Source organism: Blautia hansenii, assembly GCF_013304445.1.
Classification (GTDB): Bacteria; Bacillota; Clostridia; order Lachnospirales; family Lachnospiraceae; genus Blautia.
In genome coordinates this window covers 1-57,278 of record NZ_JAAITA010000008.1, presented here as the reverse complement: position 1 = coordinate 57,278, position 57,278 = coordinate 1, and the positions used below count along the sequence as shown (strand labels likewise).

Here is a 57,278-nt window from a genome sequence, read left to right as displayed (position 1 = left end):
TACACTTTTGCAAGTAAAATTATAAAAAATTTAAATTATTATTTCGTTTTTGGAAAAGATATGGTAGAATACATATTATAAAAAAGTATGGAGGTATCCGTGCATGAATGGATTTGTTGATACAGGATTAGGAAAAATTATGATTGATACCGATGTGATTGCCACTTATGCGGGCAGTGTAGCAGTAGAATGTTTTGGGATTGTAGGTATGGCTGCCGTGAGCATGAAAGACGGACTTGTAAAATTATTAAAAAGAGACAGCCTGAAGCATGGAATCAATGTCACCATTGCCGATAACAAAATTACTCTGGACTTTCATGTGATTGTTGCCTATGGAGTTAGTATTTCAGCCGTTTCTGACAACTTAATCAGCAACGTGAAGTACAAAGTAGAAGAATTTACAGGCCTGACTATAGAGAAAATCAATATCCTCGTAGAAGGCGTAAGAGTAATTGATTAATAAGGAGGAAACTTGTTTTGAATACCAATACCGTTGATGCGAAGATGCTTGGCAGAATGTTCCTTTCCGGGGCCAAAAATCTGGAAGCGAAAAAAGAGTGGATTAATGAATTGAACGTCTTTCCGGTTCCTGATGGAGATACCGGAACCAATATGACTCTGACGATTATGTCAGCAGCCTCCGAAGTGAGCGCGCTGTCTGATTCCAGTATGAAAGCTTTGGCAAAGGCTATTTCTTCCGGTTCTTTAAGAGGTGCAAGAGGAAACTCCGGTGTTATTCTTTCTCAGCTTTTAAGAGGATTTACAAAAGTCATCGAACATTACGATACCGTAGACGCTGTTATTTTTGCCAGAGCGTTTGAAAAAGGTGTGGAGACTGCGTATAAAGCGGTTATGAAGCCAAAAGAAGGAACCATTCTGACTGTGGCAAGAGGGGCGGCAGAAAAAGCCCTGGAAATTGCCGGAGAAAGTGACAGTCTGGAAACCTTCTTTACCGATGTAATTGCAGAGGCAGAGTTGGTGCTTTCCAGAACTCCGGACATGCTTCCCGTGCTGAAGGAAGCAGGCGTAGTGGATTCCGGCGGACAGGGTCTTTTGGAAGTATTGAAGGGCGCTTTTGACGGATATATGGGCAAAGAAATTGACTTAAATTTTGAAAAACCCAAAACAGCCGTGTCAGGCAAGCCGGTTTCTGCAGAAGAAAGCAATATCAAATTCGGATACTGCACAGAGTTTATCATTATGCTGGAAAAGCAGTTTACGGAAAAAGACGAGCACGAGTTTAAAGAATATCTGATGTCTATTGGAGATTCTCTGGTTGTGGTAGCGGACGATGAGATTGTCAAAGTCCATGTACATACCAACGATCCTGGTGAGGCAATCCAGCGGGCTCTGACGTATGGACAGTTATCCAACATGAAGATTGACAATATGCGTCTGGAACATCACGAAAAGGTTATCAAAGAAGCAGAAAAAATGGCTGCACAGCAGGCGGCGGCAGAACCGGAAAAAGAGGTTGGTTTTATTTCCGTATCCGTTGGAGCCGGTATGGGAGAAATCTTTAAAGAACTGGGTGCGGATTACCTGATTGAGGGCGGACAGACCATGAACCCCAGTACCGAAGACGTGCTGCAGGCTATTGAACGGGTCAATGCAAAGAATATTTTCATTTTCCCAAACAATAAGAACATTATTCTGGCAGCAAATCAGGCCAGAGATTTGACTGAGGACAAAAATATCATTGTCATTCCGACCAAGACCATTCCTCAGGGAATTACCGCCTTGATTTCCTATGTACCGGATAAGACGGTAGAACAGAATACAGAGGAAATGATGGAAGCAGTGGGAAATGTAAAGACTGGTCAGATTACTTATGCTGTCCGTGATACAAAGATTGATGACAAGGAAATCCGTCAGGGGGATATTATGGGAATCGGCGATCATGGCCTTCTGGCAGTGGGAACCGGTATTGAAGATATTACTGTAGCGGCCCTGCAGGAAATGACAGATGAAGATTCAGAAATTATCAGTGTATACTATGGACAGGATGTAAGCGAAGAAGATGCAGAACATCTGGCAGAACGTCTGGAAGAGCAGTATCCTGATTTTGATATTGAAATTCATAACGGCGGACAGCCAATTTACTACTATATTGTTTCCGTGGAATAAACTTTTGGAAACCCCTGTAAGAAAACGGGGCTGCGGCACAGAGCGGTGTGTTTCATACCGTGTGTGCCGCAGCCTTTTCCTGTACGGCAAGACAAAGCCGGACAGAACAGAGAGAGAAAAGGCAGTAGGAGCAGAGGAATATGAGAGAGCAGGACAGCATACGAAGCATAAAAGGAATTGGGGAAAAAACAGAAAAGCTTTTCACAAAACTGGGAATTGTCACAGTGGGAGATTTTTTGCGGTATTATCCCAGAGATTATGATGAATATAAAGAACCGGTATCTGTATCAGAGGCAGAAGAGGGAAAGAAAACAGCCGTTCTGGGGCGGATTGCAGGAAGAGTAGGTATGAGCAATACCGGAAAAAGAACTGTAGTGACGGTTTCCCTGCGGGATGAGAGAAGCAGTCTGCAACTAACCTGGTATAATATGCCGTTCCTTAGGAATACTCTGCGGTCAGGGGGACTTTATATTTTTCGTGGAATCGTTGTGAAAAAGGGTGGGCGGCTCACCATGGAACAGCCGGAAATCTTTGGCAGAGAGGATTATGAGGCTATGCTTCATACCCTGTATCCGGTATACAGTCTGACAAAGGGTCTGACGAACAAACTCATGGTCAAGACCATGCATCAGATTCTGGACAGCCGGGAAATTACAGCAGAATATCTGCCGGAGGAATATAGGAATCATTATCAGCTGGCAGAATACAATTATGCCTTGTCCCATACGCATTTTCCAAAAGATAAGAAAGATTTGGTCATAGGGCGCAAAAGGCTGGTTTTTGATGAATTTCTGTTTTTTATTCTGTCTGTCCGCATGATGAAAGAAAAAAATATGGATTCCCGGAATGCCTTTGCCATGAAACCAGTGTGGGAGACTGAAAATGTGATAGAAAATCTGCCATATCCTTTGACCAATGCACAGAAGCGTGTTTGGAACGAGATTGAAACCAATATGACTGGACACACACGGATGTCCAGACTGGTACAGGGAGACGTGGGAAGCGGAAAGACGATCATTGCGTTTCTTTCTATGATACTGACAGCGGCAAACGGGTATCAGGCAGCGCTTATGGTGCCTACGGAAGTGCTGGCCAGACAGCATTATGAGGAGTTGTGTAAACTGCTGGAAAAGCAGGGGATGCCTTTTGAAGCTGTGCTGCTTACAGGTTCTAATACAGCCAGGGAAAAAAGGGAACGATATGAAAAAATTGTATCCGGAACAGCACGTCTTGTTGTAGGAACGCATGCTTTGATTCAGGAAAAGGTTATTTATGAAAATCTGGCCCTTGTAATTACAGATGAACAGCACCGTTTTGGGGTCGGACAGAGAGAGAATTTGTCGAAAAAAGGAACAAAGCCCCATGTACTGGTTATGAGTGCTACGCCCATTCCCAGAACGTTGGCGATTATTCTTTACGGAGACCTGGATATCTCTGTTATGGACGAACTTCCCGCAAAAAGACTTCCCATTAAAAACTGCGTAGTGGATACATCCTATCGGCCAAAAGCATACAGCTTTATTCAAAAACAGGTACAGGAGGGGCGGCAGGTCTATGTTATCTGTCCCATGGTAGAAGAGAGTGAGGGGCTGGAAGCGGAAAATGTACTGGATTACAGCCAGAAATTAAAGGAAGCGCTTCCCGGAAATATTCAGGTGGCTTATCTCCATGGGAGAATGAAAGCAGCAGAAAAAAACAGAATCATGGAACAGTTTGCAGCCAATGAAATCCAGGTGCTGGTATCTACCACGGTTATTGAAGTAGGAGTCAATGTGCCCAATGCTACTGTGATGATGGTGGAAAATGCAGAACGCTTTGGGCTTGCACAGCTTCATCAGCTCCGCGGCCGGGTAGGGCGGGGCGAACACCAGTCCTACTGTATTTTTGTACAGGGAGGACAGGACGCAGAGACGAAGGAGCGATTGGAGATTCTGGTAAAGTCCAATGATGGCTTCTATATTGCAGGGGAAGATTTAAGGCTGAGAGGACCGGGAGACTTGTTTGGAATACGGCAAAGCGGTCTTTTGGAATTCCGGCTTGCAGACATCTTTCAGGACGCAGAGATTTTGAAAGAGGCCAGTGAAGCTGCAGGTTCTATTCTGGCACTGGACAGGGATTTGTCTCTTCCGCAGAACGCCCGTCTTAGGGACTGTCTGCAGTCCTATACGAAAAATCGAATAGAAACACCGGGCTTGTGACAAATGGAGGGAGTATACAAAATGAATGAAAAATTGCCAGGAGATACGAATGGTAAAGAAAATTAGATTTTTGATAGTAGGAATAGTAATGTTGTTGGTAATTGTTCTGCTTATCAGGAAACCGCATGAGAGTGAAACAGAATCTCTTTTGGCTTATGCAAAGATTATGGTAGAAGGGCAAGAAATAAAAACAAAGCAATATAATGAGATAAAAACATATCTTCAGTCTTCAGAAGAAAACAGTCAGCATGATTTTTTGGCAGGAGTAACTGCTTATGCACAGGGGGATTATGGAACGGCGGCGAAAGAGTTTATGTCAGCAGCGGAAAGGATTCAAGAACAAGACGATGATTTTATCAAAATATATACATACGTTCTACTGAATGAATCGCTTCAATATGATGAAAGAGAAACAGAAGATTTCGCAGAAAACAGTCAAAAAGCGTTGAATTATATGGCGCAATCAAAAGAGTATAGAAATAATGTTGATTTATGCTGGAGGATTGCATCCATATTTTTGGAAAACCAAGAGAATAACAAGCAAGGTGCCAGACTTTTAGAAGAGTATGTGACAAATGTGAAGGGACTGAAAGCAGAAAGCAAGGTTAGGCTGTATGGAAATATTGGACAATTATATTCGATAGACGGGGATTATTCTGTTGCTTTACAATATTGTTGGCGTGGACTTGAGTTATTGGAATCCTCTCCTCTGATTCCCAATCGTTCCAAATATATGTCAAAATTTTTGGCAGTGCTTGGAGACAATGCTTATGGGTTGGAACAGTATCAAACAGCAATCGAATATTATGAGCAGTCTTTGGAGATTTTCCAAAAGAGAGAGGATGATGATTTGTTGGCGGATGCCAGTCTTGCTTTGGTCAATGAAGGAGCCGCATATCTTGAACTGGGACAGCATAAAAAAGTGCTTTCTGTGTTGGATGAATTGGAGGAACTGATACCTAAAATACCGGAATCCCAGAAAGATGATATCCAAATTCTGTGGGGAAATCTGAGAGCACAGCTGTATATGAATGAGGGCAATCTTGAACAGGCAGAGTATGAACTGGAGGCTGCAAAGGAGTTGCTGAACACAGATGATGTGGAATATTCGTTGAATAAGGATGTGTATTTAGATTATTCCTATGCAAGATTGTATAAGGAACAGGGAAAATTTGATGAAGCATTGGAGTTATATCGGCAGATTGTCACACGTTCAGCAGATGCGGGGCTCGGACTCGAAAAAAATGCTTATTCTGATAGGGCAGATATTTATATGCAGGAAAATAATATGAATGCATATATCGAAACCCGTGAACAATATGTGGAGGTGATTGAACTCAAAAATCAGCAGTAAGGTACGGATTATATGGAATATTCGGAAAAAGTTCATCAGTATTATTCTTTGACGGAACAGCATCAAATCAGAAAAATCATCATTGCAGTTATAAGCGTCATAGGAATTATGATATTAGCGGATATTGTATTTTGGCTGATAAAATGGCGAAAAAAGAGCTATACCGACCCTATGAGCAAATTGCATAACCGTGAGTATTTGACAAGGTGCATGAGAAAAAATAAAAAGAAACTGGCGGGCAAGCCCTTGCCCCTGCTTATGATGGATATTGATTATTTCAAACAGTACAATGATTATTATGGACATGTGCAAGGAGACAATGGGATTAAAGCACTTGCAGAGATTCTGGCGGAATCTGTTCGGAAAAAAGATTTGGTGATACGATACGGCGGGGAAGAGATGCTTGTGATACTTCAGGAAACAACAGCAGACTGTGCCAAGGATATGGCAGAGCGAGTCAGAAAGAATCTGGCAGATAAACATATTTCTCATGAGAAGTCGAAAGTGTCTGACCGCTTGACGGTCAGTATGGGAATATATGCGGTTTATTATAATGGGGAAGATATCTTTGAACTGATAGAAAAAGCAGATGAACTATTATATCAGGCAAAACGAAAAGGGAGAGATTGCTACGTATGTGCCTAAAAAGAGTTTTGAATCATTATAAGTATCCATTCAAACATCTTCAAAATGTTTGAAGAGAGTGGGAGAATTACAATATGGAGATTAAGAAAATACTACAAAACAGAGCACCGCAAGTTGCGATGAAACATCTTATGTCAGATGAAGTTATGGATTTGATTCATAAAAATATGAAACCAAGAGACACTATAATGGCGTATTATCGCTGCGCGATTATGGAAGTTGAGACAAAATTAGGGATAAGAATATTCCGCTGTCTATAGATGCGATTGAGGAAAACATCAATGACATTGCAGGAGTAAGAGTCATATGCTCGTTTTGTGAAGATATTTATATGTTGGCAGATTGTTTGCTCAAGCAGGACGACATTACGTTTATAGAAATGAAAGACTATATTAAAAATCCGAAACCAAACGGATATCGTTCTTTACATTTAATTATTTCGGTGCCGATTTTTCTTAAAGATGAGAAGCGGGATATGAAAGTAGAAGTACAGCTTCGGACAATCGCTATGGATTTTTGGGCAAGTCTGGAGCATAAAATCAGATATAAGAAAAATCTTTCAGATGACTTGCAGAGGGAGTTGGCAGAGGAATTATTGTACTGTGCAAATCAAAGTGCGGAATTGGACCTGAAAATGCAGGGGATTCGAAATAAACTATAAAACATAAAAATGGGAGACTATGGTGTAGAAGGGTGGCTTGACTGCTTTTTCAATGAAAAAACTTGAAAGTTTTTAGCAAAAGAGGTATCATAAACAGGATATTTAAAGTTGCAAGTGACAAAGGAGGAGATAGAAATGTCAGTTAGAAAGACAACCACAAAGGCTGCAGCAGAGGCTGCCGCTGTAAAGACGACTCCAGCGAAGACAGAAGAAACAAAAATCGAAACAGCTGCAAAGAAAGCGCCGGTAAAAAGAGGGGCGGCAAAGAAGGAAGCGGCTGCAAAAAAAGCAACTGCCACAAAGACGAGAACTGCAAAGACAACACCGGCTGCTGCAAAGGAAAGCGTATTTTTACAGTTTGCGGGAAAAGAACTGGATACGGAAATCATCAAGGCAAATGTGAGAAAAGCATGGGTAGCAGAGACAGGTAAAAAAGAAAGTGACATTAAAGACGTACAGATTTATGTAAAACCGGAAGAAAACGCTGCTTACTATGTAGTAAATGGTGAATTCGTAGAAGGTGGAAGAAAAATAGACTTATAAGACAGGCTTTTTTGAAACAGGGAGAGAACTTCTTTTATGATTTGTTGTAAAAGAGGTTCTTTTTTTCTGGACTTCCTGCTGCACTTCTTTCAGAAGCTGCTTTTCGATGGAGAGTACGTCGGGAAAAATAAGAGAAGTGTTGCCCCGGCGAAGTTGTTCGATAACTTCACGGGCGTATTTCAGAAGCTGCCGCTGGGTTTTGTGGGAAATCTGTACAGGGTTTTGGGAGGCGGAATCCATGTATTCCATGGTGATGTAGCGTCTGGTGACCGGACACATATTTTGAATCAGGAAAGCCTTTTCATGTCCCAGCACCTGGCCGAATACAATGGTATTGCACCGCTGGTACCGGGCCAGTTTGCTTTTGTATACTTTTCGGAATTTGGACACCTGGGAAGAAAAAGGAATGAACCAGTAGAGCTCCGGGTGCTGTCTGTCCTGAAAAGCACAGTAGCAGGGGCGGTTGTGGCTCTTTTCTTTTGTGGATTCTTTGTTTTGCATTAGGTATCGGTCGTGAAATTTTTGAAAATACTCGTCTGAAATGAAATAAAAATGATGATTTGTCATAGATTCTCCTAAGATTTGATTGGACTGATATGATTTTGGATATGCTTTAAGAAGGGGCTGTATTTGAGCCTGGTTATCTTTGGGTTGCATACCAGGAAGCAACGGACATTTGAGCCCGGGTATCTTTTCGTTGCATACCGGGAAGCAACAGACATTTGAAAGGGAAACGTATGTTTTTGTATTTCCTATCATACACCCCTGAAAAAGAAATGTCCAGAGGAAAATATTGGAAATTTGCACAAAGAAAAGAGGACCTGTAAAAAGCCCTCTTTTCCGTGAAAGCAGGAATGGTTCTTTTAGAACTGCTGTGTAGAGCCGCTTCCGCTCATCTGTCTTTCCTGTGCTTCAATCATTTTTTTGACCATATAACCGCCTACGGAACCGTTCTGTTTGGAAGTCAGGTTTCCGTTGTATCCGTCTGTAAGAGGTACACCTAATTCGTTGGCTACTTCATATTTAAAACGGTTTAAGGCTCCTTTTGCTTCTGGTACAGCTGCTCTGTTTGAAGAAGAATTGTTGTTAGACATTTTTTGTTCCTCCTTTGAAATATGATTTTGTGTTACAATGCTATTATGTGAATTTGAAAAGATTTTAGCCTAGAAGTTCTTTCAAGTTTTGACAAATTTTGTGAATTGTATTACAATATGAAATCGAGTTTCATAATCAGAGCATTTATGAGGTGAAAGCATTAGACTTTTTGTAAAAAGTGTATAAATGGACAAAAAATAATTGCAAAAACTTGGTGTTTTTGCTATAATGACTCTGGACTACAATACCAGGTGGTACAGAACCCGGCATTGTTGCTATTATAAAAAATAAGGATTGATGTAGATGAACGTTGGAATTATAGCACATAACAGTAAGAAAGCCCTGATTGAGGATTTTTGTATTGCCTATAAAAATATACTGGCAAAACATGAAATCTATGCTACGGGAACCACAGGAAGGCGTATCGAAGAAGCTGCAAATCTTCGGGTTCACAAATTCCTTCCGGGAAGCATGGGCGGAGATAAGCAGTTTACGGAAATGATTGAGCGCGGCGATATTGATATGGTAATCTTTTTCTACAATCCGGCTATGATAGATGCAAAAGAGCCGGACGTGTATCAGATTTCCAGATGCTGCGACCAGTACAACATTCCCATTGCGACCAATATTGCAACCGCAGAGTCCCTGATTCTGGGACTGGACCAGGGCGATTTGGATTATCGCCTGAATCGTTAAATGTGATACTTTGAAAAAAGGACAGAAGATATGAGAGTAATTGCAGGCAGTGCAAAAAGTATGCCGCTTAAAACCATTCCGGGGCTGGAGACCCGCCCCACCACAGACCGTATTAAAGAGACGCTGTTTAATATGCTGCAGCCCTATCTTTGCCAGTGCAGATTTCTGGATATTTTTGCAGGCAGCGGGGGCATTGGGATTGAAGCTTTAAGCAGAGGGGCAGACTTTTGTGCCTTTATTGAAAAAAACAGAAGAGCAGCCGCTGTTATAGAGGAGAATCTGAAATTTACCAGACTTGCGTCCAAAGCCCAGGTATACAGCCAGGACGTTTTTGGTGTTCTGTCTTCTCTGCAGGAGGCAGAGCCTTTTGACTGTATTTTTATGGACCCTCCTTATGACAGGGAACTGGAGAAGCAGGTACTGGAGCAGCTGCGCGGGGCAGCCTGTGTGGATGAGAACACACGGATTATTGTGGAAGCTTCTCTTTCTACAAAATTCGATTATCTGGAAGAGTACGGATTTTTCACGGAAAAAGTGAAACAGTATAAGACAAATCAGCATGTTTTCATAAGAAAGGCACCAAAATGACAAGAGCAATTTATCCGGGAAGCTTTGACCCGGCGACCTATGGACATTTAGATATTATAAAAAGGGCGGCAGAGCTTTTCGACGAGGTAATTGTGGCAGTTTTGAATAATTCTGCAAAAAGTCCGTTGTTTTCTGTTGCGGAACGTGTTAATATATTAGAGTATATAACAAAAGACATACCAAATGTAAAGGTGCAGTCTTTCGACGGTTTGTCCGTGAATTTTGCACGGAGCTGCGAAGCAAAGGTTATTATCCGCGGTCTGCGGGCAATTACAGATTTTGAATATGAACTGCAGATGGCGCAGACAAACCGGGTACTGGCAATGGATATCGACACCATGTTTTTGACTACCAGTCTCCAGTATGCCTATTTAAGTTCCACCACGGTAAAGGAAGCAGCTTCTTTTGGGGCGGATATTTCCAAATTTGTGCCGGAATATGTGGTGCAGAGGGTGGAAGAAAAATACAGAAACAGACATTCGGAAAAAACAGAATGAGATACGATAAGGAGAATTAAGAAATGAGCAGCAGAATTGAACAGATTATTGAAGAAATTGAAGAATATGTAGAGAGTTGTAAATATCAGCCTTTATCCACAACGAAAATCATTGTGAATAAAGAAGAAATCGAAGAACTTTTAAGAGAACTGCGTCTGAAAACTCCTGATGAAATTAAACGATACCAGAAAATCATCAGCAACAAGGATGCAATTCTGCAGGACGCCCAGGCAAAGGCAGATAATATCATTGAAGATACCAAGAAACAGGTACAGGAAATGGTAAAAGAATCTGAAGTCATGCAGCAGGCGTATGCACAGGCCAATGAGACTGTAAACAGTGCAAACCAGCAGGCACAGGCTATCATTGATGCAGCAACCAATGACGCAAACAATCTGCGTCTCAGCGCAGTTTCCTATACGGATGAAATGATGGCAAATATGGGACAGATTGCTTCTTCTATGTTAGAGGATGCGGCTGCTAAGTACAATGAATTTGTCCGTACCCTGCAGGCTTCTGTAGATGTTATCAAACAGAACCGTGCAGAGCTTTCTCCGCAGCTTACACAGGGCGGCAGTGCGCCTGTACAGGAAGAGGCTGCAGCACCGTCCCCTGCACAGGCGGATTCCTATGAACCGGATGATTACGATGATGATTTAGACGATGACTTTGACGACTTCGACTAAGAAAAAGGTCAGAGCCAGAGTAATGGTAAGACAGCAAAGCTTTCCTTTCAGATAAGGGATAAGAGACAAATCTGTATCGGCCAGCATGGATTTTGTCTGGGCTGCTACGCATAGACCGCCAAATGAAGTAAAGGATACGGTGAGAATGTAGAGCAGGGAAAAGGGCAGCCGGCTTTGGGAAAGAGCAGAAAGCCCGGTGGTGATTTCCATAAGTCCCAGTACCGGATAACGGATACAGGGAACTGCTGGAAGCCATGTCTTCAGGAAACTTTGTAAAACTGAAAACAAAATCATATATCCTCCCAGCTTGGTGATGGATAGGAATGCATTTAAGATAGAGGCATCCAGGGCTTCTCCCAGAGACAGGGAGGCGGATGTCTCTTTTTTTAAGTTTTCCCGGAAAGGTGCAGAAACAGCCGGGGTTTCCGGTACAGACTGTCGCCTGCGGGAAGGGCGAAACATCAGGGAACACAGAAAAGAGGACAGGTAAATCACCAGATAAGTCCATCCGGTCACGTCTTCCCTTCCGAGAATTTCCACACAGAGATAGGCAGAGAGAAAGGAGGGGCCCGGATGACAGGAAAAGGTCAGCAGATAATCAGCCTCCTGTCTGGTAATACGCTGGCCTCGGTACAAATCAGCCGTGACTTTGGCTCCCATGGGATAACCGCAGAAAATCCCCATAAAGAGGGCGTAAGTTCCCTGGGGAGAAAGTCCGAATGCCCTGCGCCAGAAAGAAGCGCCCCGGCCAAAGAGTTTCTCCAAAACCTCCAGGTGCACAAACAGAGAGGACAGGATAAGAAAGGGCAGCATGGAGGGCAGGAGTGTGAAGAACCACAACATCAGCCCGGTCTTTGCCCCCAGAAGGGACTGCCTGGGAAAGAACAGGAGCAGACAGAAAAAAAGAATAAAAGGAAGAAAAGAAAAGGCACGTTTCATAAAAATCCCCCGAAAAAGTTGGGATGCTTCTTTGTCTTACTATATGAACCAGAAAATCCGGCTATGTCCGAAATGGGAATGGGACTTGCTATTTGTCCCAGAATGTGTAAAAATGAATCATAGAAAAACAGCAGGAGGTAACAGAAATGGCAGTTTTAGAAAATTTAGAGCCAAAGAGAGTTTTTTATTATTTTGAGGAACTGACAAAAATTCCTCATGGTTCGGGAAATACAAAGGAAATCAGTGATTATCTGGTGGAATTTGCGAAAAAGCGGGGACTTCGCTATATACAGGACGAAAGCAACAATGTGGTAATTTTTAAGGACGCGTCAGAAGGTTATGAAAAAGCGCCTGTGGTTATGCTGCAGGGACATATGGACATGGTATGTGAGAAAAAACTGGAAAGCAGTCATGATTTTGCCAAAGATGCGCTGCGGCTGGGAATTGACGGCGATTTTATCTATGCCAAAGATACTACTTTAGGAGGGGATGATGGTATTGCCGTGGCCTATGTCCTGGCAATTTTAGAGGATGACACACTGCAGCACCCGGCTCTGGAAGTAGTGATTACTGTGGATGAGGAAATCGGACTTTTAGGCGCGGCAGCGCTGGATACTGCGCCTCTTAAGGCAAAGTATCTGCTGAATCTGGATTCGGAGGAGGAAGGATATCTGTGGGCCGGCTGTGCAGGCGGCATGACAGCAGTATCCAAACTTCCCGTACGGTATCAGGAGTATACAAATGAGAAGTGGAAGGTTACCGTATCCGGTTTAAAAGGCGGGCACTCCGGTGCGGAAATTGATAAAAACCGGGCAAATGCAACCATTCTTCTGGCCAGATTTCTTCATGAGGCAGAAGGCGGGGCAGAGTATGCCCTGGCGGAACTTACAGGCGGACAGAAAGACAATGCTATTCCCCGGAAGGCAGAGGCGCTGGTATTGGCGGATGCAGAAGACGGAAAAGCGCTGGGTGCTTATGCGGAAACCTTTACGGAAACACTCCGCAGAGAATACACCGGAAGTGACGAAGGTATTACGGTAACCGTGGAAGCTCTGGGTGAAGGCACAGAGCCGGTTCTGCACCCGGTGAGTCAGGAAAAGGTGCTGTTCTTTCTGCTGCATTATCCAAACGGTATCCAGAAAATGTGCGGTTTTATCGAGGATTTGGTAGAAACCTCCTGTAATTTGGGAATCACCAGTCTGACACCGGAAGCGTTGTGCGGAACTGCCAGTGTGCGCAGCTCCGTGGGAAGCGCAAAACAGGCTCTGGCAGATAAAATTGCATATCTTACAGAATTTCTGGGCGGCAGCTTTGATATCGAAGGAGATTATCCGGCCTGGGAATACCGTCAGGATTCCAGCCTGCGTCCTGTTATGACAGAGGTATTCAGGGAAATGTATGGAAAAGAGCCGGAGGTCAAGGTTATTCATGCAGGCTTAGAGTGTGGTCTCTTTTATGAAAAAATTCCGGGTCTGGACTGCGTGTCTTTGGGACCTGATATGCAGAACATTCACACCACAGAAGAGAAGCTGTCCATTTCCTCAGTGGAAAGGGTCTGGAAGTATCTTCTGGAAGTATTAAAAAGAATAAGGGCTTAAAAAGTCATAAATTCCTCCGTAGGCACATAGAATGATATGTAAGGTAAAACTGTGGGCAGACGGAGGAATTTTTGTGCGAAAATGGCTGCTGGGGCTGTGCCTGCTTTTGTTTCTGGACACGCAGACGGCAGGGCATCTGAGAGAAAAAACGTCTTTGCAGGATTTGAGAGACAGAGGGATTCCTACGAGAATGTTGGAGCGGCTGGAAATTCCGGCAGAAGAAATCAGGCTCTATGGTATTTTCTGGGAAGATTTGCAGTATTTTCCCGCAGCCGGGCGAAAAGAGGTGCAGGGACAGCAGTTTTTCTTTGAAAATTCCTGGCATGCCAGGCGGACATTTCAGGGAGAACGGCTGCACGAAGGCTGTGATATTTTCGGCAGAGAGGAAAAAAGCGGATATTATCCCATTCTCAGTATGACTGACGGAATCGTGGAAAAGGTGGGATGGTTGCCTCTGGGCGGATACAGAATCGGCATCCGAAGTCCCGGAGGCGGTTATTTCTACTACGCTCATCTGTCTTCTTATGCGCGGGAATTTCAGACAGGGGAGCAGATAAAGGCGGGAGAAGTCCTGGGGTTTCTGGGTGATACGGGATACGGGGAAGAAGGAACTGCAGGAAAATTTGTACCGCATTTGCACCTGGGTATTTATGTGCGGACACAGACAGAGGAAGACCATGCGTTGAATCCATATCCGGTGCTGCAGTTTTTACAGAAAAGGCAGAAAAATTTTTTCTATTAAAAAGAAAAAAAATATGCTATACTTTATGGATATAGTTAAGGAGTAATGTTTTATGGAAATACGTTTATGGCGCGAACTGCTGATTCCTTATGAGCTTGCAGTGAAGGAACTGGTCATGAAATTTAATCAGCTGAAAAAAGAACACAAAGAAAAAGACCTGTATTCCCCTATTGAGCAGGTGACCGGACGGGTAAAGTCCATTAACAGCATTCTGGAGAAAATGCAGAAAAAAAACATTTCCTGGGATGAATTGGAGGAAAAGGTGGAGGATATTGCAGGCGTCCGTATTATCTGCCAGTTTTATGAGGATATTGAGAAGGTAGCTGAATTAATCCGCAGGCGCAGTGATATGCAGGTGCTGGAGGAAAAAGATTATGTGACTCACATGAAAGAAAGCGGCTATCGCAGTTACCATATGATTATCCTCTACGCCACAGAAACTTTAAACGGACGTAAGGAAATCCGGGCAGAAATCCAGATAAGAACACTGGCCATGAATTTCTGGGCCACCATTGAGCACTCTTTGCAGTACAAATACAAGGGCAATATGCCGCCTCATCTGGCGAAGAGGCTGAGCCGGGCTGCAGATTCCATTCTGCAGCTGGATGCGGAAATGTCTTCCGTGCGAAACGAGGTTATGGACGCCCAGAATTCCATGCTGCACCAGTCCAATCTGGTGGCGGATATTCTGAATAACATAGAAAATCTGTACCACTATTCGAATCAGCGGGAAGTGGCGAAAATACAGGATGAATTTTACCGGATTTACAAAAACGGAGAGCTGGAGCAGCTGGAGCGGTTCCACAGGGAGCTGGATATTCTGGCGGAAGGGTACCGGGCTCAGGCGCTTACATACGAGGAAATAGAGGAAATGCAATAAAATGATAAAGTTGCCGAAAGATTACGAAGAAGAAATGCGAGGCCTTTTGGGGCAGGAATTTGAGGCGTATCTGAAGACTTATGAACAGCCTCTCAGGCAGGGAATGCGAGTGAACACTTATAAGCTGACAAAGGAAAAGTGGGAGAGTATGACTCCTTTTGGAAAGGAGCAGGTACCCTGGATAGAGAACGGATACTACATAGACAGGGAGAGCAGTCAGCCGCCCTCCCGCCATCCTTATTACTTTGCAGGGCTTTACTATCTGCAGGAGCCCAGCGCCATGACACCGGCCAGCCGTCTACCCGTAGAAGCTGGGGACTATGTGCTGGATTTGTGTGCCGCGCCGGGGGGAAAGGCCACGGAACTGGGAGCGAAGCTGAAGGGAACAGGATTTTTGCTTGCCAATGATATCAGCAACAGCCGTGCCAAGGCGCTGCTTAAAAATCTGGAACTGGCAGGAATTCCGAATATTTACGTTACCAGCGAAGACCCGGAAAAGCTTACCAGGCAGTTTCCGGAATTTTTTCACAAGATTTTAATTGATGCCCCCTGTTCTGGGGAAGGCATGTTTCATAAAGAGCCTAAAATGGCAGAATACTGGGAGGAAAAACCGCCCGCTTACTATGCTGAGATTCAGAAGAAACTTCTGGAGCAGGGGGCCCAAATGCTGCGTCCCGGCGGTATGCTGCTGTATTCCACCTGTACATTTTCCAAAAAGGAAAATGAGGAAGTGATTGCCCATCTTTTGAGCAGAAGAGAGGATATGGAGGTGGTTACTCCGGTATGGTATGAAGGCTTTGTCCATGGATTTCCTCTGGAAGAGGTTTCGGAGGAAGTGAATCGGCAGTTGGCTTCCTGTATCCGTATTTTTCCTCATAGAATGCCGGGAGAAGGACATTTTGCTGCGCTTTTGCGGAAAAAAGGACTCAAAGAGGAGGACAGGAATGGTGCAAAGGCAGCAGGTGAGAAGAAAAAAACAGACTTGCCTGCCTGTGTGGAGGAATTTTTAAAACTGGTATCTCTGGATTTTAACAAGGGCCGTTTTCAGATAGAAAAAGACCGGCTGTATTTCCTGCCAGAAGAGGTGCAGATGCCCAGACTTCGCTATCTGCGCACCGGGCTGTATCTGGGGGATATCAAGAAAAATCGTTTTGAACCCAGCCAGGCTCTGGCTATGGCTCTCTCTCCGGAAACCTTTGCTTCCTGCATTTGGCTTTCCGGAGACGATGTACGTACTGTAAAGTATTTAAAGGGAGAGACCATAGAAGTATCCGAGCAGGAGCCGGCACAGGCAAAAGGCTGGCAGTTAGTGTGTGTGGACGGCTTTCCGCTGGGCTTTGGCAAGCTGGACAGGGGCATTTTGAAGAACAAGTATTATGCAGGTTGGAGATTACAGTAATGGGAAAAATAAGACTGGATAAATATCTGGCAGATATGGGTCTTGGCACCCGCTCCCAGGTAAAGCAGCAAATTCGCAAGGGAAGCGTGACGGTAAACGGGGAAATTGTAAAGACTCCGGACTATAAAATTGACATCGAAGAAGACCGGGTGGCGGCCGGCGGTAAGTGTCTGGCTTATGAAACGTTTTCTTACTATATGCTGCACAAACCTCAGGGCGTGGTGTCTGCCACAGAGGATAAGCGGGACAAAACCGTGCTGGATTTGCTTGTCTCCAAAAAACGGAAGGATTTGTTTCCGGTAGGGCGGCTGGATAAGGATACGGAAGGTTTACTGCTGATTACCAACGACGGGGAACTGGCTCACAATCTGCTGGCGCCGAAAAAACATGTAGATAAAACCTATTTGGTAAAGCTGCGGTATTCGGTGTCTGAAGAAGAATTAAAACAGCTGGAAAGCGGCGTGGATATTGGAGAAAAAGAGAAAACTCTGCCTGCCGCAGCTAACTGGTATCAGGGAGAAAAAGACCAGGTACTGCTGACCATCCGGGAGGGGAAATTTCATCAGGTGAAACGAATGTTTCAGGCTGTGGACAATGAAGTGGTGTATTTGAAGCGGCTGTCCATGGGCAGCCTGCAGTTGGACGAAAAGCTGCAGCCGGGAGAGTACCGGGAATTAACTCAGGAAGAAATAGAGAGGTTGAAGGAACATGCTTGAGAACATAAAGGCCGTTATTTTTGATTTGGACGGCACACTGGTGGATTCCATGTGGATGTGGAAGTCCATTGACATGGAATATCTGGCGGCAAAAAAAGTTTCCATACCGGAAGATTTAGAGGCTTTTCAGGATGAACTGGAAGGCATGGGATTTACAGAAACTGCAAAGTTTTTCAAAGAGCGGTTTCAGATAGAAGATTCCCTGGAAGAAATTAAGGAGACCTGGCTTTTGATGTCCAGGGAAAAATATTGTCATGAGGTTCCCCTAAAACCGGGGGCTCTGGAATTTCTGAAAGAATTAAAGAAGCGGAAAATTTCTGTGGGAATCAGTTCCAGCAACAGCCGGGAACTGATTGCAGAGGTTTTAAAAGCACATAATATAGAAGCGTATTTCGACTGTATTACCACCTGCTGCGAGGTGCCAAAGAGCAAGCCTGCGCCGGATGTATACCTGAAAACTGCTCAGGGATTGGGAGCAGCGCCTGAAGACTGTCTGGTGTTTGAAGATGTTCCCATGGGAATCCTGGCCGGAAAGCGGGCGGGCATGAAAGTCTGTGCCATAGAAGACGCTTACAGTAAAAAGCAGGAGAGACAGAAGCGGGAACTGGCGGACTGGTATGTGCAGGATTATCTGGAAGTTCTGGAAAATGAAGCACAAAAAGGAGCGTGTGTATGAGCAGAGAATTTTTGCCTGTCACCAGAGCGGAAATGGAAGAGAGAGGCATCTGGCAGCCGGATTTTGTCTATATCAGCGGAGACGCTTATGTAGACCATCCCTCCTTTGGAGCGGCCATTATTACCCGTCTTCTGGAGAGCCGGGGGTATTCCGTAGGTATTATTTCCCAGCCCGACTGGCGGAAAAAAGAGAGCATTTCCGTTTTTGGAGAGCCCAGGCTGGCCTTTCTGGTTTCTGCAGGAAATATGGATTCTATGGTGAACCACTATACCGTGGCGAAAAAGCACCGAAGGCAGGATTCCTATTCTCCGGGCGGACAGATGGGGCTGCGCCCGGACCGGGCGGTGACGGTTTACGGCAATCTGATTCGTCAGACGTATAAGGACACGCCGGTGATTCTGGGGGGCATTGAGGCTTCTCTTCGCAGACTGGCCCATTACGATTACTGGTCAGACAGCATGAAACGTTCTGTGCTTATGGATTCCGGAGCGGATTTGATTTCTTACGGTATGGGAGAACACAGTATTCTGGAAATTGCCGAGGCTCTGGATAAGGGAATTCCTGTAAGTTCTATTACTTTTGTGCCGGGGACGGTGTATAAGGCAAAAAAAGCGCCGGAGGGGATTTTGCTGCCCTCTTTTGAAGCGTTATCTGCAAAAAAAGAAGCCTATGCCGGGAGTTTTCGGATTCAGTATGAGAATACAGACCCCTTTACCGGAAAGGTGATGGCAGAATCCTATGGAACGAAAGGGTTTGTGGTACAGAATCCCCCTGCAAAACCATTGACACAGAAGGAAATGGATGAGGTCTATGAGTTGCCGTATATGGGAACATATCATCCCATGTATGAAAAGCAGGGGAAAATTCCGGCTATTGAAGAGATTCAGTTCAGTATCACCAGCAACCGGGGCTGCTTTGGCGGCTGTAATTTCTGCGCTCTGGCTTTTCATCAGGGAAGGATTGTCCAGACCAGAAGTCACGGGTCCATTTTGCGGGAAGCCGAAAGTTATAGAGAGAAGCCGGACTTTAAGGGGTATATTCACGATGTGGGCGGCCCTACAGCAGATTTTCGTCACCCTTCCTGCAAAAAGCAGATGACAAAGGGGATTTGTACCAACCGGCAGTGTCTGTTTCCAAAGCCCTGCAAAAATCTGGAGGCAGACCACAGGGATTACCTGGAACTTCTTCGGAAGCTGCGCCATCTGCCGGGAATTAAGAAAGTGTTTATCCGCTCCGGTATTCGCTTCGACTATGTCAATGCAGATCCTTCGCCGGAATTTTTAAACGAACTGGCTGCTTATCATGTCAGCGGACAGTTAAGAGTAGCGCCGGAACATGTATCCGACCATGTGTTGTACTATATGGGAAAACCGGAACATAAGGTGTACGAAGAGTTTCTGAAAAAATTCCAGCGGGCCAATGAGAAATCCGGGAAAAGACAGTTTGTAGTGCCGTATCTCATGTCCTCTCATCCGGGCTGTACCATAAAGGAGGCTGTGAAGCTGGCAGAGTATGTGCGGGATATGGGCTTTATGCCGGAGCAGGTGCAGGATTTCTATCCCACACCGTCTACCATGTCTACCTGTATGTATTACACCGGGCTGGACCCCAGAACCGGGGAAAAGGTCTATGTACCGAAAAGCGCCAGGGAAAAGGCCATGCAGAGAGCCCTTCTCCAGTACAAAAATCCGGAAAACTATGAACTGGTAAAAGAAGCCCTTTTAAAGAGCGGCAGAAGCGATTTGATTGGTTTTGATAAAAAATGTCTGATTCGGCCAAGAGGCGGAAAAGGCAAACCGGAGAAAGAACATGTCCGGGATTTTCAGAAGAAACAGGTAAACAGCAGGGAAAACGGCAGAAAGAAAAAATCCATACGAAATGTGCATAAGAAAAAATCAGGTGGAAGGTGAGAAAATGGAAACAGGAAAAACCATTGCGGTGGTGACCGGAGCCTCTTGTGGCATGGGAACGGAATTTGTCCGGCAGATAGGAGAACAGAAGCCTTTCATAGAAGAAGTGTGGGCAATAGCCAGAAATCGGGAAGCACTGGAGAAACTGCAAAGAGAGGTTTCCAAGGTGAGGGTTTTTGCATTGGATATTACCAGTCCAAAGGATTTAGATACTTTGGCAGCAGCTCTGAGACAGGAACGTCCCAGGATAGCCTGGCTGGTGTGCAGCGCCGGAGCAGGAGTGCAGAAAACCGTGGAAGAAACCGGTTTGTCTGATTTGCAAAACATGATTGAGTTAAACTGCACGGCGCTTACTGCGGTGACAAAACTCTGTCTTCCCTACTGCAAAAAGGGGCACCTTCTTTTACTGGCCAGCGGCGCGGCTTTTGTGCCGCAGCCGGGTTTTGCGGTTTATGCGGCTTCAAAAGCTTATGTACTCAGCTTTGCCAGGGCTCTGAACGTGGAACTAAAGAGAAGCGCCAGAGTAACGGCAGTGTGTTCCGGACCGGTGGATACGCCGTTTCTGGATAAGATGGGCGGAAAAGAGCAGATGCCTGCATACAAGAAACCCTTTATTGCTTCTGCAAAAAAGGTGGTAAAAAAAGCTTTAAAGGATGCTGAAAGAGGTAGAGAACTTTCCGTGTACGGCATTTCCATGAAGGTTACCAGAATTTTCTGCAAAATAGTTCCGCACAGGATGATTATGAGGTGTATGTATGGAGACAAAAGAGGAGCATAGAAAACATGAGTAAAACAAAACAGAAAATACAGAAGGGCGATTACGGTTATATCAAAAGCCAGCAGAAAAAGAGGACCCTGTATACGATACTGGCGCTTCTTGCCCCCCTTCTGGTATTTTTTACAGGTTTATATATTCACAGAACGAGAAATACCGTTTTTACTGTTGTAGCTGTAGTTGCCTGTCTTCCTGCGTGCAAATTTGCTGTGGGCATGATTATGATGTATATGCAGAAGCCCATGAAACGGGAAGACTACGAACAGATAGAAAAGCATAAAAAGGGACTGACCTGTTCCTATGAACTGGTGATTTCCGCCTATGAGAAACAGTCTTTCGTGGATTCCATTGCTGTGTGCGGCAATACGGTTGTGGGATACACCAGCAGAGCAAAGACGGATACGGCTTTTACAGAAAAACATATACAGGACATTCTGCGGCAGAACGGTTTTTATGTCAGCGTGAAAATTTTCACCAGACTTGGGGATTACACGTCCCGTCTGGATTCCATGTGGGAACACAGGGAATCGCTGGAAAAAGACATAAAATTCCGTCCGGACCCGGCAGAACCCAATCTGACGAGAAACGGGAAAATCATGCGGGTGATTCACGCAATTTCCCTGTAGGAGAAAGTATGAAGCAGTTAATCATAAAAGAAATGGAAAGCGGACAGAGGCTGGATAAATTTCTGGGTAAGTATTTAAAGGAAGCTCCAAAAAGTTTTATTTATAAAATGCTCCGCAAGAAAAATATTACCTTAAACGGAAAGAAGGCAGACGGAAGCGAAAAACTGAAAACAGAAGATGTGGTGAAGCTGTTTTTTTCCGAGGAAACGCTGGAAAAATTTTGCGGACAGGTAAAACAGGGAGAAAAAACGGCTTTGGATATTGTTTATGAAGATGAACAGGTACTTTTTGTGAACAAGCCGGCGGGTATGCTGTCTCAGAAAGCAGAAAAGGAGGATGTTTCTCTGGTGGAATATCTCACCGGATATCTGCTGGAGACGGGAAGCCTTACCAAAGAGGATTTGCGGACTTTCCGTCCCGGTGTGTGCAACCGTCTGGACAGAAATACCAGCGGTCTGGTGGCGGCCGGGAAAACCGTACAGGGTCTGCAGGAATTGTCCCGGTGTTTTCAGGAGAGAAGTATGCACAAATATTATCTGACTCTGGTAAAAGGAGAAATCCGGGAAGCAGCCCATATTAAGGGGTATCTGTGGAAAGATGAGAAGCGGAACAAAGTGACCCTGTGCAGCCGGAAAAGAGAGGGAAGTCTGCCCATTGAGACAAAATACGAGCCGCTGGCTGTGGGGGATAATGGGGATACGCTTTTGAAGGTGCAGCTTTTAACCGGACGTTCCCACCAAATCCGAAGCCATCTGGCAGGTACGGGGCATCCGGTTATCGGAGACTTTAAATACGGGGACGCCAGGGTGAATGAGAAGTATTGCCAAAAATATGGGGTGCAGTATCAGCTTTTGCATGCCTGGAAGCTGGAATTTCCAAAGTCCGAAAAGAGATTGGAAAATCTGGCGGGAAAAGAAGTGACGGCACCGGTACCCGACTTGTTTCAGCAGGTGCTAAAAGGGATAAACATAAGGGAGATGAAGCTATGAGCAAACCATTTAAGAAAAAATCTTTGTGGAAGGAACTGTGGGAGTATGTGAAAATGATACTTTTTGTTGTCATTGTGGTTTTGGTGGTGGACAATTTCCTGCTGATTAATGCGGTGATTCCCTCAGAATCCATGGAGAACACCATTATGACCGGGGACCGGATTTTCGGAAACCGTCTGGCCTATTTGTTTGACGATCCGGAGAGATTTGATATTGTAATCTTTAAGTATCCGGATGATGAAAGTCAGAGATTTATCAAAAGGGTTATCGGTCTGCCAGGGGAAACCGTGGAAATCCGGGAAGGAAAGGTGTATATCAATGGTTCGGATACGCCTTTGGATGACAGCTTTACCCCTGAAACCCCTGTGGGAAACTTTGGACCATACACTGTACCGGAGGGTTGTTATTTCATGCTGGGGGACAACCGGAATAATTCCAGGGATTCCCGTATGTGGGACAAACCCTATGTGAAGAAAGAAAAGATATTGGGAAAGGCAGTGCTGCGGTATTTTCCGGGCATTGAGGTTCTGAAATAGAAAGGCGGCATTATGGCTACATGGAGTTCCAGAGGGCTTCGCGGCTCTACCTTAGAGGAATTGATTAACCGAACCTGTCAGCAGTACAGGGAGAAAAAGCTGGCGCTGATTCAGAAAGTGCCCACCCCCATTACGCCGGTGCGCATTGACCAGAACAGCCGTCACATTACCCTGGCCTATTTTGACCAGAAAAGTACGGTGGACTATATTGGGGCTGTCCAGGGAATTCCAGTGTGTTTTGACGCAAAGGAGTGCTGCACAGATAATTTTCCCCTGCAGAATATTCATGCTCATCAGGTGGAGTTTATGAAAGACTTTGAGAAGCAGCAGGGGATTGCTTTTTTGATTCTCTATTTTTCTCACAGAGATGAAATCTATTACATGCCTTTTCAAGAGATGTATGCCTTTTGGGAACGGGGGCAGAATGGGGGAAGGAAACACTTCAAATACAGCGAACTTTCGCCCCGGTGGTTTCTGCAGAGGACAGGCAGTATTATGGTTCCTTTTTTGGAGGGAATACAGAAAGATTTGGAGAGCAGATAAAGGGTAAAATAAATAAAAAGAAGAATTGACACTCTCAAGACTTTATGTTAGAATTTCCTAAAAAGTGAATTTTTTAACAAAGAGGAATTTGGTGGTTGTGCATAAAAGCAGAGAAAGGGGTGGACACATGAAGGGCAGAAAACAGGTACTGACGTGGACATTTCTTTCTGTGTTTCTGTTGGCACAGACCACCATTTTTTGTATACAGGGCAGTGCGGTACAGCCGAAAGAGCAGGAAAGCGCAGAAGAAGGATTGGAACGACGGACGAGACCTGTAGGACATGCTCTGGTACATCGAGATGTAAAACATCTCCTCTACGGAGTGAAAAAAGGGAAAGCTACGTTTGGGCAGCAGGCTGTATGGCAGCAAGCGGGGGGACGGAAGAAGCCAGAGGAGGTCTGCAGCTATAGTAAGCAGAACTGCGGATGGATTCGGCCAAGGGAAACCAGCACTATACGGAGCGCTTTAAGAGCGCCGCCTTTTTTGCAGCACAGCGAAAAGGGCAGGGCATAAAAAGAAAAAGGAGCGCATGAGAAAAATGAAAAATACGCATAGAGACAAAATTGTAGTAGTAGGTGCAGGGAATGTAGGTGAGGCCATTGCCTACACCCTGATGGTAAGAGCACAGGCCAACGACATTGTACTGATTGATGTCAATGAAGACCGGGCAAAAGGAGCGGCCATTGACATTGCCCATGGAACCAGTTTCCACAAGCAGGTCTGGGTTAGACAGGGCGGTTATGAGGAATGCCGGGATGCACAGATTATCATTATCACAGCAGGAATTGCCAGAAAACCGGGACAGACACGTCTGGAACTGGCAAAAACCAATGTATCCATTGTAAAGAGCATTACAGAGAACATTATGAAATATGCGGAAAATCCGTTGATTCTGGTGGTATCCAATCCTGCAGACATTACTACCATGGCGGTTCTGGAAACATCAGGACTTCCGGCAAACCGGGTTATCGGAAGCGGAACCTCTTTGGATACCGCAAGACTTCGCTATAATTTAAGTTCCAGACTGCATGTAAATGTAGAGGATATAAAGGCTTATATTACAGGAGAGCACGGAGACAGCCAGGTGGCTGTGTTAAGCTCTGCAACGGTAGGAGGCTTTCCTCTGGAAGAGTACGCAAGGCAGGTTGGAATTACTCTTGACAAAGAGGAACTGGCAGAACATACCAAAAACGGCGGTGCAGAAATTATTGGCTTAAAGGGCGCAACCTTCTATGGTGTGGCCATGGCGGTTTCCACCATTGTAGAAACCATTATGAAGGACAACAGCGCAATTCTTCCGGTAGCACATATGCTGGACGAAAGCTTTGGCAAGTGGGCAGGCGTTGCCGTATCCCTTCCATGCCGTGTGGGCTGGGAAGGCATTGAAGCAGCTTTCAAAATTCCTATGAATGAGGAAGAAGAAGCAGCTATGAACCGTTCCGTAGAGCTTTTGAAAGATTTCTGGGCACAGGTAAAAGAACAGTAAAACATCAGAAAAGGAGATTAAAACCATGGATAAAAAAGAATTTGCATTAAAACAGCACGAAGACTGGCAGGGAAAAATTGAAGTTATCAGCAGAGCAAAAATCGAGACACCGGAAGAACTGTCCGTTGCTTATACACCGGGCGTTGCAGAGCCATGTCTGAAAATTTCAGAAGATGTGGATTTGTCTTACAAATACACACGCCGCGGCAACATGGTAGCCGTTGTCACAGACGGAACCGCCGTTCTGGGACTGGGTGATATCGGACCGGAAGCAGGTATGCCGGTTATGGAAGGAAAATGCGCGCTGTTTAAAACTTTTGGCGATGTAGACGCTTTTCCGCTGTGTGTACGTTCCAAAGATGTAGACGACATTGTAAAAACCGTAAGTCTTCTGGCTGGCAGCTTTGGCGGTGTAAACCTGGAAGATATTTCTGCACCGAGATGTTTTGAAATCGAAAGAAAATTAAAAGAATGCTGTGATATTCCGATTTTCCACGATGACCAGCACGGTACTGCTGTGGTAACTGCAGCAGCGCTGATCAATGCATTGAAATTAACAGGCAAAAAATTGGATGAAATTAAAGTGGTAACCTCCGGGGCAGGTGCAGCCGGTATTGCCATTATCAAACTTTTGGTAAGCCTGGGACTGAAAAACGTGGTGATGTGCGACAGACAGGGCGCTATCTACAAAGGTCGTGAAAACTTAAACGCTGAGAAACAGGAAATGGCAGAAATCTGCAACCAGAACATGGAAAAAGGAACTCTGGAGGAAGTATTAAAAGGCGCGGATGTCTTCATCGGTGTATCCGCTCCGGGAACAGTAACGGAAGAAATGGTAAGAAACATGGCAGAAAAACCAATCCTCTTCCCAATGGCAAATCCGACACCGGAAATCATGCCGGATTTGGCGAAAAATGCAGGTGCAGCTGTTGTGGGAACCGGAAGAAGCGACTTCCCGAACCAGATTAACAACGTACTGGCATTCCCGGGTATCTTCCGCGGCGCTTTAGATGTGCGTGCTAAAGACATTAACGATGAAATGAAAGTGGCAGCTGCTTATGCCATCGCTGAGCTGGTAGAAGAGGATAAACTGTCTCCGGATTACATCATTCCGAATCCGTTTGACAAGAGAGTAGCTCCGGCTGTAGCAAAGGCTGTAGCAGAAGCTGCTAAAAAAACAGGTGTGGCAAGAATCTGATAAGACAGAAAACAGAATACAGAAAGTAACCAAAAGAGTGCAGCTTTTTACAGAGGCTGCACTTTTTCTGCTGTGCAAAGAAAAATTTCTATGCTTTTTCGCCCTGCTATGATAAAATAAACGTATTACAGAAAAGGATTCCTGTTTTCGGGAATTTATGGGGGAGGAATACTATGGAAAAACTGAATTACCGCCGCACCTTTTTTATCGGGTTGGCCTTTCTTTCCATCTGTGCTTTCTGGCAGATGTACGACAATATCATTCCGCTGATATTGCAGAATACGTTTCATTTGAATGAAACTTTCACGGGAATGATTATGGCCGCGGATAATGTGCTGGCTGTGTTTCTGCTTCCTTTTTTCGGCACTCTTTCGGACAAGGCGGATACGCCTCTGGGAAAGAGGACGCCTTTTATACTGGCAGGAACGGGTATCTCGATTGTTTTTCTGATGATACTGCCGGGGGCAGACCGGACAGAAAATTTTCTTGTGTTTGTGGTTTGTCTGGCCGTACTGCTGGTTTCCATGGGACTTTACCGCTCTCCGGCAGTGGCTTTGATGCCGGATTTGACACCTAAGCATTTGCGAAGCAAGGCCAATGCAGTGATTAATCTTATGGGAGCGGTAGGGGGTGTGTATACGCTGCTGCTGATTCGTTTTCTGGTAAAAGACGGCAGCCGTCCGGACTATACGGGAGTTTTTGCAGGCGTAGCCTTTATTATGACAGCGGCCGTTTTGCTCTTGCTGCTTACGGTGAGAGAGAAAAAGCTGGCGGCACAGATTGCAGCAGAAGAGATACAGGAAGAAAAAGAACAGGGAGAAGCTGTTGCAGCCCATACCAGCGAACTTCCAAAACCAGTGAAGAAAAGTCTGTATATGATATTGCTTTCCATCTTTTTCTGGTTTACTGCTTATAATGCCGTGACGACTGCCTTTTCCAGATATGCGGTAAAGGTGTGGAAGCTGGAGGGCGGCGGGTTTGCGGACTGCCTGATGATAGCCACCGCAGCAGCCATTGTCAGCTATATTCCCATTGGCTTTCTGTCGGAAGAATTCGGAAGGAAAAAGTGTATCCAGGGAGGTCTGGTGCTTTTGCTCCTCAGCTATCTGGGGGCAGCCTTTTTCCCGGTGTATCATCCTGCTATTAATATAGGCTTTGTGCTGATTGGCATGGGCTGGGCTTCTGTCAGTGTCAATTCCCTTCCTATGGTAGTGGAAATCTGCTCTCTGGGAGATGTGGGGAAATACACAGGTGTCTACTACACCTTTTCCATGGCTGCCCAGATATTTACCCCTGTTTTTTCGGGGTTTTTCATGCAGCATATATCTTACCGTGTACTTTTCCCTTATGCCTGCATTTTCACCTGCATGGCCATGGTGACCATGAGTATGGTACACCACGGGGACAGCAGACCACAGGAAAAGAAAAGTGTTTTAGAGCATTTTGATGTGGAGGATTAGCATATGAACAAAAAGAAGATTATGGGGTATACAGGACTGGGTTATCTGGCGCTTGTTATGCCCAGAATATTTCACAGACCGCAGAAGAGCCGGGAGACATATTATGCCCACAGAGGGCTGCACAACAATGCCGGAAATGCGCCGGAAAATTCCCTTGCGGCTTTTGAAAAAGCAGTGAAAGCAGGGTATGGGATTGAACTGGATGTGCAGCTTACCAGGGATAACCAGGTCGTGGTGACCCACGACTTTCATCTGCGGAGAAACTGCAATGTGCAGAAAGAAGTGGACGCATGCACTTACGAAGAACTGCAGCAGTACCCTATCTTTTTTTCAAAAGAGAGGATTCCTCTTTTGACAGAGGTGCTGAAGGTGGTAGATGGAAAAGTACCTCTGATTATTGAACTGAAATACAAAGAAAAGAGCAAAATCTGTGAAAAGACCGATGAAATATTGAAACAGTATCATGGAGCGTACTGTATAGAATCCTTTCATCCCCAGGTGCTTTTGTGGTATCGGAAACACAGGCCCCAGGTGTGCAGGGGACAGCTTTCCATGAATTACCAGAAGGAAGAAGGGTGGCGCAAGCCGCAGTATTACATCCTGCGGCATTTGCTCTTAAATTTCCTTACGAAACCGGACTTTATTGCTTATGACTGCAGAAGTCCGCATGCAGTATCCTTATGGATATGCAGACATCTCTTTCGGTGTCCGGCTTATGCCTGGACCGTAAAGAGCAAAAATCAGCTGGAACGCTGCAGAGGACAGTTTGACGCCTGGATTTTTGAAGGGTTCCGGCCGGAGAATGGACGGGAGTAGGACACATGGCAAAAAAAGTTTATGCAGTAAAAAAAGGAAAGACAACGGGAATTTTTCTCACCTGGGAGGAGTGCAGAAAAAATGTGAATGGATTTCCGGGAGCGCAGTATAAAAGTTTTCCCACTTTGCAGGAAGCAGAGCAGTATCTTACGCAGGGGACGGGAAAGGTTTCCCCTGCAGAGCAGGAAGAATCCGAGGGCTGTACGGCTTATGTGGACGGCAGCTTTGATGCGGCAAAGAAGGGATATTCTTATGGCTGTATTCTGCTCTGGCAGGGAAAAAAGATAGAAATGAGCAAGGCTTTTTATGGAACTGAGGATATCAGTATGAGAAATGTGGCAGGAGAGCTGGAGGGGGCTATGGCAGCCATGGTATATTGTGAGGAACACAAAATTCCCCTTCTGCACCTGTATTACGATTATCAGGGCATTGAGTCCTGGGCCACGGGAGAGTGGAAACGCAATAGACCGGGAACCATCCGCTATAAAGCGTACTTCGACAGTTTAAAAAACGTGCAGGTTGTCTTCCACAAGGTAAAGGGACACAGCGGAGTGGAACTGAACGAGGCAGTGGATGCTCTGGCAAAGGCAGCCCTTGGCATCAGGTAAAGGGTTGTGAAAGAAAAAGAAAAGGAGGGATGGCATATGGTAAGTCAGAAAGTGAAAATCCTGAATCCGTCAGGACTGCACTTGAAAACAGCTACGGTTTTGTCAAACAGTATTTTGAAATATGATGCGCTTGTGCAGTTTCAATATGAAAAAAATAATGTAAAGGGTACGGTGAATCTGAAAAGCCTGTTGAGTATTGTGGCGGCCGGCGTTCGCCAGGGACAGGAGATTGAAATAACCTGTGAGGGAAAAGACGAGAAGGAAGCCCTTCGGGCTGCTGTGCAGGCAGTAGAGAGCGGTCTGGGAGAAAACCTGAAAAAGTAGGCTCCGCACAAAATGGACGGGAGAGGACAGAAGAAAGATGAAATCTTACAGAAAGCAGCGGAAGGGATATGTGGACAGACTTTCCCGGGCAAGAAAGAAAATAAAGTACTACCTCTGGGTTCTGGGTATTCTTGCGCTGGGAATTATAGGGTATGGCTTATACGGTATGCTGTATATGAGAAAGCAGGAGGCCTGTATAGGGAAAATGACAGGGGTACTGGCTATTAGTTTTTTGGTTTTTGGAATCCTCTTTTTTCTGCTTTTTAAGAGTTATAACGAAAGCGGAAAAAGACTGGAGCAGCTGGCGTTTTCAGATGAAATTACCGGAGGCATTAATAAAATGGAGTTTGCCATGCGCTATCAGGAACTGTGCAGAAAACAAAAGGCTGATCAGTATGCGTTGGTTTTCATGGATTCTGTGGATTTTAAACAGATTAATGAAACCCTGGGAAAGCAGAATGGAGACAAAATGCTGCGATATTTCTACACGGTAATCGAAAAATTTCTGGACAAAGAGGAATATGAGTTTGCCGCCCGTACAGAAATGGATCATTTTTTTCTCTGCCTGAAGGAAAGAGAACCACAGAAGCTCCAGAAACGGATGGAGAAAATTATAAGGGAAATCAATTCTTTTCAATATACGGATTTGCCCAGGTATAGAGTGAAATTTCGTCTGGGCGCCAGCTTTGTGAAAGATAACGGGACAGATATCACTGTGATTCAGGACCAGACAAGAGCTGCATTAAAGAGCCAGACCGCAAAAGAGGCGGGAAAGTGCGCTTTTTATAATTGTGAGGTGGCACAGAAGCAGCAGAGGGAAAGAGAAATGAACAACCGCTTTGTCCAAGCGCTGGCTGATGAAGAGTTTCAGGTATATCTGCAGCCCAAAGTCAGCTTGCAGCAAAGAAAAATTAAGGGAGCTGAAGCACTGGTCAGATGGGATTATCCGGGAAGAGGGATTTTGCCGCTTTCGGAATTTATTCCTCTTTTGGAGAACAGCGGAAAAATCCAGGCATTGGAAAAGTATATTTTTGAAAGAGTTTGCAGATGGCTGAAGCAGAGGGAAGGGGAGAAGAAAAAATTATATCCGGTTTCCGTAAACCTTTCCAGAAGTCATTTTGCAAGAGAAGATTTTATGGAAGATTTTATCCGTATTGCAGATGATTATAGGGTGGATAAATCACTTTTGAAATTTGAAGTCACAGAGACGCTGTTTCTGGAGCATGCTCATTTGTCCAGGGTGGAGGAGGGAATCCGGATTATGCATGAGCAGGGATTTCTTTGTTCTCTGGATGATTTTGGATCAGGCTATTCGTCTTTCACTATGTTGAAGGATTTTGACATTGATGTACTGAAGCTGGACCGTTCGTTTTTCTTGGATTTGCACAGCGAAAAGGCAAGAAGTATCATCGCATGTATTCAGGAACTGGCAGAGAGCCTGCATATAAAAACCGTAGCAGAGGGGATTGAAACACAGGAGCAGCTGGCGTATGTGAACTCCATGCACTGTGATGTGATACAGGGTTTTTATTTTTCCAGACCCCTGCCCTTAAAAGAGTTTGAAACCTGGGCGGATACGTTTGTCTTTCCCGATTTCGAGATAAATATGTGCGGGGGGGTAAATCCCTGCAGCTAAACAGAGCTGCTGCATTTTGCAGCAAGCTCTGTTTCTTTCTGAAACTGTAAATACAAAACGAACAACACAAGGAGGAATCAGATGCTGACTATTGGTTGTCATTTATCATCAGCAAAGGGCTATACCGCCATGGCAAAGGAGGCGGAGAAAATCCATGCCAATACCTTTCAGTTTTTTACCAGAAACCCCAGGGGCGCCAGAGCAAAGGAAATCAATCCCGAAGATGTAAAAATTTTCCATAAAAAAGCAAAAGAGCAGGGGATTGCGCAGATTCTGGCCCACGCGCCTTATACCTTAAATGCCTGCTCCGCAGATGAGAGTGTGCGGGAATTTGCAGTAAACACCATGCGGGACGATTTGCAGAGAATGGAATACACGCCGGGAAACTGCTATAACTTTCACCCGGGCAGTCATGTAAAACAGGGGCCAGAGACGGGCATTGCCTATATTGCCCAAATGCTCAATGAACTGCTGAAAAAGGATCAGAGTACCACGGTACTTTTGGAAACCATGGCGGGGAAGGGCAGCGAAGTGGGAAGAAATTTTGAAGAACTGCGGGAAATTCTGGACAGGGTAGAACTGCAGGAAAAAATGGGCGTGTGCCTGGACACCTGCCATGTGTATGACGCCGGTTATGATATTGTAACGGATTTGGACGGTGTTCTGACAGAATTTGATAAGGTTATCGGACTGAACCGGCTAAGGGCTGTTCACTTAAATGACAGTATGTTTGGCCTGAGCAGCCACAAGGACCGCCATGCCAGAATCGGGGAAGGGAAAATCGGGCTGGAAGCCATTGTCCGTGTCATCAACCATCCGGCCCTTTCGCATCTGCCTTTTTATCTGGAAACGCCCAATGATTTAGAGGGATATGCCAGAGAAATTGCACTTTTGCGGGAAGCTTATAAAGAATAATGGGTTTTTTGAAAAGAAAAAAAGGAAATCGCCAAGGAATCGGAAATAATTATTGTGAAAGATTCTTTTGAAGAAAGACAGGTGACTGCCTATGAATATCCGCGAGCAAATGGAACAAAGGGAACTGCAGTTTTTAAATCCCTATGCGTCCTGCAGTATCCGTTCTAAGGGAAGGGACCGGCAGGAGACGGAATGTGATATACGAACTGTATACCAGCGGGACAGGGACCGGATTGTCCACTGCAAGTCTTTTCGCAGAATGAAAGACAAGACCCAGGTGTTTTTAGCGCCCCAGGGGGATCATTACCGGAACCGTCTGACCCATACCCTGGAAGTTTCTCAGACAGCCAGAACCGTGGCAAAGGCGCTGTGCTTAAATGAAGATTTGGTAGAGGCCATTGCCCTGGGCCATGATTTGGGTCATACGCCTTTTGGGCATGCAGGAGAGCGGGCACTGAACCGGGTATGCCCTCTGGGATTTGCCCACTATAAACAGAGTGTCCGGGTGGTGGAGCGTCTGGAAAAGGACGGCAGAGGGTTAAATCTGACCCGGGAAGTCCGGGACGGGATGTTAAATCACAGAACCAGCGGTACGCCTCACACCCTGGAGGGACAGGTGGTGCGCTACTGTGACAAGATTTCCTATATTCACCATGATATGGACGATGCCCAGAGAGCGGGGATTATTACGGAAGATGATATTCCTATTACCCTTCGCATGCTGCTGGGATATACCACCAGGGAACGGCTGAATACCTTTGTCCATGACATTGTGGAACACAGTCAGGGAAAAGACCGGATTTCCATGTCACCGGAAATCGAGGAGGGGCTTCGGGATATCCGTGCCCTGATGTTTCAGGATGTGTATCTGAACCCTGTGGCAAAGGGAGAGGAAGAAAAGGCAGAGCATGTAGTGGAAGAATTGTATCTGTACTACAGCAGATATCCGGAGAAAATGTCGGAGGAATATCGGAAACTTCTGTATGAGGAGGAACCGAAAGAGCGAGTAGTATGTGATTATATATCAGGAATGACAGACCAGTATTCTTTAGAAAAATTTCGGGATATCTTTATTCCCAGAGGCTGGAGCGTTCCTGGAAAAGGGCAGTAGAAATGAGGGAGCAGTATGTATTATTCCGATGAAATCATAGAGGAAGTCCGTATGAAAAATGACATTGTGGATGTGATTTCCGGATATGTGAAATTGCAGCGAAAGGGCAGTTCGTATTTCGGACTGTGTCCTTTTCACAATGAGAAATCCCCTTCCTTTTCCGTCAGCCCGGACAAGCAGATGTATTACTGCTTTGGCTGCGGGGCAGGAGGAAATGTTTTCACCTTCATTATGGAATATGAAAACTACAATTTTGTAGAGGCATTAAAATATCTGGCAGAGCGGGCCGGAGTGAGGCTTCCGGAAGAGGAATTTTCCAAAGAGGCCAGGGCGTCTGCAGATTTGAAGTCCCGGCTTTTGGAGATACAGAAGCGGGCGGCTTCTTTTTATTATTATCAGCTTTGGCAGGAAAGTGGCAGGCAGGGACTGGATTATCTGAAAAACCGTCAGCTTTCCGATGAAACCATTAAAAAGTTCGGGCTGGGCTATTCCCCCAAGTATTCCGGTACGCTTTACAAATATTTAAAGAGCAAGGGCTATACGGACGAGCTTTTAAAGGAGTCAGGGCTGTTTCATATCGAGGAACGAAGAGGCATGCAGGATAAGTTCTGGAATCGTGTCATGTTTCCCATTATGGATGTGAACAACCGGGTAATTGGCTTTGGGGGCCGTGTTATGGGAGACGCCAAGCCAAAGTATTTGAATTCTCCGGAGACAAAGGTTTTTGATAAAAGCCGGAATCTGTATGGGCTGAATATTGCCAGAACCTCCAGAAAACCCTATCTCATCATCTGTGAGGGATATATGGATGTCATTGCCATGCATCAGGCTGGCTTCAACAATGCAGTGGCGTCTCTGGGAACGGCCCTGACTTCGGGGCATGCCAGCCTCATGAGCCGGTATACAAAAGAGGTGCTTCTGACTTATGACAGCGATGAGGCGGGACAGAAGGCGGCCCTTCGGGGGATTCCGATTTTAAAGGCAGCAGGAATCCGGCCGAGAGTGGTCAATCTGACCCCTTATAAAGACCCGGATGAATTTATCAAAGCAGAGGGAAGAGAGACCTTTGAGAAACGCCTGGAGGAAGCAGAAAATGCGTTTTTGTTTGAAATACGGGTTTTAGAAAAACAATATGATTTATCTGACCCGGAGAGCAAAACGGCATTTTTCCGGGAGATAGCCAGAAAGCTGCTGGAATTTCCGGAGGAACTGGAGAGAAATAATTATATAGAAAGTCTTTCCGGTATTTATCAGATTAAATTTGAAGACTTGCGAAAAATGGTGAACAATATGGCTCTTTCGGCTGTGTCTTCCCAGCCCCGTACACCCCGTATCCGGGAAACAGGCGGGAAAAAGGACAGCAGGGAGGACGGCGGACGCAAAGCCCAGCGGCTGATGCTGACCTGTCTGACCTCTTATCCTTCTATGTTTGACACCATTGCAGGTTACATCACACCGGAGGATTTTGTCACGCCTCTGTATCACCGGGCAGCCGAACTGGTCTTTGCGCAGCATGAGGAGGGAGAGGTAAATCCCGCCAGACTGCTGAACCAGTTTTCAGACCCGGAGGAGCAGAAGGAAGTCACCGCCCTTTTTCATGCAACCCTGCATTTGGAAGGGGAGGAAGAGGCCAGAAAGGCTGTATTGGAAACTGTGTGCCGTTTAAAGAGGGACAGCATTACATGGAAGAATGAACATCTGGCCCCGACAGACCTGGCAGGGCTGCAGCAAATCGTAGAGGCCAGAAAGAGGCTGGAGGATTTGGAGCGGGGCAGAGTTACCCTGCATATTTCCTTTGATTGAGGAAACCATATAGAAGAAAATCAGATAAAAGTAAGAACACATGGAAAAACTTATAGAGTAAAGAATTGAGAGGATGGAACATTTATGGAAATGAACATGGCGAAATTCAGTGAGAAACTGGGAGAACTCATGGAACTGGCTAAAAAGAAGAAAAATGTACTGGAGTATCAGGAAATCAATGATTTCTTTAAGGATTTTCCTTTGGACCCGGAACATTTGGACAAGGTCTTTGATTTCCTGGAAGCAAACGGCATTGACGTGCTGCGGATTCAGGACAACGATATGGACGATTTGATTATCGGGGATGACGATGATTTGAATCTCAGCGAAGAAGACGAAGTAGATATGGAAAACATTGACCTTTCCGTTCCGGAAGGCGTCAGCATTGAAGACCCGGTTCGTATGTATTTAAAGGAAATCGGAAAAGTGCCTCTTTTAAGTGCAGAGGAAGAAATCACTCTGGCCAAGAGAATGGAAAACGGAGATGAAAGTGCGAAAAAACGTCTGGCAGAAGCCAACCTTCGTCTGGTAGTCAGCATTGCAAAGCGTTATGTGGGACGCGGTATGCTGTTCCTGGATTTGATTCAGGAGGGAAATCTGGGTCTTATCAAAGCGGTGGAAAAATTTGATTACCGTAAGGGATATAAGTTTTCCACTTATGCAACCTGGTGGATTCGTCAGGCCATTACCAGAGCAATTGCAGACCAGGCCAGAACCATTCGTATTCCGGTGCATATGGTAGAGACTATCAACAAGCTGATTCGTGTTTCCCGCCAGCTTTTGCAGGAACTGGGAAGAGAGCCTCAGCCTGAGGAAATTGCAAAGGAAATGAATATGTCCGTAGACCGTGTAAGGGAAATTCTGAAAATTTCCCAGGAGCCGGTTTCTCTGGAAACCCCTATCGGTGAAGAGGAAGACAGTCATCTGGGAGATTTTATTCAGGACGACAATGTGCCGGTTCCTGCAGATGCCGCCGCCTTTACTCTTTTGAAAGAACAGTTGGTAGAGGTTCTGGGAACCCTGACAGAGAGAGAGCAGAAGGTGCTGCGTCTGCGTTTCGGTCTGGATGACGGAAGAGCCAGAACCCTGGAAGAAGTAGGAAAAGAATTTAACGTTACCAGAGAGCGTATCCGTCAGATTGAGGCAAAGGCTCTTAGAAAACTCCGCCATCCGAGCCGTAGCCGCAAGCTGAAAGATTATCTGGATTAAGGAAGAATCGTATGAGAGAACTACAAATTTCCAGAAGGCTGAAAGCCGTTGCCGGATTTGTGGGGAAGGGCTGTGTGCTGGCAGACGTAGGCTGTGACCACGGTTATATCCCCATTTATCTGCTGCAGAAGGAACAGATTCCGAAGGCCATTGCCATGGACGTAAACGAGGGTCCTCTGCTGCGGGCAAAAGCTCATATTCGGGAATGGGGATTGGAAAATTACATAGAAACCCGTCTTTCAGATGGTGTGCAGGCTCTGAAAAGAGGAGAAGTCCAAAGTGTGGTGATTGCTGGCATGGGCGGTCCTTTAATGGAAAAGATTCTTTTGGAGGGACGGGAGGTTCTTTTGGAGATTTCGGAACTGATTTTGCAGCCCCAGTCCGAAATTGCCCATTTCCGCAAGTTTCTGGCACAGCAGGGATACCGGATCGTGCAGGAGGACATGATAGAAGAAGAGGGAAAATATTATCCCATGATGAAAGCCGTACATGGGAAAATGTCCTGGAAGACAGAGGTGGAATATGTATACGGCGGAGAACTTCTAAGACAGAAGCACCCTGTTTTGAAGCAGTATCTGAAGGGGCAGCAGCAAAAGGCAGAAAAGCTTTTAGAAAGCCTGCAGAAATCAGAAACAGAATCTGCAAAAAAGAGGACTGCAGAACTTCAGCAGGAAATTGCACAGAGAAAAGAGGCGCTGGCTTATTATGAAGGCGAATGAAATTATAGAGAAAATAGAAGAAAAATATCCCGTGTCTTTTGCAGAAAACTGGGATAATTCCGGCTTTCTTGTAGGGGATAGAGAGTGGGAGGTAAAGAAAATCTTTCTGGCGCTGGATGTGACGGATGAAACCTTAAACAGAGCCATTGCAGCAGGGGCGGATATGATGATTACCCACCATCCTCTGATTTTTTCAGGAATGAAGCAGGTAACAGCCGGAGATTTTATCGGACGACGCATTTTGAAACTCATAGAAAATCACATTTGTTACTATGCCATGCACACGAATTTTGATGTGCTGGGAATGGCAGACCTCAGCGCAGATTTGCTGAAGCTCACAAAGCGGCAGGTACTGGAGGTTACGTTTGAAGAAGAGAACCGCCGGGAAGGCATTGGAAGAGTGGGAATGCTGCCCGAAGAGATGACTTTGGAAGCATGCGGCAGATTTGTGAAAGAGCAGTACGACCTGCCTTTTGTAAAGCTGTATGGCAATCCGGAACAGAAAGTGCGCAAAGCGGCAGTCTGTACCGGTTCCGGTAAGAGCCTGATGCAAGAGGTACTCCGACAGAAGGCACAGGTTTATGTGACAGCAGATATGGATTACCATTCCTCCATAGATGCGGTGGCGCAGGGAGTGGCGGTCATCGACGCAGGTCACTATGGTACCGAATACATTTTTATGGAATACATGAAACAGGAGCTGCGGAAGATGACACCGGATTTGGAGGTGGAAACCATGGAAGTTTCGCACCCCTGCAGAGTACTTTAAAACAGGGTTTTCAGAAACACAATGAGGGTTTTAGTATGAAGAAAAAGGGAATGATATTGGGAATCTTGTGTATACTTCTTTGCCTCTGTGCCGTGCCGGTGTGGGCAAGAGCCGGCGGAGGCGGAAGCTCAGGCGGAGGAGGTGGAAGTGCAGGAGGCAGTTCCTATCACTCCGGTAGAAGTTCCGGCGGTGGAACCTCTGATATTGTGTCTGCGGCGCAGTTTGGACTGGGAGTTTTCGTGGCAAGCGGAGGAGCCGGTGCAGCAGTGCTGCTTTTGAAAGCCCGCAGGGCAAGGCGCCGTACCCACCGGGCCATGGCGGTATTTTCCGAAAGCGGAAGAAACTGGGATTACCGAGAGGTTCAGAAACAGGTGGAGGAATCCTATTTTCAGATTCAGGAATGCTGGAGAAGAATGGATGTTACTTACGGCGTGCCTTATATGAGTGAACGGCTGCAAAAGGATTTTAATGTAAAACTGCAGTGGATGCATATGCGTGGGGAAGAGGTCGTGCAGAAAAAAGTGAAGCTTCTTAGTGCCATCCCGGTAGGCGTGCAGGATGAAGAGGGAGAGGATCAGGATGTTATCTGGTATCTGATTCATGGAAAGATGACGGGTTTTTACATAAATAAAAATACCAGGGAAATTATCCGGGGAAAAAACCGGCCCGAGGCTTTTTTTGAATATTGGAAGTTTGTGTACCGGAATGAACGGTGGGTGTTGGATGAAATCAAACAAAAAGAGGAAATCGATATCGATGCCTTCCATGTCTGACGCGTATAAAAAAGCAGATCAAGGGCAGACTGTACACTAGACACAAAAGACATTTCTCAAAAGGAGGAGTGTCTTTTTTTTGTGGAAGGAAAAAGAGGAGAAAAGGGTAGACAGTATAAATGACGGAATATGAAAGAAAGGGGATAAAAAAGTGAATAAGTATGACTGATTGTGAAAATTGCATAAGAAAACAGGAAAAAAATTGTAAATTAATATGATTGAAATTGACGGAATATGACTATATAATAGGGCTATAAAACAAAGGACGCAGGAGGAAAGAAACAATGGTTTACACAGTTACTTTTAATCCTTCTCTGGACTATATTGTTTCAGTAAAAGATTTTCAGATGGGAATGACCAATCGTACCCAGACAGAACAGATGCTTCCCGGAGGAAAAGGAATCAACGTATCCACAGTTCTGGCTAATCTGGGCATAGAAAACACTGCACTGGGATTTACCGCAGGGTTTACAGGAGCAGAGATTCAGCGCAGAGTAGAGAAGCTGGGATTTTGCTGTGACTTTATTGAAGCAGAAGAAGGATTTTCCAGAATCAACGTGAAATTGAAGGATTTTGACGGAACGGAGATTAACGGGAAAGGACCGGGGATTTGCAGAGAAGATATGGAGCAGTTTTTGGAAAAACTGGAAAAGCTGAAAGCGGGAGATGTTCTGGTTTTGGCCGGCAGCATACCGGAAAGCCTGCCCAATTCCATTTACCGTGACATTATGGCAAAACTGCAGGGAAAAGGTATCCACTTTGCAGTAGATGCTACAGGGGAGCTGCTGTTAAATGTTCTGCAATATAGACCGTTCCTCATTAAGCCCAACAATCATGAACTGGGAGAAATCTTTGGAGTTGAAATCCGTACCAGAGAAGAGGCTGTGCCTTATGCCAGAAAAATGCAGGAAAAAGGAGCCAGAAACGTACTGGTGTCCATGGCAGGACAAGGCGCTGTGCTGGCAGCAGAGGATGGACAGGTTTACGCGCTGCCTGCACCTAGGGGAACACTGGTCAATGCCGTAGGCGCCGGAGATTCCATGGTAGCCGGATTTCTGGCAGGATGGCTGGAGAAAAAAGATTACGGACATGCATTTAAAATGGGGGTTTCCGCAGGAAGCGCCAGTGCTTTTTCAGAGTTTCTGGCCACAAGAGAAGAAGTAGAAGCGGTTTATAACCGTCTGGAAGAAGAATAACAGGAAAGAGGGAGAAAAAATATGCGAATTACAGATTTGCTGGATAAAAGAAGTATTTCGTTAAACAGCTGCCCACATTCTAAGAGCGAAGCCCTGGACGAAGCGGTGGCATTAATGGTAAAAAGCGGTAAAATCCGGGACGAGGAAGCTTACCGTAAGCAGGTTTATTTAAGAGAAGAAGAGAGCACTACGGGAATCGGTGAAGGCATTGCGATTCCCCATGGAAAATGTGATGCCGTGGAGAAACCGGGTCTGGCAGCCATGGTCATCAAAGACGGCGTGGATTTTGATTCTCTGGATGGAGAGCCGGTACATCTGCTGTTCCTCATTGCAGCGCCCAATACAAAAGACAACATTCACCTGGACGTACTGAGCAAGCTGTCCGTGCTTCTGATGGATGAGGAATTTGTGGAAAAACTGAAAAATGCAAAAGATGTGGAAGAATTTCTGCAGGTGGTGGATGAGGCAGACGATGAAAAACCGGATCTGAACGAACAGCTTGCAGCCCAGAGCGAAACGGCTCAGGACGAAAAGGTGTGTAAAATACTGGCCGTTACTTCCTGCCCTACGGGAATTGCCCATACTTATATGGCAGCAGAGGGTCTGGAGAAAGCAGCCAAAGCAGCTAACTGCTTTATCAAAGTAGAAACCAGAGGTTCCGGCGGCGCAAAAAATGTGCTGACAGAAAAGGAAATTCAGGAGGCGGACTGTATCATTGTAGCAGCAGATGCCAAAGTGCCTATGGAACGTTTCCACGGAAAGAAACTGATTGAATGTCAGGTTTCAGATGGTATCAGCAAGGCTGATGCTTTAGTGGAAAGGGCTATCAAAGGAGACGCGCCGGTTTATCAGGCAGGAACAGCAGGAAAGGCAGAAACGGTAAAGACTTCCGGCGGAACCGGACACAAGATTTACATGCAGCTGATGAACGGCGTTTCCCATATGCTGCCTTTCGTAGTAGGCGGCGGTATCCTCATTGCTCTGGCCTTTCTGATTGATGGCTTAAGTGTGGATATGAACAGTCTTTCCGCAGAAGCGAGAGCAAACTTCGGTACCATTACTCCTGTAGCTGCCATGCTGAAAGAAATCGGCGGCATTGCATTCGGACTTATGCTTCCGGTACTGGCAGGTTTTATTGCCATGAGTATTGGAGACCGTCCGGCGCTGGCTTTGGGATTTGTAGGCGGTATGATGGCAGCAAACGGCAAATCCGGATTTCTGGGTGCGCTGGCAGCCGGATTTCTGGCAGGTTATCTGATTCTGCTTTTGAGAAAGGTGTTTGACAAACTGCCTCAGGCCATTGAAAAAATCGCCCCTGTGCTTTTGTATCCCTTTGTGGGAATCCTGCTTATGGGACTGATTATGAACTTTATCATTGAGCCTCCGGTGGGCGCATTGAACACAGCGTTAAATACAGCATTGACCAATATGAACGGTTCCAGTAAAATATTACTTGGAATTATTGTTGCGGGCATGATGGCCATTGATATGGGTGGCCCGTTCAACAAAGCCGCCTACGTATTTGGAACAGCTTCCATTGCTGCAGGAAATTATGATATTATGGCAGCCGTTATGATTGGCGGTATGGTTCCGCCTTGTGCCATTGCACTTTCTACCTTGTTGTTTAAGAATAAATTTACAAAAGAAGAAAGAGAATCCGGTCCGGTAAACTTTATTATGGGACTGGCCTTTATTACCGAGGGAGCCATTCCTTTTGCAGCTTCTGACCCGGTTCGTGTACTGCCTTCCTGTATGATAGGCTCTGCACTGGCGGGAGCGCTGTCCATGGCTTTTGGCTGTACCCTGATGGCGCCTCACGGTGGAATTTTCGTGTTCCCGGTTGTAGACCATGCTTTGTTCTACCTGGCAGCTTTGGCAGCAGGTACGGCAGCAGGAGCATTGCTTCTGGGCATTTTGAAAAAGAAAGTAACAGAATAAAACAAATATAAAAGTACATTCAGGAGGAAAAAATTATGAAATCATTTCAGTATGTAATCACAGACGCAGAAGGAATCCACGCACGTCCGGCAGGAGACTTTGTAAAAGCAGCAAAAGGCTTTGCTTCTTCTGTAAAAATCACAAAGGGCGGCAAAACCGTAGACGCTAAGAAGATTTTCGGCCTTATGGGACTTGGCGTAAAACAGGGTGAAGAAGTGACAATTGATGTGGAAGGTGAAGACGAAGAAGCTGCTGCAGCAGCACTGGAAACTTTCCTGAAAGAGAATTTATAAGAGCAGAGGGCGGCTGAAAAATCATGAAAACATACAAGGGAAAAAGTGTATTTAACGGCATTGCCATAGGAAAAATCTGCGTTTACAAAAAAGATGAGCAACAGGTAAAGCGCAGCAAAATCATGGACGTAGAGGGAGAAATCCAACGTTTTCACAAGGCCCGTGAAACGGCCATAGAGCAGCTTCAGGGACTGTATGAGAAGGCGCTCACCGAAGTAGGGGAAGCCAATGCGGCAATTTTTGAAATTCATCAGATGATGCTGGAGGACGAGGATTATCTGGAATCCATTGAGAATATTATCCGTACCCAGGAGGTCAATGCGGAGTATGCAGTGGCGGCTACCAGCGATAACTTTTCTGCTATGTTTGCCGCTATGGATGACGATTATATGCGGGAAAGAGCCGCAGACGTAAAAGACATTTCCGAACGTGTCCTGGCTGCCTTAAAGGGAGAGGACAAGAGTAAAATTCTGACAGAGGAGCCGGTGATTATTGTGGCAGACGACCTGGCTCCCAGCCAGACGGTACAGCTGGATAAGGACAAGGTGCTGTCCTTTGTTACCGTACATGGCTCTGTAAATTCTCATACCGCTATTCTGGCCAGAACCATGAGTATTCCGGCACTTATCGGTACAGATTTGCCCCTGGATGACACCATAGACGGAAAAATGGCGGTGGTAGACGGCAATCAGGGCTGTATCTATGTGGAGCCGGATGAAGAAACCATGAAACTTATGGAAGGCAAACTGGCAGAGGAAAAGGAAAAAAGAGAACTTCTTCTGACCCTGAAGGGAAAGGAAAGCGTTACGCTGGATAACCAGAAGGTGCTGACTTATGCAAATATCGGAAACAGCCGGGATCTGGCTATGGTGCTGCAAAATGACGCAGAGGGAATCGGACTTTTCAGAAGTGAATTTATCTATCTGGAAAGCGATACCTACCCTACAGAGGAAGAACAGTTTAAGATTTACAAGACGGTTGCCGAGACCATGGCAGGCAAGAGAGTGATTATTCGTACCCTGGATATCGGGGCAGACAAACAGGCGGATTACTTCCAGCTTGCGAAAGAAGAAAATCCAGCCATGGGACTGCGGGCTATCCGTATCTGCCTGACCAGACCGGAGATTTTCAAAACCCAGCTGCGGGCTATTTTCCGGGCAAGCGCATACGGCAGACTGGCTGTGATGTATCCCATGATTACCTCTGTAGCGGAAGTCCGCAGAATCAAAGAAATCGTGGAAGAAGTCAAAAGAGAATTGCAGCAGGAAAATCTGGCCTTTGGAGAAATCGAGCAGGGAATCATGATAGAAACTCCTGCAGCGGCCATTATCAGCGATTTGCTGGCAAAGGAAGTGGACTTCTTCAGTATCGGAACCAATGATTTGACCCAGTATCTGCTGGCTATTGACCGCCAGAATGAAGAACTGGACAGCTTTTATGACGCGCACCATACGGCTGTGCTCCGCATGATTTACCAGACGGTGCAGAATGCGCACAAGGAAAACATCTGGTGCGGTATCTGCGGTGAACTGGGCGGCGATACAGAACTTACCCGTCTGTTTCTGGCTATGGGTGTAGATGAACTGTCCGTATCTCCGGGCAAGGTTCTGCCCCTTAGAAAGATTATCAGAGAAACCAGAGTGGAAGAAGACAGAGAAAAGCTTTTACAAACATTTTTATAAAATATATCGGTTGCCCCAATCCCTTTTTCTGTGTAGAATATAGGGAAAGGGGCAGCAATGCTTTTAGCAGGATGGGGAAAGGAAGGAATGGAAATTCCAGAGGGAAAAGAAAATGCTGACAGAAACAAGACAGGAAGAAATACTGCGGATGTTGGAGCAGAAAGGCAGTGTGACCGTACAGGAATTAAAAGATGTCTTTGGGGCATCGGAATCCACGATTCGCAGAGACTTGAATGTACTCCATAAAAAGGGAGCTCTGATTAAAGTTTTCGGCGGTGCGGTGCAGACAGAATCCAGAATCAACACCAGGGAAGAGGAAGTGGCTCTCAGAAAAGAGCAGAGCAGAGAAGAAAAGCTGCGGATTGCCCGCTATGCGGCATCTTTGATTGAGCCGGATGATTTTATCTATCTGGATGCGGGAACCACCACGGGCTACATGATTCCCTATTTGACGGAACGCACGGCCATGTTTGTTACAAATGCTGTTTCCCATGCGCTGATGCTGGCAGAGAACGGCTTCCGGGTGATATTAATCGGCGGAGAATTAAAAGCAGCCACGGAGGCGATTGTGGGAAATGAAGCCTATGTCAATCTGAAAAAATACAATTTTACAAAAGGCTTCTGGGGCGCCAATGGAGTCAATCCCATGGCCGGATTTACGACCCCGGACATCAATGAGGCCATGATAAAAGAGTGTGCCATGAAACACACCCAGCGGCCTTATGTGCTGTGTGACAGCAGGAAATTTCACCAAGTCAGCCCGGTGAGCTTCGGTGAGTTCCATGCAGCTCAGATTATTACAGACTGTATGCCGGACGAAACCTATGCAAATTATCAGAATCTGATTATTGTATAAGCAGTTCTTCCAATAAAAGAAAACACAAAAACCCGAAAACATGGAAATTGAACATGTTTCCGGGTTTTTTATCATATTTTTTGAAAAGAGGAATAGATATAATATAGACAAACAAAAGAGAGCTTTACAATAAGGGAGGTAAAACATATGAAATTTAAAAAAGTATTTGCAATGCTGCTGACAGCTGCTATGATGACATCCATGCTGGCCGGCTGCGGAGGAAGCGGCACAGACCAGAGCTCCGAAACCAAAAGCGAGGACAAGTCTTCGGAAAAAGACAACAATACAGCGAAAAAGGGCGGAGACGGTAAGGTGTATTATCTGAACTTTAAACCGGAACAGGCAGACCAGTGGACAGAACTGGCGGAGCAGTATACAGATGAGACAGGGGTGGACGTGGAAGTCCAGACAGCCGCTTCCGGAACCTACGAGTCTACCTTGAAGTCCGAAATGGCAAAGGACGAGCCCCCGACTCTGTTTCAGGTAAACGGTCCGGTGGGGCTGGCTTCCTGGAAAGACTACTGCTATGACCTATCCGATTCCCAGATTTACAAAGACGTCAGCAGTGATGACTATGTATTGAAAGACGGAGACGCAGTACAGGGTATTGCCTATGTCATTGAAACGTATGGCATTATTTACAACAAGGCACTGTTAAAAAAATATTTTGAACTGCCGGATGCAGAAATCAAATCCATAGAGGAACTAAATAGTTTCGACGCCTTGAAAAAAGTAGCAGATGGTATTCAGAAGCATAAAGAGGATTTAGGAGTTATGGGAGCCTTTACCTCCGCAGGTATGGATTCTTCCTCTGACTGGAGATTCAAAACGCATCTGGCAAATCTGCCGGTATACTATGAATACAAGGACGAAGGCGTGACCTCATCAGAAGCAATAAAGGGAACCTATCTGGACAATTTCAAAAATGTCTGGGATATGTATCTGAAAGATTCCACCTGTGAACCGTCTATGATTTCCTCTAAAACAGGTGAGGACGCCTCTTCCGAATTTGCTCTTGGGGAAGCTGTATTCTATCAGAACGGAACCTGGGCTTACAACGATATCAAAGATATGGAGGTGGCAGACGAAGACATGGGTATGCTGCCCATCTACATCGGTGCCGAAGGTGAGGAAAATCAGGGACTTTGCACCGGTTCTGAAAACTACTGGTGTGTAAATAAAAAAGCGTCCGAAGAAGATATTCAGGCTACTCTGGACTTCCTGACCTGGGTTGTGGAAAGCGATGAAGGAAGAGACATGCTGGCAAACGAAATGGGATTCATCACACCGTTTACTACTTTTGATGAATATCTGCCGGAAAATCCTCTGGTAAAAGCCAACGATGAATACACGAAAGCAGGCAAAACTCCGGTAAGCTGGAACTTTACCACTATGCCTTCTGAAGAATGGAAAAACAAAGTGGGCTCCGCTATGCTGGAATACGCACAGGGAACCGGTGACTGGGACGCAGTTCGGACGGCCTTTGTAGACGGCTGGGCTTCTGAATACGCTGCAGCCCATGCAGAATAAGCCCTTCTTAGAAAAAGGGGGAAGAAATCGTGGAAAAAACCATTAAAAAATATTTTCCGGTTTTTGTACTGCCTACCATGCTGGCCTTTGTTCTGGGATTTGTGGCACCCTTTGCACTGGGAATTTATCTTTCCTTCTGCAAGTTTACCACAGTCACAGACGCCAGATGGGTGGGTATCAGCAATTACCTGAAAATATGCAATGATAAAGAATTTATACATGCACTGTGGTACACGGTACTGTTTACCGTTGTATCCGTGATTCTCATTAATGTACTGGCCTTTACTGTGGCCATGCTGCTTACGAAGGGGATTCGGGGAACCAACCTGTTCCGTACCGTATTTTTCATGCCAAACCTTATTGGCGGCATTATCCTGGGCTATATCTGGCAGCTTTTGCTAAACGGTATTCTGGCACAGTATGGAAAGACCTTGACCTATTCTTCCGTGTATGGATTCTGGGGTCTGGTGATTCTGGTGTGCTGGCAGCAGGTGGGCTATATGATGATTATTTACATTTCGGGCATTCAGAATATTCCCGGAGAACTCATAGAAGCGGCAAAAATCGACGGGGCAAACAAGAGACAGCTTCTGCGCCATGTAACCATTCCCATGGTCATGCCTTCTGTAACAATTTGTACCTTTCTGACGCTGACCAATGGCTTTAAGCTTTTTGATCAGAACCTGGCGCTGACCAACGGCGCGCCTTCCAATATGTCGGAACTGCTGGCTCTGAATATTTACAGAACTTTCTATGGCAGAACAGGCTATGAAGGCGTGGGTCAGGCCAAGGCCGTTGTATTCTTTGTACTGGTTGCCGTCATTGCGCTGGTACAGAACAGAATCAGCCGGAAAAAGGAGGTGCAGCAGTAATGAACCATGCAAGAAAAGCGAAACATGGCTGGATTCTTACCCTGTTTTTCTCCATTGTCAGTGTTTTGTATCTGTATCCCATTGTGCTGGTTGTGATAAACTCCTTTAAGAAAAAAGCCTATATCAGTCGGTATCCTTTCCGGATTCCCAGAGATAGGATGTTTGTGGGGCTGGAAAACTACGTAAGAGGACTGGAAAAAACAGGATTTCTGCCGGCCTTTGGCTGGACTGTGCTCATTACGGTGTGTTCTGTGGCGCTGATTATTCTGTGCTGCTCCATGTGTGCCTGGTATATCAGTCGGGTGAAGACACGGGGGACAAAAATCATTTATACGCTGTGCCTTTTTGCCATGGTTGTGCCTTTCCAGATGGAAATGTATACGTTGTCCAAAATCGCCAATATGCTGAAACTAGACAATCCCTGGGGGCTGGTGATGATTTATCTGGGCTTTGGAGCCGGGCTGGCTGTCTTTATGTTTACGGGATTTGTGAAGTCCATTCCCCTGGAAATTGAAGAAGCCAGTATGATTGACGGCTGTACGCCTCTGCAATGCTTTTTCAGGGTCGTGCTTCCGGTGATGAAGCCAACCTGCATTACCATAGCCATTCTGGATGCCATGTGGATTTGGAACGATTATCTGCTGCCGGTGCTGGTACTGGATACGAAGAAATATAAGACCATTTCCATTGCCATTCAGTACTTAAAAGGCGGATACGGTTCTATTGATATGGGAGCTATGATGGGCGTGCTGGTACTCTCCATTATCCCGATTATTGTATTTTATCTGTTCTGTCAGAGATACATTATTGAGGGTGTGGTGGCAGGAGCCGTAAAGGGCTGACGCGTTGACAGAAATGGAAATCATGTTACAATAAAACAGACAGGACTGACGCAACTTTCTGTGTCGGTTCTGTCTGTATTTTCCGTTAGCGAAAAGAAAAGGAAGGAAAGAACCATGTACACGATTTTGATTGTAGATGATGAAAAGATAGAGAGAAACGGAATGAAATTTCTTTTGAAAAGAGAAGCAGAAGAATTTCAGATACTGGAGGCATCCAACGGCAGAGAGGCTCTGGGAATTTTAGAAAAACAAAAGGCGGATATTCTTCTGACAGATATTAAAATGCCTTATATGAGTGGGCTGGAACTGGCCCGGCAGGTGTCTGAGAAACACCCGGCCATGAAAATGATTATGTTCAGCGGCTACAGCGATTTTTCCTATGCACAGAGCGCCATTCGCTACGGGGTGTCTGACTATATTTTAAAACCGGTAGATCCGGGGGAATTTTCCCGAACCATACAAAAGGCAGTGGGAGAAATTAACGGACAGAGAAAGGAACAGATGATACAGACCAGACAACAGGATTATCTGCAGCGTTTTTTTCTTCAGAATTATCTGTATACCGGGAAAATTGAGGGCGAGGGACAGTGGAATACAGAAGAATGGGAGCCGTATCATTACATGGTACTGGCAGAAACCTCCAGCAGCTTTTTTGAGGTGGAGGAAGAGATTTTTCGGGAAAAATTAAAAGCGGAAATTCATCGGAATTTTTATTATCTGAATCTAAATGCAGGGGAATCTCTCTTCTTTTTCCGGGAAAAATCCAGTGATTATGAATTGCTGTGCAGGCAGCTGTATCAGTTTTTTTGGCAGAATTATGAAGCGCAGTGCTGCTTTGCTGTAAGTAAAGAAATCCAGAATTTTCAGGAGTTTCCTCAGGTGTTTGCAGGCCTGGAGCAGCTTTTGGAAGAACAGTTTTACCAGCCCGGAAAGCATATATTCTCTTTAGAAGCACAGGAAAAAGAGCAGCAGGACATCTCTTCTTTGCAGGATTCAGAACTTCTGAAAAAGATTCTGGAAGACATTCATAACAAAGATATGCTGCACTTGAAGAAGCATTTTCGAACCCTTCGGGAAGTCTATCATCCGGAAAAATCCTATTCGGAAATGTATGTGAAATTTCTCTTTTCCAGTATTGTGAAGGGGATTTATGAAGTGATGGATTTGCCGGATGAGAAAAAGCTAAGCCGGGAAATTGACCGTCTTTACCGCTGCCGTCACTTAAAAGATGTGCTGGATATTACAGAGAAAGCAGTGGGAGATTTGGAGGGATTTCTGGCAGAAAATACAAAAGGAACCCGCAGCGAAGTCACCAAGGTGAAAAATTATATTTATGAGAATTATCAGGAAGATTTAAGCATTGATATGCTGGCAGAAAAGGTATATCTGTCTCCCGGATATTTAAGCAGTATCTTTAAACAGGAGACAGGTATGAACCTGAACCGGTTTATCAAAGGCTACCGTATGGACAAGGCCAGAGAACTGCTGGAATACAGCCCGAAGAAGATTTCTCAGATAGCCAGAGAGGTGGGATTTTCCAATAACTCCTATTTCTGCAGAAGTTTCCGGGAGCATTTTGGCATGACTCCGGAAGCATGCAGGAAGGGATTGGGAAAAGATGAGGAAGCTGCTGCAGAAATATAAAAATTTAAAATACCGCTATAAACTTACTGTAATTATGATTTTATGCAGCCTGATACCGGCTGCTGTTATCAGTGCTTATACGCTGTTGCGCACGGTGGATATGATGCGGGAAAAGGAGAAAGATACCCTGCAGCAGGTGGTAAACCAGTCCATGGAGAGCATTGAAAATAAGGCAGAGATTTATGGGAATCTGCTGCATTATCTGGCCTATTCCTCAGATTTACGCAGAATTATGGAGAAACAGTACGAGTCTGATTATGAGGCTTATCTGGAGTATACGGAAACAGCAGACCCTCTTCTTACGATGCCTCAGCTCTATCATGAGGAAATCCGGGGAATTACGCTGTATGCCTCCAATATTCAGGTAGAACATGGTTCTACGCTGGCTCCTTTGTCCACCGCCCAAAGCCAGCAGTGGTATGCACAGATATATCCTCAGGATACCATACAGTGGATTGTGCGCCAGGGAAATCCAAAAGAAATTCTGGCAGTGCGGAAGTTTTATAAGCAGGAAGAAATCCATGCACTGTTAGTCATTACCCTGGATTATGACAAACTTTTAGAACCCTTTGCCTCTGTGCTGGAAAATAACCAGGGCGGACTGATTACAGACGAAGAGGGAAATGTGATTTTTTCCGGCCGTGATATGGAACCGTCATTGACGCCGGAAAAAGAAACCTCTCTGATTTATCTGAAGGAACATTATGTGTGTACCGAAGCAAGGGCGGAGACTACAGGCTGGAACTTTTGCTTTTATCAGTCCCAACAGGTGATAGATGCTGCAGTGGCAAATTTAATGTGGGGAAATGTACCTGTACTGGCCGGATGTCTGGTACTGATTTTCCTGCTGGGATATTTCTTTTCCAGAGGTATGGTGGCACGGCTGGAGCAGTTGACAGAGAATATGAACCAGATTAACCTGGGACTTCGGCAGGTAACGGTGGTCAGCGATTCCAAAGATGAAATCGGCGTGCTTATCCGTACATTCCGGAGAATGATGAACGAGATTAATAAACTGATTTCCCAGGTGTATGAGGCAAAAATCCATCTGCAGAAAACAGAAATGCAGGCTTTGCAGGCACAGATAAATCCCCATTTTCTCTATAACTCCCTGTCTATTATTAATTGGAAGGCCATTGAAGCGGGAAATGATGAAATCAGCCAGGTAACGCTGGCCTTATCCACTTATTACCGTACCAGTCTGAACAAAGGGGAAACGATGACCATTGCGGCCAATGAACTGCGGAATATTGAGGCGTATCTACACATTCAGCTGGTCATGCATGACGACAGTTTTCAGGTGGAAAAGCAGGTAGAGGAAAAGATTTTAAGCTGTTCTGTGCCCAAATTGATTCTGCAGCCTCTTGTGGAAAATGCCATTGAACATGGATTGGATGTTTCGGAAAAAGAAGAGAAAAAGCTGAAAATTTCTGCGCTTTTAGAAGGGGGAGATTTGGTGTTTTTTGTGGAAGACAATGGTGCAGGAATGGAAGAAGAACAGGCGGAGTCCATGCTGACGTATCAGTCCAAAGGCTATGGCATGCGCAATGTCCATGACAGAATCCGGCTGCTCTATGGAGAAGAATCCGGGCTGAAGATTTACAGCAAAAAAGGAGAAGGAACCCGAGTAGAAATCCGGTTTCCGGCAGACCGGGAGGAGCATACGTATGAATAAAAACAGAAAAATTCGTGAATTTTTGATACTTGGCGCAGGCGTGTTGTGTCTTGGATTTTTCAGTTTTTTCTTTTGGAAAGATTCCTTAAAAAAGGAAAAGGCAGAGGGGAAAGAAACAGAAATTTCAGAAAAAGATAGGGAGAAATCCTGGGAAGAAGCTGCACACACACCTTATGGGGATTATCCGGAAACCGTATACTATACCCTGGGAAAAATTTCGGGACGGGATAATTCTAATCTTCCGGCAGGGGATACCTATGAGGACAATGGCTATACCCGGTATTTGAGAAAAATGCTGAATATTCAGAATGAAGATGTTTTTGAACTGGAGGAAGGCAGCCAGTATGAGGAAGCTGTGGAAATGGCAGTTAAGGACAAAAACATGCCGGATATTCTGGTGGTAAAAGGCAGGGATACCTTACAGAAGTTAGCCAGGGAAGGGCGGATTGAAGATCTGACGGCTGTGTATGAGACGTGTACGACTCCCAGAATCAAAGAAATGTATGAAAGCTATTCCCATGGGCTTTTGGATTCTGCCCGCTTTGAAGGCCGTTTGTATGGTTTTCCGGACACGGTTATTGACCATGGTCCCACGTTGTTATGGATGCGGAAAGACTGGCTGGATAAGCTGGGACTTCAGGAACCGGAGAGCATGGAGGACGCCATGGCCTGTATTGGGAAATTTGTAGAAAAAGACCTGGCGGGAAACGGGGAAACCATCGGGCTGGCATGCAACACCCAGCTGGTAACCGGCAGTAATGCCAAATATTCGGCAGATGGGATTTTCACCATGTTTCACGCAAAGCCGAGGAAATGGATAGCAGGAGAGAGCGGAGAGATTACCTATGGCTCTGTTACAGAAGAGACCAAGTGTGCACTGGCTTATATGAACAGTCTGTACACAAAAGGAATTTTGGACAGCAAGTTTCTCCTGCGCACAGAAGACAACCTGACGGAACTCATTGCCGAAGGAAAATGCGGCGCTTTTTTCGGTAAGTGGTGGGCGCCTAACAATCCTTTGATGCAGTCCTACGACAGAGATAAGGAAGCCGTGTGGAAACCTTATTTTCTCACGGAGGAAGACGAAAATCAGGTGCAGGAATACGAAACTTATGATGACACTTTGTATGTAGCTGTGCGAAAAGGCTACGAACATCCGGAGATTCCTGCAAAATATATCAGCGTGATTTTTGATTACTCCCGGTATGATGATGGAAATGCAAATGAAGTCAACGAATATTTTTCCTTAAACGTAGACCCTACGGCAAGACCCATGAATATCAATGTGGATTACAAAGATGCCTTGTATCGTACCACCAGGCATATCAGAGAAGCTCTTGAGGGAGAGAAAAAGCCGGAGGCGTTGTCCGGATTGGAAAAGTCTTATTACACCACCTGCAAAGCCTATCTGGACGGCAGCCTGACTACAGCCAATGCCTGGGCGGCGTATACTTCACGCATTACAGCAGTAGGGCTTTTGGCGGATTCCGGTTTTGAAACGGCTCAGTCTCTGCCGTTACAAGGGGAAAATCCCGGACCGGAGGAAGACCTTCTGAAGCTGGAACAGCAGACTTTTATTCAGATTATATGTGGAGAAAAACCGGTGGGCTATTTTGATACTTTCGTGAAAGAGTGGTATGCGGCAGGAGGAAAAGAGATTACCCAGAAGGCCAGAACGGCAGTAAAGGAGGAAAAGGAATCATGAATATTCGGGAATTGGAATACTACAAAATGGTGTGTCAGCAGAAAAGCATTACCAAAGCAGCCCATGCCCTGTATATGACGCCCCAGGGACTGAGCAAGATTATTAAAAATATTGAAAATGAACTGGAGGCCACGCTTTTAAATCGAACTTCTTCCGGTATTACACTGACAAAATCCGGGGAATATCTGTATGAACATCTGGAAGATTTTCTTGTACCTTACCATCATATCTGCAGTGAAATCCGCTGCATTGAGCAGCGCTTCCTGCAGGGAGAGGGCAATGTGGCGTTTACGGTGGGAGATTCCAGCACCGGATATATGGATGCTACTTTTATGGAAAAGTTTGAGATTAAGCTGCTGGTAAACCGTGAGCATGCTCTTGCAAAAAAGGAATCTGTGAGCATTGCGGATTTAAAGGGAGAGCGTCTGTATCTTGAAAGCCCGGAATTCAGTATTCATCATCTGATTGTGGACAAATGCCGGGAGGCGGGGTTTGAACCGAACCTTGTGTTTGAAACCAGCGGTTTCAGCCTGTGCCATAAGATGGTGCAGCAAAACAAGGGGATTTCCGTAACCGTAGATTTTATTTTTGAGGACATGAAACAGGATTCCTTAGTCATGCTGCCCTTTTCAGACGGGGAGTATTTCTGGTCTACTTATATGCTCACCCGGAAAGGAAGTGTGCCAAATCCTGATATTTTGCTCTTTCACAATCATGTCATGCGCTGGCTGAAAATGATAGCTGAGAAGAAACTGATACGATAGCCGCAGGAATTTGCAGAAGGGGTATCACGAATTTGTTTAGGGGGTACAACCCTTTGTTGCTTATCAAAAAGGGAAGGCTATGATAGGATAAAGAGGAATTCACAAATAATATACTTCTTAAAAGGAACTGCCGCCGGGATTGGCGGCGGTTTCTTTATGCGTCGAAAACGAAGAATCCTGCGATGTCATTGTGGCCGATTTGCGGAAAGAATAGCTACAAAATCCTGCGGCTGTGTGGTATAATCAGAACAATAATACAATACACGAACAAGTGATAAAAGTTAGATTATGGCAGGAAAAAGAAAATGGTGATTCGGAAATATCAGCCCTCTGACTGCAAAGAACTGACAGAGTTATTCTATCATACGGTTCACACAATCAATGCGAAAGATTATACAAAAGAACAGTTAGACGTATGGGCTACAGGACAGGTAAACTTAGAAGAATGGAATCAGAGATTTCAAGAGCATTACAGCGTGGTTGCAGAGGGAAATGGAGTTCAGACAGGTTTTGGAGATATCGATGAAACGGGATATCTTGACCACTTATATGTCCACGCAGACTATCAGAGAAAAGGGATTGCTGCGGCTCTTTGCCGGGAGTTGGAGCAGGCCGTTTCAGGAAAAATTGTTACCCATGCTTCGATTACAGCAAAACCTTTTTTCGAGAAAAGAGGTTTTCAGGTGGTTCGTGAGCAGCAGGTAGAGAGACAGGGGATTTTCCTTACAAATTTTGTTATGGAGAAGAGATAAAATTTTCAATTTACGGAGGTACTTATAGATGCAGCATGAATGTAAAATAACAGTATTAGAGACAAAAGTATTTACAGATTACCAGGAAAAATATCTGGCGAATCCCCGGTCAGGCCCGTGTCCCTGCTTTAAAGAGGGAGATACCTTTGTCTTAAAAAGAACCAGTGAACGTGATGATTTTTATCATTTGATGAATGGGAAATTCTGTGGCGAGGCATGGGATGCCATCAGCAGATATGTGTACACAGCTTTGCAGGGTGGTTCAATCATGCATAAATGGACAAACGATGAGCGAATGATGATTGCCTGCTGTAATGATGGCACCAGACCGGTTATTTTCAAAATTGAAAGAATTGATATTCCTGAAACAGAGGAAGAGAGCGCGTGGCTTGAAAAACAAAACTTTAAAAATACTGTGGAAGAGGCTTATACGGGGTGAGAAATAATAAACGCAGGAGTTTTTGTATGTCCTAACTGAGATAAAAAAGAAGGGTTTTGATGAAAAAGATAATAGAGAAATTAGATGTGTACTTAAATAACATAAAAATAAAGAAAAAGATTTTTCTCCTCTATTTCTATTGTATAATGATTCCCCTAGTTGTTACAGACACCGTTATTTGCGGGATGTTTATTCATGATGAAGAAGAGGGGAGAAAAACCAGACTGAAAAATATGGTGAAATCCGTGGAATATATGTTAAGCGGTGATGCAGATAAGGCAGCAGCCTTATCTGAAAACATATATTTCAATAAATATATTAACGAATTCCTGAATCAAGAATTTTCATCAGGGCTGGATTATTATAATCAATACCAGGAACTTTTAAAAGATTCTTTGTTTGAAAGTTCCCTGGGAACCAGCAATGTTGTGATTACTATGTATACAGATAATCCGACTGTAGTAAACGGAGGGAAGTTCTGGAAAATGGAAAGCATTACGAATGAATCTTGGTATCAGGAATTTACACAGTCGCAGCAGGAAATGCAGATGTATTTTTACTATGACAATTCTCAAATTACAAAGTTTGCGTCTATTCGGAAGGTTTCTTTTGTACGAAAACTGAACCGCTATAAACGAGATCCGTATGAGAAATTGCTTAAAATTGACCTGGACTATGTAGGAATCAATGAAAATCTGGTGCAGTCAAATTATGAGGATGAGGTATATGTATGTGATGGTGAGAAGATTATTTTCTCTAATCGTTACGATATGAACACACAGCAGGATTTTGAGAAAATCACAGATGTCCGTAGAAAAGAAGAGTATGTGGAAGAATTTTCTCTGTTTGGACAAGAATTAGAGATTTATGCAGTACCCCAGGAGGATAGTTTTTTCCGTGGGATTTATAGACATTGGCCGGCGATTGCTCTTTTGATTTCTTTAAATATACTTATACCTTATGCTATGCTACGGCCTCTTAGAAGAACCTTTACAGACAGGTTGGAATTTTTAAACAAAACCCTGAGCTATAGGAATCAAGGAAAATTAGAAGAAATTCAGGGGATTCAGGGTACAGATGAAATTGCATTTCTTATGCGTAATTATAACAGTATGGTGCAGGAAAATAATCACCTTATAGAAACCGTATATAAAAGCCGTTTGAAACAGCAGGAAATTAATATTGCCAGACAGAAGGCAGAACTTTTAGCTCTTCATGGTCAAATTAATCCTCATTTTCTTTTCAATGTGTTAGAAAATATAAGAATGAGAAGTGTATTAAAACAGGAATACGAAACAGCAGAGATGATTGAGCAGCTTTCTATTATGGAGCGCCAGTATGTAGAGTGGGGAACCGATTTACTGACAATTCAAGAGGAAAGTCAGTTTGTGGAATCGTATTTAAAATTGCAAAAATACCGATTTGGAAGCCGTTTGTCTTATTCTATTGAAATTCAGCAGGAATGCAGCGGATATAAGATTCCCAAACTATCGTTGGTAACGTTTGTAGAAAATGCCTGTGTCCACGGAATTGAAGATAAGGCGGCGCATTGTTGGATTTTTGTAAAAGTATTTACAAAACAAGAGTATTTATATATGGAAATCGAAGATACAGGAAGTGGAATTTCAGAGGCATACCTCTCCACACTCAGAGACAGGATGGAACATGCAAGTATTGAAATGCTGAAGCAAAGCGGAAGAGTGGGCGTAGTGAATGCATGTCTCAGATTAAAAATGTTTACAGATGGAAATGTAAAATTTACGCTGGAAAGTGAAGAAAATGTGGGAACCATAGTGACCATTTCCGTTCCGGTGCAATTTCTAAATAGGGAGGCAGAGAAAGATGCTAAAAGTTCTGATTGTTGAGGATGAGCAATATATTGCACAAGGACTTTCCATGTTAATTGACTGGGAAAGCTGTGGATATGAAATTGCAGGTACTGTTTATAATGGACAGGATGCAATTGATTTTTTGCAGGATACTCAGGTGGATTTGATTTTGTCTGATATTAAGATGCCGGTTATGGATGGAATTACGCTTTTGAAAAGAATCCGGGAGGAAGAAATTTCAGAGGCATTTTTTGTTATTTTAAGTGGGTATGGAGATTTTGCTTATGCACAGCAGGCTATTAAGTATAAATGTACAGACTATATTTTAAAACCTATCCAGAGACAACAGCTATATTCGCTTTTGGAGAAAGTGAGCACTTTATATAAAAAACAGAAACGAAAAGAAATAGAGCAGAAAAAAATGGGCCGAGCCTATTTTGTAAGATATATTCAGGCATTACTGTTGGGCCGTGGAGATGAGGAGGCATTGGTTTATGTGAATAAAAAACTCTCTTTTTCTGACCGGATTCGGTATATTCACATGGAGTTAGAAGATGAGGAACACAGTCTGGAATTTCAGAAAATGAGGACTTATCAAAAAGCAGTGTATCAGAATTGCAAAGCTTATCTGGGGACAGAAAAAGAAGATTTGGTGTTTATGGATATTGTAGGGCGTAAGGAATGGCTGGATATTGGGTTCTTATATGACGTAAGCATTGCTCATGAGTTTGGAATGGAAGAAGAGGAATATTTAAGGAGTTTTCTCGGGAACATTAGCCAGGATTTGCCTATTCAGGTTCGGAGTTATGTGGGGGATACAGTAAGTTCGGTGAAAGACATTTCTGAATCTTTCCGGACTGCTATTCTGGCCAGAAGCTTTCATGTATTTCAAGTGGATAAAAATATTCTGTATTATTCAGAAGAAAAAACAGAAGCTGGTGGAAAGATTATTAATAAGGCTAGTATAGAATAAATTAAATCTCTACTATATATTTTGAGGATAATGTATGGTAA

At 44.9% G+C, this 57,278-nt stretch carries 56 protein-coding genes and 1 pseudogene; 54 read left to right on the top strand and 3 right to left on the bottom strand.

What is annotated here, in order from left to right; genetic code table 11:
- The first annotated feature begins 103 nt into the window (after window positions 1-103).
- The 7 genes and pseudogenes from G5A70_RS08000 to G5A70_RS07970 all read left to right on the top strand — a co-directional run bounded on the left by G5A70_RS08000 (window position 104) and on the right by G5A70_RS07970 (window position 7,528).
- On the top strand, window positions 104-460 hold the full coding sequence (locus G5A70_RS08000; protein WP_173749144.1) for an Asp23/Gls24 family envelope stress response protein: 357 nt from the start codon (window positions 104-106) through the stop codon (window positions 458-460).
- A gap of 17 nt (window positions 461-477) precedes the next feature.
- The gene (locus G5A70_RS07995; RefSeq protein ID WP_173749143.1) at window positions 478-2,127 is read left to right on the top strand and encodes a DAK2 domain-containing protein; all 1,650 of its coding nucleotides are present in this window, start codon (window positions 478-480) and stop codon (window positions 2,125-2,127) included.
- 140 nt (window positions 2,128-2,267) lie between these two features.
- Window positions 2,268-4,325: an ATP-dependent DNA helicase RecG gene (gene recG / locus G5A70_RS07990; protein WP_173749142.1), complete on the top strand. Its 2,058-nt coding sequence runs from the start codon at window positions 2,268-2,270 to the stop codon at window positions 4,323-4,325.
- 49 nt (window positions 4,326-4,374) lie between these two features.
- A complete protein-coding gene (locus G5A70_RS07985) occupies window positions 4,375-5,679 on the top strand; it encodes a tetratricopeptide repeat protein (RefSeq protein WP_173749141.1) in 1,305 nt (434 codons plus the stop codon).
- A gap of 12 nt (window positions 5,680-5,691) precedes the next feature.
- Entirely contained in the window at window positions 5,692-6,324 is a 633-nt protein-coding gene (locus tag G5A70_RS07980) for a diguanylate cyclase (RefSeq protein ID WP_173749140.1), read from the top strand.
- Between the two features lie 74 nt (window positions 6,325-6,398).
- Window positions 6,399-6,985, top strand: a pseudogene (locus G5A70_RS07975) (GTP pyrophosphokinase).
- Between the two features lie 135 nt (window positions 6,986-7,120).
- Window positions 7,121-7,528 carry a DUF6465 family protein gene (locus G5A70_RS07970; protein WP_173749139.1) on the top strand — a complete coding sequence of 136 codons (408 nt, stop codon included), beginning with the start codon at window positions 7,121-7,123 and terminating at the stop codon, window positions 7,526-7,528.
- Here the strand turns inward: G5A70_RS07970 and cptIN are convergent.
- Together cptIN and G5A70_RS07960 are read right to left on the bottom strand one after the other, a co-directional pair.
- Window positions 7,523-8,095 carry a type III toxin-antitoxin system CptIN family toxin gene (gene cptIN / locus G5A70_RS07965; RefSeq protein ID WP_173749138.1) on the bottom strand — a complete coding sequence of 191 codons (573 nt, stop codon included), beginning with the start codon at window positions 8,093-8,095 and terminating at the stop codon, window positions 7,523-7,525. The genes G5A70_RS07970 and cptIN overlap by 6 nt on opposite strands.
- A gap of 296 nt (window positions 8,096-8,391) precedes the next feature.
- Window positions 8,392-8,622, bottom strand: a complete 231-nt coding sequence (locus G5A70_RS07960) for an alpha/beta-type small acid-soluble spore protein (protein ID WP_173749137.1) — start codon at window positions 8,620-8,622, stop codon at window positions 8,392-8,394.
- A 304-nt stretch (window positions 8,623-8,926) separates the two neighbouring features.
- Between G5A70_RS07960 and G5A70_RS07955 the strand changes: the two genes are divergently transcribed.
- The 4 genes from G5A70_RS07955 to G5A70_RS07940 are packed head-to-tail and all read left to right on the top strand — an operon-like array spanning window position 8,927 to window position 11,090.
- A complete protein-coding gene (locus G5A70_RS07955; RefSeq protein ID WP_173749136.1) occupies window positions 8,927-9,319 on the top strand; it encodes a methylglyoxal synthase in 393 nt (130 codons plus the stop codon).
- Between the two features lie 30 nt (window positions 9,320-9,349).
- On the top strand, window positions 9,350-9,907 hold the full coding sequence (rsmD, locus tag G5A70_RS07950; RefSeq protein ID WP_173749135.1) for a 16S rRNA (guanine(966)-N(2))-methyltransferase RsmD: 558 nt from the start codon (window positions 9,350-9,352) through the stop codon (window positions 9,905-9,907).
- Complete coding sequence (gene coaD, locus G5A70_RS07945; RefSeq protein ID WP_173749134.1) at window positions 9,904-10,404, top strand: pantetheine-phosphate adenylyltransferase; 501 nt, start codon at window positions 9,904-9,906, stop codon at window positions 10,402-10,404. The genes rsmD and coaD overlap by 4 nt, the downstream gene beginning before the upstream one ends.
- 23 nt (window positions 10,405-10,427) lie before the next feature.
- Entirely contained in the window at window positions 10,428-11,090 is a 663-nt protein-coding gene (locus G5A70_RS07940; RefSeq protein ID WP_173749133.1) for an ATPase, read from the top strand.
- Here G5A70_RS07940 and G5A70_RS07935 read toward each other — a convergent pair.
- Window positions 11,061-12,029 (bottom strand): sporulation protein, encoded by a 969-nt coding sequence (locus G5A70_RS07935; RefSeq protein WP_173749132.1) that lies wholly within the window; start codon window positions 12,027-12,029, stop codon window positions 11,061-11,063. The two genes, G5A70_RS07940 and G5A70_RS07935, sit on opposite strands and share 30 nt — an antisense overlap.
- A 146-nt stretch (window positions 12,030-12,175) precedes the next feature.
- Here G5A70_RS07935 and G5A70_RS07930 point away from each other — a divergent pair, with 146 nt between their 5' ends.
- The 43 genes from G5A70_RS07930 (at window position 12,176) to G5A70_RS07720 (ending at window position 57,237) form a co-directional block, all read left to right on the top strand.
- A complete protein-coding gene (locus G5A70_RS07930; protein ID WP_173749131.1) occupies window positions 12,176-13,627 on the top strand; it encodes an aminoacyl-histidine dipeptidase in 1,452 nt (483 codons plus the stop codon).
- Between the two features lie 31 nt (window positions 13,628-13,658).
- Window positions 13,659-14,369: a M23 family metallopeptidase gene (locus G5A70_RS07925; protein WP_173749130.1), complete on the top strand. Its 711-nt coding sequence runs from the start codon at window positions 13,659-13,661 to the stop codon at window positions 14,367-14,369.
- A gap of 52 nt (window positions 14,370-14,421) precedes the next feature.
- A complete protein-coding gene (locus tag G5A70_RS07920; protein WP_173749129.1) occupies window positions 14,422-15,249 on the top strand; it encodes a GTP pyrophosphokinase in 828 nt (275 codons plus the stop codon).
- Window positions 15,250-15,253: 4 nt separating this feature from the next.
- On the top strand, window positions 15,254-16,648 hold the full coding sequence (locus tag G5A70_RS07915) for an RsmF rRNA methyltransferase first C-terminal domain-containing protein (protein ID WP_420314201.1): 1,395 nt from the start codon (window positions 15,254-15,256) through the stop codon (window positions 16,646-16,648).
- The gene (locus G5A70_RS07910; RefSeq protein ID WP_173749127.1) at window positions 16,648-17,364 is read left to right on the top strand and encodes a pseudouridine synthase; all 717 of its coding nucleotides are present in this window, start codon (window positions 16,648-16,650) and stop codon (window positions 17,362-17,364) included. Before G5A70_RS07915 ends, G5A70_RS07910 begins: the two co-directional genes overlap by 1 nt.
- Window positions 17,357-18,040 carry an HAD family hydrolase gene (locus tag G5A70_RS07905; protein ID WP_173749126.1) on the top strand — a complete coding sequence of 228 codons (684 nt, stop codon included), beginning with the start codon at window positions 17,357-17,359 and terminating at the stop codon, window positions 18,038-18,040. The genes G5A70_RS07910 and G5A70_RS07905 overlap by 8 nt, the downstream gene beginning before the upstream one ends.
- Window positions 18,037-19,950, top strand: coding sequence for a YgiQ family radical SAM protein (locus G5A70_RS07900; protein ID WP_173749125.1), 1,914 nt, complete (start codon window positions 18,037-18,039; stop codon window positions 19,948-19,950). The genes G5A70_RS07905 and G5A70_RS07900 overlap by 4 nt, the downstream gene beginning before the upstream one ends.
- A 4-nt stretch (window positions 19,951-19,954) precedes the next feature.
- The gene (locus G5A70_RS07895; protein WP_173749124.1) at window positions 19,955-20,728 is read left to right on the top strand and encodes an SDR family NAD(P)-dependent oxidoreductase; all 774 of its coding nucleotides are present in this window, start codon (window positions 19,955-19,957) and stop codon (window positions 20,726-20,728) included.
- A 5-nt stretch (window positions 20,729-20,733) separates the two neighbouring features.
- Entirely contained in the window at window positions 20,734-21,351 is a 618-nt protein-coding gene (locus G5A70_RS07890) for a hypothetical protein (RefSeq protein ID WP_173749123.1), read from the top strand.
- An 8-nt stretch (window positions 21,352-21,359) separates the two neighbouring features.
- Entirely contained in the window at window positions 21,360-22,340 is a 981-nt protein-coding gene (locus G5A70_RS07885) for an RluA family pseudouridine synthase (RefSeq protein ID WP_173749122.1), read from the top strand.
- On the top strand, window positions 22,337-22,876 hold the full coding sequence (lepB, locus tag G5A70_RS07880; RefSeq protein ID WP_173749121.1) for a signal peptidase I: 540 nt from the start codon (window positions 22,337-22,339) through the stop codon (window positions 22,874-22,876). Before G5A70_RS07885 ends, lepB begins: the two co-directional genes overlap by 4 nt.
- A gap of 12 nt (window positions 22,877-22,888) precedes the next feature.
- Complete coding sequence (locus G5A70_RS07875) at window positions 22,889-23,419, top strand: Holliday junction resolvase RecU (RefSeq protein ID WP_173749120.1); 531 nt, start codon at window positions 22,889-22,891, stop codon at window positions 23,417-23,419.
- A gap of 127 nt (window positions 23,420-23,546) precedes the next feature.
- Complete coding sequence (locus G5A70_RS07870; RefSeq protein ID WP_173749119.1) at window positions 23,547-23,933, top strand: hypothetical protein; 387 nt, start codon at window positions 23,547-23,549, stop codon at window positions 23,931-23,933.
- Between the two features lie 25 nt (window positions 23,934-23,958).
- Window positions 23,959-24,906 carry an L-lactate dehydrogenase gene (locus G5A70_RS07865; RefSeq protein ID WP_173749118.1) on the top strand — a complete coding sequence of 316 codons (948 nt, stop codon included), beginning with the start codon at window positions 23,959-23,961 and terminating at the stop codon, window positions 24,904-24,906.
- Between the two features lie 25 nt (window positions 24,907-24,931).
- Window positions 24,932-26,104, top strand: a complete 1,173-nt coding sequence (locus G5A70_RS07860; RefSeq protein ID WP_173749117.1) for an NAD(P)-dependent malic enzyme — start codon at window positions 24,932-24,934, stop codon at window positions 26,102-26,104.
- 173 nt (window positions 26,105-26,277) lie between these two features.
- The gene (locus tag G5A70_RS07855; protein WP_173749116.1) at window positions 26,278-27,564 is read left to right on the top strand and encodes an MFS transporter; all 1,287 of its coding nucleotides are present in this window, start codon (window positions 26,278-26,280) and stop codon (window positions 27,562-27,564) included.
- Window positions 27,565-27,567: 3 nt separating this feature from the next.
- Window positions 27,568-28,380, top strand: coding sequence for a glycerophosphodiester phosphodiesterase family protein (locus tag G5A70_RS07850; RefSeq protein WP_173749115.1), 813 nt, complete (start codon window positions 27,568-27,570; stop codon window positions 28,378-28,380).
- A gap of 5 nt (window positions 28,381-28,385) precedes the next feature.
- Window positions 28,386-28,988: a viroplasmin family protein gene (locus G5A70_RS07845; protein WP_173749114.1), complete on the top strand. Its 603-nt coding sequence runs from the start codon at window positions 28,386-28,388 to the stop codon at window positions 28,986-28,988.
- A 36-nt stretch (window positions 28,989-29,024) separates the two neighbouring features.
- The gene (locus G5A70_RS07840; RefSeq protein ID WP_173749113.1) at window positions 29,025-29,312 is read left to right on the top strand and encodes an HPr family phosphocarrier protein; all 288 of its coding nucleotides are present in this window, start codon (window positions 29,025-29,027) and stop codon (window positions 29,310-29,312) included.
- Window positions 29,313-29,349: 37 nt separating this feature from the next.
- Window positions 29,350-30,948, top strand: a complete 1,599-nt coding sequence (locus tag G5A70_RS07835; protein WP_173749112.1) for a putative bifunctional diguanylate cyclase/phosphodiesterase — start codon at window positions 29,350-29,352, stop codon at window positions 30,946-30,948.
- Window positions 30,949-31,029: 81 nt separating this feature from the next.
- Complete coding sequence (locus tag G5A70_RS07830; RefSeq protein WP_173749111.1) at window positions 31,030-31,863, top strand: deoxyribonuclease IV; 834 nt, start codon at window positions 31,030-31,032, stop codon at window positions 31,861-31,863.
- Window positions 31,864-31,954: 91 nt separating this feature from the next.
- Window positions 31,955-32,974: a deoxyguanosinetriphosphate triphosphohydrolase gene (locus tag G5A70_RS07825; RefSeq protein ID WP_173749110.1), complete on the top strand. Its 1,020-nt coding sequence runs from the start codon at window positions 31,955-31,957 to the stop codon at window positions 32,972-32,974.
- Between the two features lie 15 nt (window positions 32,975-32,989).
- On the top strand, window positions 32,990-34,777 hold the full coding sequence (gene dnaG, locus G5A70_RS07820) for a DNA primase (protein WP_173749109.1): 1,788 nt from the start codon (window positions 32,990-32,992) through the stop codon (window positions 34,775-34,777).
- A gap of 84 nt (window positions 34,778-34,861) precedes the next feature.
- Entirely contained in the window at window positions 34,862-35,986 is a 1,125-nt protein-coding gene (gene rpoD / locus G5A70_RS07815) for an RNA polymerase sigma factor RpoD (protein ID WP_173749108.1), read from the top strand.
- Window positions 35,987-35,997: 11 nt separating this feature from the next.
- Entirely contained in the window at window positions 35,998-36,705 is a 708-nt protein-coding gene (locus G5A70_RS07810) for a tRNA (adenine(22)-N(1))-methyltransferase (protein WP_173749107.1), read from the top strand.
- The gene (locus tag G5A70_RS07805; protein ID WP_173749106.1) at window positions 36,692-37,474 is read left to right on the top strand and encodes a Nif3-like dinuclear metal center hexameric protein; all 783 of its coding nucleotides are present in this window, start codon (window positions 36,692-36,694) and stop codon (window positions 37,472-37,474) included. Before G5A70_RS07810 ends, G5A70_RS07805 begins: the two co-directional genes overlap by 14 nt.
- 35 nt (window positions 37,475-37,509) lie before the next feature.
- Complete coding sequence (locus G5A70_RS07800; RefSeq protein ID WP_173749105.1) at window positions 37,510-38,247, top strand: TIM44-like domain-containing protein; 738 nt, start codon at window positions 37,510-37,512, stop codon at window positions 38,245-38,247.
- Between the two features lie 284 nt (window positions 38,248-38,531).
- Window positions 38,532-39,443 carry a 1-phosphofructokinase gene (gene pfkB, locus G5A70_RS07795; protein WP_173749104.1) on the top strand — a complete coding sequence of 304 codons (912 nt, stop codon included), beginning with the start codon at window positions 38,532-38,534 and terminating at the stop codon, window positions 39,441-39,443.
- Between the two features lie 21 nt (window positions 39,444-39,464).
- A complete protein-coding gene (locus tag G5A70_RS07790) occupies window positions 39,465-41,381 on the top strand; it encodes a PTS fructose transporter subunit IIABC (protein ID WP_173749103.1) in 1,917 nt (638 codons plus the stop codon).
- Between the two features lie 35 nt (window positions 41,382-41,416).
- Window positions 41,417-41,674: an HPr family phosphocarrier protein gene (locus G5A70_RS07785; RefSeq protein WP_173749102.1), complete on the top strand. Its 258-nt coding sequence runs from the start codon at window positions 41,417-41,419 to the stop codon at window positions 41,672-41,674.
- Window positions 41,675-41,697: 23 nt separating this feature from the next.
- Window positions 41,698-43,356 carry a phosphoenolpyruvate--protein phosphotransferase gene (ptsP, locus tag G5A70_RS07780; RefSeq protein WP_173749101.1) on the top strand — a complete coding sequence of 553 codons (1,659 nt, stop codon included), beginning with the start codon at window positions 41,698-41,700 and terminating at the stop codon, window positions 43,354-43,356.
- 112 nt (window positions 43,357-43,468) lie between these two features.
- Complete coding sequence (locus G5A70_RS07775; RefSeq protein WP_173749100.1) at window positions 43,469-44,212, top strand: DeoR/GlpR family DNA-binding transcription regulator; 744 nt, start codon at window positions 43,469-43,471, stop codon at window positions 44,210-44,212.
- 147 nt (window positions 44,213-44,359) lie between these two features.
- Window positions 44,360-45,742, top strand: a complete 1,383-nt coding sequence (locus tag G5A70_RS07770) for an ABC transporter substrate-binding protein (RefSeq protein ID WP_173749099.1) — start codon at window positions 44,360-44,362, stop codon at window positions 45,740-45,742.
- Window positions 45,743-45,771: 29 nt separating this feature from the next.
- Complete coding sequence (locus G5A70_RS07765) at window positions 45,772-46,614, top strand: carbohydrate ABC transporter permease (protein WP_173749098.1); 843 nt, start codon at window positions 45,772-45,774, stop codon at window positions 46,612-46,614.
- Complete coding sequence (locus G5A70_RS07760; protein ID WP_173749097.1) at window positions 46,614-47,456, top strand: carbohydrate ABC transporter permease; 843 nt, start codon at window positions 46,614-46,616, stop codon at window positions 47,454-47,456. Before G5A70_RS07765 ends, G5A70_RS07760 begins: the two co-directional genes overlap by 1 nt.
- A 114-nt stretch (window positions 47,457-47,570) precedes the next feature.
- Complete coding sequence (locus G5A70_RS07755; protein WP_173749096.1) at window positions 47,571-49,100, top strand: response regulator transcription factor; 1,530 nt, start codon at window positions 47,571-47,573, stop codon at window positions 49,098-49,100.
- Window positions 49,075-50,775, top strand: a complete 1,701-nt coding sequence (locus tag G5A70_RS07750; RefSeq protein WP_173749095.1) for a sensor histidine kinase — start codon at window positions 49,075-49,077, stop codon at window positions 50,773-50,775. Before G5A70_RS07755 ends, G5A70_RS07750 begins: the two co-directional genes overlap by 26 nt.
- Window positions 50,768-52,480: an extracellular solute-binding protein gene (locus G5A70_RS07745; protein WP_173749094.1), complete on the top strand. Its 1,713-nt coding sequence runs from the start codon at window positions 50,768-50,770 to the stop codon at window positions 52,478-52,480. The genes G5A70_RS07750 and G5A70_RS07745 overlap by 8 nt, the downstream gene beginning before the upstream one ends.
- Window positions 52,477-53,244, top strand: a complete 768-nt coding sequence (locus tag G5A70_RS07740; protein WP_173749093.1) for a LysR family transcriptional regulator — start codon at window positions 52,477-52,479, stop codon at window positions 53,242-53,244. Before G5A70_RS07745 ends, G5A70_RS07740 begins: the two co-directional genes overlap by 4 nt.
- Window positions 53,245-53,549: 305 nt before the next feature.
- Window positions 53,550-53,996, top strand: a complete 447-nt coding sequence (locus G5A70_RS07735; protein ID WP_173749092.1) for a GNAT family N-acetyltransferase — start codon at window positions 53,550-53,552, stop codon at window positions 53,994-53,996.
- A gap of 28 nt (window positions 53,997-54,024) precedes the next feature.
- Window positions 54,025-54,435 (top strand): TIGR04076 family protein, encoded by a 411-nt coding sequence (locus G5A70_RS07730; RefSeq protein ID WP_173749091.1) that lies wholly within the window; start codon window positions 54,025-54,027, stop codon window positions 54,433-54,435.
- 59 nt (window positions 54,436-54,494) lie between these two features.
- Window positions 54,495-56,300, top strand: a complete 1,806-nt coding sequence (locus G5A70_RS07725) for a sensor histidine kinase (protein ID WP_173749090.1) — start codon at window positions 54,495-54,497, stop codon at window positions 56,298-56,300.
- Window positions 56,278-57,237 (top strand): response regulator, encoded by a 960-nt coding sequence (locus tag G5A70_RS07720; RefSeq protein WP_173749089.1) that lies wholly within the window; start codon window positions 56,278-56,280, stop codon window positions 57,235-57,237. The genes G5A70_RS07725 and G5A70_RS07720 overlap by 23 nt, the downstream gene beginning before the upstream one ends.
- Window positions 57,238-57,278 lie beyond the last annotated feature (41 nt).

Excerpts from the sequence above, each read along its gene's own strand:
- G5A70_RS07745 (WP_173749094.1), top strand. The coding sequence starts at position 50,768 with ATGAATAAAAACAGAAAAATTCGTGAATTTTTGATACTTGGCGCAGGC.
- G5A70_RS07930 (WP_173749131.1), top strand. The coding sequence starts at position 12,176 with ATGGCAGTTTTAGAAAATTTAGAGCCAAAGAGAGTTTTTTATTATTTT.
- cptIN (WP_173749138.1), bottom strand. The coding sequence starts at position 8,095 with ATGACAAATCATCATTTTTATTTCATTTCAGACGAGTATTTTCAAAAA.
- G5A70_RS07785 (WP_173749102.1), top strand. The coding sequence starts at position 41,417 with ATGAAATCATTTCAGTATGTAATCACAGACGCAGAAGGAATCCACGCA.
- G5A70_RS07725 (WP_173749090.1), top strand. The coding sequence starts at position 54,495 with ATGAAAAAGATAATAGAGAAATTAGATGTGTACTTAAATAACATAAAA.
- G5A70_RS08000 (WP_173749144.1), top strand. The coding sequence starts at position 104 with ATGAATGGATTTGTTGATACAGGATTAGGAAAAATTATGATTGATACC.
- G5A70_RS07770 (WP_173749099.1), top strand. The coding sequence starts at position 44,360 with ATGAAATTTAAAAAAGTATTTGCAATGCTGCTGACAGCTGCTATGATG.
- G5A70_RS07740 (WP_173749093.1), top strand. The coding sequence starts at position 52,477 with ATGAATATTCGGGAATTGGAATACTACAAAATGGTGTGTCAGCAGAAA.
- G5A70_RS07985 (WP_173749141.1), top strand. The coding sequence starts at position 4,375 with ATGGTAAAGAAAATTAGATTTTTGATAGTAGGAATAGTAATGTTGTTG.
- G5A70_RS07955 (WP_173749136.1), top strand. The coding sequence starts at position 8,927 with ATGAACGTTGGAATTATAGCACATAACAGTAAGAAAGCCCTGATTGAG.
- G5A70_RS07865 (WP_173749118.1), top strand. The coding sequence starts at position 23,959 with ATGAAAAATACGCATAGAGACAAAATTGTAGTAGTAGGTGCAGGGAAT.
- G5A70_RS07925 (WP_173749130.1), top strand. The coding sequence starts at position 13,659 with ATGATATGTAAGGTAAAACTGTGGGCAGACGGAGGAATTTTTGTGCGA.
- G5A70_RS07775 (WP_173749100.1), top strand. The coding sequence starts at position 43,469 with ATGCTGACAGAAACAAGACAGGAAGAAATACTGCGGATGTTGGAGCAG.
- G5A70_RS07755 (WP_173749096.1), top strand. The coding sequence starts at position 47,571 with ATGTACACGATTTTGATTGTAGATGATGAAAAGATAGAGAGAAACGGA.
- G5A70_RS07760 (WP_173749097.1), top strand. The coding sequence starts at position 46,614 with ATGAACCATGCAAGAAAAGCGAAACATGGCTGGATTCTTACCCTGTTT.
- dnaG (WP_173749109.1), top strand. The coding sequence starts at position 32,990 with ATGTATTATTCCGATGAAATCATAGAGGAAGTCCGTATGAAAAATGAC.
- G5A70_RS07890 (WP_173749123.1), top strand. The coding sequence starts at position 20,734 with ATGAGTAAAACAAAACAGAAAATACAGAAGGGCGATTACGGTTATATC.
- pfkB (WP_173749104.1), top strand. The coding sequence starts at position 38,532 with ATGGTTTACACAGTTACTTTTAATCCTTCTCTGGACTATATTGTTTCA.
- G5A70_RS07720 (WP_173749089.1), top strand. The coding sequence starts at position 56,278 with ATGCTAAAAGTTCTGATTGTTGAGGATGAGCAATATATTGCACAAGGA.
- G5A70_RS07855 (WP_173749116.1), top strand. The coding sequence starts at position 26,278 with ATGGAAAAACTGAATTACCGCCGCACCTTTTTTATCGGGTTGGCCTTT.
- G5A70_RS07980 (WP_173749140.1), top strand. The coding sequence starts at position 5,692 with ATGGAATATTCGGAAAAAGTTCATCAGTATTATTCTTTGACGGAACAG.
- G5A70_RS07900 (WP_173749125.1), top strand. The coding sequence starts at position 18,037 with ATGAGCAGAGAATTTTTGCCTGTCACCAGAGCGGAAATGGAAGAGAGA.
- G5A70_RS07885 (WP_173749122.1), top strand. The coding sequence starts at position 21,360 with ATGAAGCAGTTAATCATAAAAGAAATGGAAAGCGGACAGAGGCTGGAT.
- ptsP (WP_173749101.1), top strand. The coding sequence starts at position 41,698 with ATGAAAACATACAAGGGAAAAAGTGTATTTAACGGCATTGCCATAGGA.
- lepB (WP_173749121.1), top strand. The coding sequence starts at position 22,337 with ATGAGCAAACCATTTAAGAAAAAATCTTTGTGGAAGGAACTGTGGGAG.
- G5A70_RS07935 (WP_173749132.1), bottom strand. The coding sequence starts at position 12,029 with ATGAAACGTGCCTTTTCTTTTCTTCCTTTTATTCTTTTTTTCTGTCTG.
- G5A70_RS07730 (WP_173749091.1), top strand. The coding sequence starts at position 54,025 with ATGCAGCATGAATGTAAAATAACAGTATTAGAGACAAAAGTATTTACA.
- G5A70_RS07905 (WP_173749126.1), top strand. The coding sequence starts at position 17,357 with ATGCTTGAGAACATAAAGGCCGTTATTTTTGATTTGGACGGCACACTG.
- G5A70_RS07830 (WP_173749111.1), top strand. The coding sequence starts at position 31,030 with ATGCTGACTATTGGTTGTCATTTATCATCAGCAAAGGGCTATACCGCC.
- G5A70_RS07810 (WP_173749107.1), top strand. The coding sequence starts at position 35,998 with ATGAGAGAACTACAAATTTCCAGAAGGCTGAAAGCCGTTGCCGGATTT.
- G5A70_RS07845 (WP_173749114.1), top strand. The coding sequence starts at position 28,386 with ATGGCAAAAAAAGTTTATGCAGTAAAAAAAGGAAAGACAACGGGAATT.
- recG (WP_173749142.1), top strand. The coding sequence starts at position 2,268 with ATGAGAGAGCAGGACAGCATACGAAGCATAAAAGGAATTGGGGAAAAA.
- G5A70_RS07750 (WP_173749095.1), top strand. The coding sequence starts at position 49,075 with ATGAGGAAGCTGCTGCAGAAATATAAAAATTTAAAATACCGCTATAAA.
- coaD (WP_173749134.1), top strand. The coding sequence starts at position 9,904 with ATGACAAGAGCAATTTATCCGGGAAGCTTTGACCCGGCGACCTATGGA.
- G5A70_RS07910 (WP_173749127.1), top strand. The coding sequence starts at position 16,648 with ATGGGAAAAATAAGACTGGATAAATATCTGGCAGATATGGGTCTTGGC.
- G5A70_RS07850 (WP_173749115.1), top strand. The coding sequence starts at position 27,568 with ATGAACAAAAAGAAGATTATGGGGTATACAGGACTGGGTTATCTGGCG.
- G5A70_RS07870 (WP_173749119.1), top strand. The coding sequence starts at position 23,547 with ATGAAGGGCAGAAAACAGGTACTGACGTGGACATTTCTTTCTGTGTTT.
- G5A70_RS07920 (WP_173749129.1), top strand. The coding sequence starts at position 14,422 with ATGGAAATACGTTTATGGCGCGAACTGCTGATTCCTTATGAGCTTGCA.
- G5A70_RS07805 (WP_173749106.1), top strand. The coding sequence starts at position 36,692 with ATGAAGGCGAATGAAATTATAGAGAAAATAGAAGAAAAATATCCCGTG.
- G5A70_RS07840 (WP_173749113.1), top strand. The coding sequence starts at position 29,025 with ATGGTAAGTCAGAAAGTGAAAATCCTGAATCCGTCAGGACTGCACTTG.
- rpoD (WP_173749108.1), top strand. The coding sequence starts at position 34,862 with ATGGAAATGAACATGGCGAAATTCAGTGAGAAACTGGGAGAACTCATG.
- G5A70_RS07860 (WP_173749117.1), top strand. The coding sequence starts at position 24,932 with ATGGATAAAAAAGAATTTGCATTAAAACAGCACGAAGACTGGCAGGGA.
- G5A70_RS07895 (WP_173749124.1), top strand. The coding sequence starts at position 19,955 with ATGGAAACAGGAAAAACCATTGCGGTGGTGACCGGAGCCTCTTGTGGC.
- G5A70_RS07960 (WP_173749137.1), bottom strand. The coding sequence starts at position 8,622 with ATGTCTAACAACAATTCTTCTTCAAACAGAGCAGCTGTACCAGAAGCA.
- G5A70_RS07940 (WP_173749133.1), top strand. The coding sequence starts at position 10,428 with ATGAGCAGCAGAATTGAACAGATTATTGAAGAAATTGAAGAATATGTA.
- rsmD (WP_173749135.1), top strand. The coding sequence starts at position 9,350 with ATGAGAGTAATTGCAGGCAGTGCAAAAAGTATGCCGCTTAAAACCATT.
- G5A70_RS07835 (WP_173749112.1), top strand. The coding sequence starts at position 29,350 with ATGAAATCTTACAGAAAGCAGCGGAAGGGATATGTGGACAGACTTTCC.
- G5A70_RS07735 (WP_173749092.1), top strand. The coding sequence starts at position 53,550 with ATGGTGATTCGGAAATATCAGCCCTCTGACTGCAAAGAACTGACAGAG.
- G5A70_RS07970 (WP_173749139.1), top strand. The coding sequence starts at position 7,121 with ATGTCAGTTAGAAAGACAACCACAAAGGCTGCAGCAGAGGCTGCCGCT.
- G5A70_RS07800 (WP_173749105.1), top strand. The coding sequence starts at position 37,510 with ATGAAGAAAAAGGGAATGATATTGGGAATCTTGTGTATACTTCTTTGC.
- G5A70_RS07825 (WP_173749110.1), top strand. The coding sequence starts at position 31,955 with ATGAATATCCGCGAGCAAATGGAACAAAGGGAACTGCAGTTTTTAAAT.
- G5A70_RS07790 (WP_173749103.1), top strand. The coding sequence starts at position 39,465 with ATGCGAATTACAGATTTGCTGGATAAAAGAAGTATTTCGTTAAACAGC.
- G5A70_RS07875 (WP_173749120.1), top strand. The coding sequence starts at position 22,889 with ATGGCTACATGGAGTTCCAGAGGGCTTCGCGGCTCTACCTTAGAGGAA.